The 57,671-nt window shown below is 55.4% G+C and carries 50 protein-coding genes and 1 other RNA gene (2 of these 51 cut by a window edge); 22 read left to right on the top strand and 29 right to left on the bottom strand.

Features of this window, described 5'->3' with window-relative positions:
• Both DYU11_RS23260 and DYU11_RS23255 read right to left on the bottom strand, forming a co-directional pair.
• Nucleotides 1–2,667, bottom strand: the 5' portion of a protein-coding gene (locus DYU11_RS23260; RefSeq protein ID WP_119670128.1) for a TonB-dependent receptor domain-containing protein. Its footprint begins 15 nt before the window's first position; 2,667 of the gene's 2,682 nt are visible here — the first part of the coding sequence; the start codon lies at nucleotides 2,665–2,667; its stop codon lies beyond the left edge, outside the window.
• A 133-nt stretch (nucleotides 2,668–2,800) separates the two neighbouring features.
• A complete protein-coding gene (locus DYU11_RS23255) occupies nucleotides 2,801–3,301 on the bottom strand; it encodes a PPC domain-containing DNA-binding protein (RefSeq protein WP_119670127.1) in 501 nt (166 codons plus the stop codon).
• Nucleotides 3,302–3,334: 33 nt separating this feature from the next.
• On the opposite strand from DYU11_RS23255, the gene DYU11_RS23250 reads away from it, so the two are divergent.
• Nucleotides 3,335–4,378 carry a transglutaminase domain-containing protein gene (locus tag DYU11_RS23250; RefSeq protein ID WP_119670126.1) on the top strand — a complete coding sequence of 348 codons (1,044 nt, stop codon included), beginning with the start codon at nucleotides 3,335–3,337 and terminating at the stop codon, nucleotides 4,376–4,378.
• 50 nt (nucleotides 4,379–4,428) lie between these two features.
• Here the strand turns inward: DYU11_RS23250 and cobT are convergent, their stop codons facing one another.
• Entirely contained in the window at nucleotides 4,429–5,442 is a 1,014-nt protein-coding gene (cobT, locus tag DYU11_RS23245) for a nicotinate-nucleotide--dimethylbenzimidazole phosphoribosyltransferase (protein ID WP_119670344.1), read from the bottom strand.
• Nucleotides 5,443–5,515: 73 nt separating this feature from the next.
• Here cobT and DYU11_RS23240 point away from each other — a divergent pair, with 73 nt between their 5' ends.
• Entirely contained in the window at nucleotides 5,516–6,019 is a 504-nt protein-coding gene (locus DYU11_RS23240) for a DUF421 domain-containing protein (protein ID WP_119670125.1), read from the top strand.
• Between the two features lie 43 nt (nucleotides 6,020–6,062).
• Here DYU11_RS23240 and DYU11_RS23235 read toward each other — a convergent pair whose 3' ends face one another.
• Entirely contained in the window at nucleotides 6,063–6,782 is a 720-nt protein-coding gene (locus tag DYU11_RS23235; RefSeq protein WP_310589497.1) for a hypothetical protein, read from the bottom strand.
• A 163-nt stretch (nucleotides 6,783–6,945) separates the two neighbouring features.
• On the opposite strand from DYU11_RS23235, the gene ssrA reads away from it, so the two are divergent.
• The 4 genes from ssrA to DYU11_RS23210 all read left to right on the top strand — a co-directional run bounded on the left by ssrA (nucleotide 6,946) and on the right by DYU11_RS23210 (nucleotide 9,228).
• Nucleotides 6,946–7,319, top strand: a transfer-messenger RNA (tmRNA) gene (gene ssrA / locus DYU11_RS23230).
• A gap of 92 nt (nucleotides 7,320–7,411) precedes the next feature.
• Nucleotides 7,412–7,744 (top strand): hypothetical protein, encoded by a 333-nt coding sequence (locus tag DYU11_RS23225; protein WP_158600348.1) that lies wholly within the window; start codon nucleotides 7,412–7,414, stop codon nucleotides 7,742–7,744.
• Nucleotides 7,745–8,344: 600 nt separating this feature from the next.
• The gene (locus DYU11_RS23215; RefSeq protein ID WP_119670122.1) at nucleotides 8,345–8,656 is read left to right on the top strand and encodes a DUF6804 family protein; all 312 of its coding nucleotides are present in this window, start codon (nucleotides 8,345–8,347) and stop codon (nucleotides 8,654–8,656) included.
• 116 nt (nucleotides 8,657–8,772) lie between these two features.
• Nucleotides 8,773–9,228, top strand: coding sequence for an energy transducer TonB (locus tag DYU11_RS23210; RefSeq protein ID WP_119670121.1), 456 nt, complete (start codon nucleotides 8,773–8,775; stop codon nucleotides 9,226–9,228).
• Between the two features lie 548 nt (nucleotides 9,229–9,776).
• Here DYU11_RS23210 and adhP read toward each other — a convergent pair.
• The 4 genes from adhP to DYU11_RS33850 form a co-directional block, all read right to left on the bottom strand.
• Nucleotides 9,777–10,805, bottom strand: a complete 1,029-nt coding sequence (gene adhP / locus DYU11_RS23205; RefSeq protein WP_119670120.1) for an alcohol dehydrogenase AdhP — start codon at nucleotides 10,803–10,805, stop codon at nucleotides 9,777–9,779.
• Between the two features lie 222 nt (nucleotides 10,806–11,027).
• Nucleotides 11,028–11,603 (bottom strand): DUF6992 family protein, encoded by a 576-nt coding sequence (locus tag DYU11_RS23200; protein WP_147368020.1) that lies wholly within the window; start codon nucleotides 11,601–11,603, stop codon nucleotides 11,028–11,030.
• A gap of 34 nt (nucleotides 11,604–11,637) precedes the next feature.
• Nucleotides 11,638–12,327 carry a hypothetical protein gene (locus tag DYU11_RS23195; protein WP_119670118.1) on the bottom strand — a complete coding sequence of 230 codons (690 nt, stop codon included), beginning with the start codon at nucleotides 12,325–12,327 and terminating at the stop codon, nucleotides 11,638–11,640.
• Entirely contained in the window at nucleotides 12,324–12,446 is a 123-nt protein-coding gene (locus DYU11_RS33850; protein ID WP_262697151.1) for a hypothetical protein, read from the bottom strand. The genes DYU11_RS23195 and DYU11_RS33850 overlap by 4 nt, the downstream gene beginning before the upstream one ends.
• 648 nt (nucleotides 12,447–13,094) lie before the next feature.
• On the opposite strand from DYU11_RS33850, the gene DYU11_RS23190 reads away from it, so the two are divergent.
• Both DYU11_RS23190 and hemF read left to right on the top strand, forming a co-directional pair.
• Nucleotides 13,095–13,718 (top strand): RNA-binding domain-containing protein, encoded by a 624-nt coding sequence (locus DYU11_RS23190; RefSeq protein WP_119670117.1) that lies wholly within the window; start codon nucleotides 13,095–13,097, stop codon nucleotides 13,716–13,718.
• 58 nt (nucleotides 13,719–13,776) lie between these two features.
• On the top strand, nucleotides 13,777–14,688 hold the full coding sequence (gene hemF / locus DYU11_RS23185; RefSeq protein WP_119670116.1) for an oxygen-dependent coproporphyrinogen oxidase: 912 nt from the start codon (nucleotides 13,777–13,779) through the stop codon (nucleotides 14,686–14,688).
• Between the two features lie 13 nt (nucleotides 14,689–14,701).
• Here hemF and DYU11_RS23180 read toward each other — a convergent pair whose 3' ends face one another.
• On the bottom strand, nucleotides 14,702–15,808 hold the full coding sequence (locus tag DYU11_RS23180) for an o-succinylbenzoate synthase (RefSeq protein WP_119670115.1): 1,107 nt from the start codon (nucleotides 15,806–15,808) through the stop codon (nucleotides 14,702–14,704).
• Between the two features lie 95 nt (nucleotides 15,809–15,903).
• Between DYU11_RS23180 and lpxK the strand changes: the two genes are divergently transcribed.
• The 4 genes from lpxK (at nucleotide 15,904) to DYU11_RS23160 (ending at nucleotide 19,684) form a co-directional block, all read left to right on the top strand.
• Nucleotides 15,904–16,959: a tetraacyldisaccharide 4'-kinase gene (lpxK, locus tag DYU11_RS23175; protein WP_119670114.1), complete on the top strand. Its 1,056-nt coding sequence runs from the start codon at nucleotides 15,904–15,906 to the stop codon at nucleotides 16,957–16,959.
• Nucleotides 16,960–17,036: 77 nt separating this feature from the next.
• A complete protein-coding gene (locus DYU11_RS23170) occupies nucleotides 17,037–19,034 on the top strand; it encodes a putative porin (protein ID WP_119670113.1) in 1,998 nt (665 codons plus the stop codon).
• A 40-nt stretch (nucleotides 19,035–19,074) separates the two neighbouring features.
• On the top strand, nucleotides 19,075–19,341 hold the full coding sequence (locus tag DYU11_RS23165) for a DUF433 domain-containing protein (RefSeq protein WP_119670112.1): 267 nt from the start codon (nucleotides 19,075–19,077) through the stop codon (nucleotides 19,339–19,341).
• Nucleotides 19,307–19,684 (top strand): DUF5615 family PIN-like protein, encoded by a 378-nt coding sequence (locus tag DYU11_RS23160; protein WP_158600347.1) that lies wholly within the window; start codon nucleotides 19,307–19,309, stop codon nucleotides 19,682–19,684. Before DYU11_RS23165 ends, DYU11_RS23160 begins: the two co-directional genes overlap by 35 nt.
• A 3-nt stretch (nucleotides 19,685–19,687) precedes the next feature.
• On the opposite strand, the gene DYU11_RS23155 is transcribed toward DYU11_RS23160, so the two are convergent.
• Nucleotides 19,688–20,926, bottom strand: coding sequence for an ABC transporter permease (locus DYU11_RS23155; protein ID WP_119670111.1), 1,239 nt, complete (start codon nucleotides 20,924–20,926; stop codon nucleotides 19,688–19,690).
• A 51-nt stretch (nucleotides 20,927–20,977) separates the two neighbouring features.
• Nucleotides 20,978–21,856 carry a hypothetical protein gene (locus DYU11_RS23150; RefSeq protein ID WP_119670110.1) on the bottom strand — a complete coding sequence of 293 codons (879 nt, stop codon included), beginning with the start codon at nucleotides 21,854–21,856 and terminating at the stop codon, nucleotides 20,978–20,980.
• Nucleotides 21,857–22,086: 230 nt separating this feature from the next.
• Between DYU11_RS23150 and DYU11_RS23145 the strand changes: the two genes are divergently transcribed.
• Nucleotides 22,087–23,832: a GMC family oxidoreductase gene (locus DYU11_RS23145; protein WP_119670109.1), complete on the top strand. Its 1,746-nt coding sequence runs from the start codon at nucleotides 22,087–22,089 to the stop codon at nucleotides 23,830–23,832.
• Between the two features lie 101 nt (nucleotides 23,833–23,933).
• Nucleotides 23,934–24,572: a gluconate 2-dehydrogenase subunit 3 family protein gene (locus DYU11_RS23140; RefSeq protein ID WP_119670108.1), complete on the top strand. Its 639-nt coding sequence runs from the start codon at nucleotides 23,934–23,936 to the stop codon at nucleotides 24,570–24,572.
• Nucleotides 24,573–24,658: 86 nt separating this feature from the next.
• Here the strand turns inward: DYU11_RS23140 and yiaA are convergent, their stop codons facing one another.
• Both yiaA and DYU11_RS23130 read right to left on the bottom strand, forming a co-directional pair.
• Entirely contained in the window at nucleotides 24,659–25,081 is a 423-nt protein-coding gene (gene yiaA / locus DYU11_RS23135) for an inner membrane protein YiaA (protein ID WP_119670107.1), read from the bottom strand.
• A gap of 196 nt (nucleotides 25,082–25,277) precedes the next feature.
• Nucleotides 25,278–25,907 (bottom strand): DUF5025 domain-containing protein, encoded by a 630-nt coding sequence (locus DYU11_RS23130; RefSeq protein ID WP_147368019.1) that lies wholly within the window; start codon nucleotides 25,905–25,907, stop codon nucleotides 25,278–25,280.
• A 392-nt stretch (nucleotides 25,908–26,299) separates the two neighbouring features.
• Between DYU11_RS23130 and pyrG the strand changes: the two genes are divergently transcribed.
• The 6 genes from pyrG to DYU11_RS23100 all read left to right on the top strand — a co-directional run bounded on the left by pyrG (nucleotide 26,300) and on the right by DYU11_RS23100 (nucleotide 34,919).
• Entirely contained in the window at nucleotides 26,300–27,994 is a 1,695-nt protein-coding gene (gene pyrG, locus DYU11_RS23125; RefSeq protein WP_119670105.1) for a CTP synthase, read from the top strand.
• A 142-nt stretch (nucleotides 27,995–28,136) separates the two neighbouring features.
• Nucleotides 28,137–30,047 carry a membrane protein insertase YidC gene (gene yidC / locus DYU11_RS23120; protein ID WP_119670104.1) on the top strand — a complete coding sequence of 637 codons (1,911 nt, stop codon included), beginning with the start codon at nucleotides 28,137–28,139 and terminating at the stop codon, nucleotides 30,045–30,047.
• Between the two features lie 236 nt (nucleotides 30,048–30,283).
• Nucleotides 30,284–32,062: a tetratricopeptide repeat protein gene (locus tag DYU11_RS23115; RefSeq protein ID WP_119670103.1), complete on the top strand. Its 1,779-nt coding sequence runs from the start codon at nucleotides 30,284–30,286 to the stop codon at nucleotides 32,060–32,062.
• 100 nt (nucleotides 32,063–32,162) lie between these two features.
• Nucleotides 32,163–33,449: a glutamate-1-semialdehyde 2,1-aminomutase gene (gene hemL / locus DYU11_RS23110; protein WP_119670102.1), complete on the top strand. Its 1,287-nt coding sequence runs from the start codon at nucleotides 32,163–32,165 to the stop codon at nucleotides 33,447–33,449.
• 22 nt (nucleotides 33,450–33,471) lie between these two features.
• Entirely contained in the window at nucleotides 33,472–34,485 is a 1,014-nt protein-coding gene (locus DYU11_RS23105) for a glycosyltransferase family 2 protein (RefSeq protein ID WP_119670101.1), read from the top strand.
• Nucleotides 34,486–34,538: 53 nt separating this feature from the next.
• Entirely contained in the window at nucleotides 34,539–34,919 is a 381-nt protein-coding gene (locus DYU11_RS23100) for a hypothetical protein (RefSeq protein WP_229365987.1), read from the top strand.
• Nucleotides 34,920–34,986: 67 nt separating this feature from the next.
• Here DYU11_RS23100 and DYU11_RS33510 read toward each other — a convergent pair whose 3' ends face one another.
• Together DYU11_RS33510 and DYU11_RS23095 are read right to left on the bottom strand one after the other, a co-directional pair.
• On the bottom strand, nucleotides 34,987–35,139 hold the full coding sequence (locus tag DYU11_RS33510) for a hypothetical protein (RefSeq protein WP_199736770.1): 153 nt from the start codon (nucleotides 35,137–35,139) through the stop codon (nucleotides 34,987–34,989).
• A gap of 91 nt (nucleotides 35,140–35,230) precedes the next feature.
• A complete protein-coding gene (locus tag DYU11_RS23095; RefSeq protein WP_119670099.1) occupies nucleotides 35,231–35,551 on the bottom strand; it encodes a heavy metal-binding domain-containing protein in 321 nt (106 codons plus the stop codon).
• Nucleotides 35,552–35,913: 362 nt separating this feature from the next.
• Here DYU11_RS23095 and DYU11_RS23090 point away from each other — a divergent pair, with 362 nt between their 5' ends.
• Entirely contained in the window at nucleotides 35,914–36,426 is a 513-nt protein-coding gene (locus DYU11_RS23090; RefSeq protein ID WP_119670098.1) for a lipocalin-like domain-containing protein, read from the top strand.
• An 83-nt stretch (nucleotides 36,427–36,509) separates the two neighbouring features.
• Here the strand turns inward: DYU11_RS23090 and DYU11_RS23085 are convergent, their stop codons facing one another.
• The 14 genes from DYU11_RS23085 to DYU11_RS23020 form a co-directional block, all read right to left on the bottom strand.
• Entirely contained in the window at nucleotides 36,510–37,202 is a 693-nt protein-coding gene (locus tag DYU11_RS23085; RefSeq protein WP_119670097.1) for a uracil-DNA glycosylase family protein, read from the bottom strand.
• A gap of 230 nt (nucleotides 37,203–37,432) precedes the next feature.
• Complete coding sequence (locus DYU11_RS23080) at nucleotides 37,433–38,119, bottom strand: toxin-antitoxin system YwqK family antitoxin (RefSeq protein WP_147368018.1); 687 nt, start codon at nucleotides 38,117–38,119, stop codon at nucleotides 37,433–37,435.
• Nucleotides 38,120–38,199: 80 nt separating this feature from the next.
• Nucleotides 38,200–39,150: a serine hydrolase gene (locus tag DYU11_RS23075; protein ID WP_229365986.1), complete on the bottom strand. Its 951-nt coding sequence runs from the start codon at nucleotides 39,148–39,150 to the stop codon at nucleotides 38,200–38,202.
• 62 nt (nucleotides 39,151–39,212) lie between these two features.
• Nucleotides 39,213–40,316: a vWA domain-containing protein gene (locus DYU11_RS23070; protein ID WP_119670095.1), complete on the bottom strand. Its 1,104-nt coding sequence runs from the start codon at nucleotides 40,314–40,316 to the stop codon at nucleotides 39,213–39,215.
• Between the two features lie 69 nt (nucleotides 40,317–40,385).
• Nucleotides 40,386–40,964: a Uma2 family endonuclease gene (locus DYU11_RS23065; protein WP_119670094.1), complete on the bottom strand. Its 579-nt coding sequence runs from the start codon at nucleotides 40,962–40,964 to the stop codon at nucleotides 40,386–40,388.
• A gap of 78 nt (nucleotides 40,965–41,042) precedes the next feature.
• Complete coding sequence (locus DYU11_RS23060) at nucleotides 41,043–41,981, bottom strand: aspartate carbamoyltransferase catalytic subunit (RefSeq protein ID WP_119670093.1); 939 nt, start codon at nucleotides 41,979–41,981, stop codon at nucleotides 41,043–41,045.
• Between the two features lie 79 nt (nucleotides 41,982–42,060).
• Nucleotides 42,061–43,599, bottom strand: coding sequence for an alpha-amylase family glycosyl hydrolase (locus tag DYU11_RS23055; protein WP_119670092.1), 1,539 nt, complete (start codon nucleotides 43,597–43,599; stop codon nucleotides 42,061–42,063).
• 245 nt (nucleotides 43,600–43,844) lie between these two features.
• Nucleotides 43,845–45,410 carry an alpha-amylase family glycosyl hydrolase gene (locus DYU11_RS23050; protein WP_119670091.1) on the bottom strand — a complete coding sequence of 522 codons (1,566 nt, stop codon included), beginning with the start codon at nucleotides 45,408–45,410 and terminating at the stop codon, nucleotides 43,845–43,847.
• Nucleotides 45,411–45,483: 73 nt separating this feature from the next.
• Nucleotides 45,484–46,539: a SusE domain-containing protein gene (locus tag DYU11_RS23045; protein ID WP_119670090.1), complete on the bottom strand. Its 1,056-nt coding sequence runs from the start codon at nucleotides 46,537–46,539 to the stop codon at nucleotides 45,484–45,486.
• Nucleotides 46,540–46,627: 88 nt separating this feature from the next.
• The gene (locus DYU11_RS23040) at nucleotides 46,628–48,205 is read right to left on the bottom strand and encodes a RagB/SusD family nutrient uptake outer membrane protein (RefSeq protein ID WP_119670089.1); all 1,578 of its coding nucleotides are present in this window, start codon (nucleotides 48,203–48,205) and stop codon (nucleotides 46,628–46,630) included.
• 78 nt (nucleotides 48,206–48,283) lie between these two features.
• A complete protein-coding gene (locus DYU11_RS23035; protein WP_119670088.1) occupies nucleotides 48,284–51,319 on the bottom strand; it encodes a SusC/RagA family TonB-linked outer membrane protein in 3,036 nt (1,011 codons plus the stop codon).
• 422 nt (nucleotides 51,320–51,741) lie between these two features.
• A complete protein-coding gene (locus tag DYU11_RS23030; RefSeq protein WP_119670087.1) occupies nucleotides 51,742–53,676 on the bottom strand; it encodes a helix-turn-helix domain-containing protein in 1,935 nt (644 codons plus the stop codon).
• A 59-nt stretch (nucleotides 53,677–53,735) separates the two neighbouring features.
• A complete protein-coding gene (locus tag DYU11_RS23025) occupies nucleotides 53,736–56,561 on the bottom strand; it encodes an alpha-amylase family glycosyl hydrolase (protein ID WP_119670086.1) in 2,826 nt (941 codons plus the stop codon).
• A 94-nt stretch (nucleotides 56,562–56,655) separates the two neighbouring features.
• Nucleotides 56,656–57,231 (bottom strand): Maf family protein, encoded by a 576-nt coding sequence (locus DYU11_RS23020; protein ID WP_119670085.1) that lies wholly within the window; start codon nucleotides 57,229–57,231, stop codon nucleotides 56,656–56,658.
• A 77-nt stretch (nucleotides 57,232–57,308) separates the two neighbouring features.
• Between DYU11_RS23020 and DYU11_RS23015 the strand changes: the two genes are divergently transcribed.
• Nucleotides 57,309–57,671, top strand: partial view of a GNAT family N-acetyltransferase gene (locus tag DYU11_RS23015; protein WP_119670084.1) — the 5' portion only. 162 nt of this gene lie beyond the right edge of the window; 363 of the gene's 525 nt are visible here — the first part of the coding sequence; the start codon lies at nucleotides 57,309–57,311; its stop codon lies off the right edge, out of view.

Here is a 57,671-nt window from a genome sequence, read left to right as displayed (position 1 = left end):
GCCGTTGTCCTGATCGTCCCGGCGTTCATCGCGGTCACGCTCCCGGTCGCGGGAAACCTGCCGGCTGAGTCGGTAGCTAAAGCCGATGAAGGCAATGCGGCTCTCGCGTTTGGACACCGAGCTGGCAATGAAGTTGGACCCGAACGTATCGCTGCTGAACTGGAGCGTGTTGAAGATGTCGCTGACCCGGAAATTAATTGACCCCCGGCCTTTCAGTACGTTCTGCTTCAGGCCGAAGTCTACGTTGAAAAAGCCGTTGATGGTGCCCTGCGCCACGATGAACGGCGAGCGGTAGTTGACCGTCACCTGCATATCGGTGCCTTTCCAGGGGCTGAGCGTGGAGTTAAGCCGGGCGGTCCAGCTCTGGTTGCTGCGGTTCAGCCCTTCCGGTACGCCCGGCCCCGGCTGGATGTTGGCCCGGAAAAACGAGAACGTACCATTGGCTTTCCACCACTTCAGAATGTCCTGACTCACGACCACCTCAAGGCCATAATTCTGCGAACGGTTCAGGTTCAGAAAGGTCTGCTCCGTAACGCCGTCGGGCCGCAGGGTCTGGAAGCGCGTAACGTCGTTGGTCGATCGCCGGAAGAACAGCGACGAGGTCAGCGAGGTTGATTTGCCGTACCAGAGGTGGCTGACTTCAAACGAGTTGATCAGTTCCGGATTCAGGAAGGGATTTCCGAACCGGATGTTCAGCGGGTCGCTCAGGTCGATAAACGGGTTCAGCGCCCGCTGCGACGGCCGGTTGATGCGCCGGCTGTAGTTAACCTGCATCTTCTGTTCCTTGCTGATGTTATAGTTGAAGAAGGCGCTCGGAAACAGGTAGATGTAGTCGCGGGTATTGCGCTGGGCCGTTGTCCGCTGGTCGGTGATGATGTTGGTATACTCCGTGCGTACCCCAAGCTGATAGCTGAACGTTTTGAACTCGTCGCCGAAGTTGACGTACGCGGCACTCGTGCGTTCGTCGTACACGAAGTTGTTGCTGATGTTGGTATTCAACACCGGGAAGCCGTAGAGGTAATCGAGGAATACGTAGTCGGCGTTCTGGTAGCGATTGGTTTGTTTCAGACCGGCTTCAAACCGTTTTTTGCCGCCAAACGGCTCCACAAAATCCAGTTGCAGCACGGACACCCGGTTGTTTTCATCATTCGTACTCTCCTGTCGACCGGCCCGCAGGTTGGGCGTAATCAGATAAGCCGGGAGGTCCGTTGAGAGCTGGTAGTCGGTGTATTCGATGCTGTTGTTGGTCGACAGCGTCGCGTCGAAGTTCAGCTTCCGGCCGGGTTTCTCGAACGTGCGAGCGTAGCCGAACACGTAGTCGAAGCCGCGCTCCGGCTCCCGCTCTTCGGTCAGCCGGAGGATCTGCCCCAGCAGCGCCCGGTCGCTGTTCAACGTATTGATCGTTTCCGAACTGACGTCCCGGTCGTACTGAGGACGGTACAGGACCGAGGCCGTTATGTTATCGCGTTTGGTCAGGTTGTAGTCAAGCCCAAACCGCATGTTATTGTTGACCCCCGACCGGAAGCCATCGTTACGCTGAAGCAGGAAACTGGTCGAATCATTTTCGAACAGGTTCTGCCGGTCGGAGTTGCGGTAGCTGAACCGGCGCTCATCGCGGAAATTATAACTGCCGAACAGGTTAAGGTTTTTGATCCGGTAGTTCAGGTTGATGGACGCGTTGTACTTATCGCGGGTACCGACGTTGAGCTGGACATTGCCGTTGAAGCCCTGCGCCTGCTGTTTTTTCAGGATGATGTTGATAATACCCGCGGCCCCGTCGGCATCGTACCGCGACGAGGGGTTGGTGATGATTTCAACGCGTTCGATGTTGCTGGCCGGAATCTGCTCCAGTACGGCCTCCCGATCGAGACCCGTCAGGCCGGACGGTTTGCCGTCGACGAACACCAGTACGTTGCTGCTTCCGCGCAGGCTCAGCACACCATCGGCGTCGATCGTGACGGAGGGTACGTTCTGCAGAATGTCTGTTGCGGTGCCGCCCAGTGCCGTCGGCAACTGATCGACGTTGACAATCTTGCGGTCGAGTGCGTAGTCGATCAGCTGGCGCTGGCCCTGCACGACCACTTCTTCCAGTTGGCGGGCCGTTTCGTTCAGCGAAACGCTGCCCAGGCTGACCGTTGGCTGCTGGGCCGTAATGGTTACGTTCGGTATGGTCCTGGCCGCGAAACCGAGCGACTGCACCAGAATGTAGTAGTTGCCCGGGGGCAGGTTGTCAATAACGAACAGGCCTTTTTCATTACTCAGTCCACCGCCAACCGAACTGGAATCCGTCGCGCTGAACAGGCCAATGCTGGCAAATTCGACGGGACGGTTCTGACCATTCTGCGCCACAACCAGCTGCCCCTGAACAGTACCGTTGCGGGTTGCGGCTGCGGGCAGTTCCGGGTCACTAGGTTGGGGTTGACCTTGCGGAACGGTCGGCGTGGCGGCCGGCTGCGGGGTACGCATAGGGTCCATCGGGTCGGCCGAGTTGAACTGGGTGGTGTCGGGTCGGGTGGGCGGGGGCGTCGTGTTTCGAAGCGTGTCTGCCTTACCCGGCGCGTTTTGACGCGACGTATCGGAAGGCATTTGTCCGGGTTGCTGCGCGCAAACCTGGCCGCCAAGAAGTAAAAGTAGTCCGAGAGCCGCTGCCTGATGTAAACCGTTCATTCGTCATGCTGTTTAATATAACCCCTATCTAAATAGGACAATTTTTAGGGGGAAATGTTTACAAAGCGTTATGATTAGCCGTTTCTACACGGCCGAAGGTCGTCCTGACGGTGGGAAAATCCAGCCATGCCGATCACGGCTTTTTTCGCTTCCGGACCACCAGTTCCTTGTAGCCGAACGTAGGGTCCGGTTCGCGGACGTATACGAGATCCGGCATAACCCCAATCACGATCTCGGCCGTAGTGTAAATCCGGCAGCCGTCGAGCAGATGGCCGCCCAGCGTTCGGCCGGTTGAGTCGGATACGGAGAGGTGCAGGTGACTGCCGTTGACCGACAGCGTACCGACGAGCGAAACGATCTCGAAGTGCCCCTGCCAGACGCTCGGCCCTTCCTGATTGGCCAGCCGCAGAGTTACGTCGGTCAGGCTGCCGACGCAGGTCACAACAGCGCCGGCCTCGATGCGCTGCTGTTGAACGAGCGCATCCAGCTGCTGCTTCAGGTCCTGCCCGGGCCGCAATCGGAACGAGTACGTTTGCATGGGCGACCGGGCGCTGGCAGACGAGGAAAACTGGGCGAAACTATCGGACATAAACAGGACAGAACTTGTCAGAATCAGCAATAAAATACGGTACATTTTTGTTATCTGGTTGTGAGACCGAATCGAGGTATGCGTAACCATATAACCCGGCCGTTAACGGCCCTGTTTCTATTCTTTTTTAGTACGGCCATTACGTTCCCGATCCCGGCCGGCCAGCTTGGCTATGGCATGCTGGTTGGTGGTGCCCACGATTGGGAGATTCCGCGTCCGTCGAAGTTCGTTGAGATCGACTACACGACCATCGACAGCTATGCCAAAAGCGCACCCGAGTCGGCGGCCCGGAACCTGAACACCCTGAGCGATTACCTGACGGCCCCCGCCCGCAGCGAACTGGCCAAGGCCCGCTCGGTCTACGCCTGGATTTCGTCGCACGTGAAGTATGACATGAGCACCTACAGCGGCCGGACGTATTCCTCGGAGGTAGACTACGCCACCAAAGTGCTGCGTTCGCGCCGGACCGTCTGCACGGGCTTTGCGTTGCTGTATAAGCACCTGCTGAAGCGGGCCGGTATCGAGGTCGTGAACATCAAAGGCTACGCCCGCACGAACGATAACGAAGCGGGGCAGCCCATTCAGCGGGTCGATCACGAGTGGAATGCCGTAAAACTCGACGGCGACTGGTACCTGCTCGATCTGGCCTGGGCGCAGACAACCGCCCGCAACGGCGAACCCAACGATTTTTACTTCCTGACGGAGCCATCGGCGTTCATCGCCAACCATTTCCCGACCGATCCGCGCTGGCAGTTGCTCAGCCCGGCGCTCAGCAAGGCGCAGTTCGACCAGTTTCCCAAACTGTACGACGCGTACTTCCGGCTGGGTTTCGACCGGAATTTCCCGAAAACGGGGCTGATTCGCACCGGCGACGCCCTGACGCTGACGCTACGTAGTGAGTCGGACGTCGAGTTTATGTGTTCCGTCGGCCGCCCCGGCAACAGCCAGTTGACGAATATTCCCGTCACCGTCCGGCAGTCGGACGATACCTACCAGCTGACGACCAGCGTACCGAAGTCCGGCAACTGGACGCTCTATCTGTTTGCGAAGCCGAAAAGCACCAAACGCGAACGGCTGAAATCGTACGAAGGCATTGCGTCGTTCACGGTCGTAAAAGGTTGACCAGCGATCCCTGAAAACGTAGCCCCGCCCTGACCGGCGGGGCTTTTTCGTTAAAGCACATCCATCGACGCCATGTCGTTGAGCATCCCGACGGCAGCCTGCACGATCGGGTAGGCCAGCGCACAGCCCGTTCCTTCGCCCAGGCGCATGCCCAGGTTCAGCAGCGGCTCCACACCCAGATGATCCAGCATCAGCCGGTGGCCGGCTTCGTTGGAGAGGTGGCAGAAAACGCAGCTGGCCAGAATGGAGGGGTTGAGCGCCCGCGCCACCAGCAGGGCCGACGTGGCCACGAAGCCATCGACCAGAATCACCATGCCGTTTTCGGCGGCTTGCAGCATACCCCCCGCCATGGCCGCCAGTTCCAGCCCGCCCATGGCGCTGAGTACGTCGATCGGGTCGTTCAAATGCGCATAGGTGTCGGCAACGGCCTGCAACACGCTTCGTTTGTGCACCAGCCCGGCGTCGTCGAGACCCGTACCGCGACCGACGCACTGATCGAGGGGGAGGCCCGTCAGCCGGTGCATGAGCAGGCTGGCGGGGGAGGTGTTGCCAATGCCCATCTCGCCGAAGCCGACAACGTTGCAGCCCCGGTACTGTACCCCGTTCACCAGCGTTCGGCCCGCATCCATGGCCGCTTCGCACTCGTCGCGGGTCATGGCCGGTTCATACCGCATGTTCCGCGTACCGGGCCGAATCTTGAACTTCACAAAGCTGGGTGTGTTTTCGGCAAACGTACCGGCAACCCCCACGTCGCAGACCAGCAGGGTCAGGTTGTTCTGGCGACAGAATACGTTGATAGCCGCCCCACCCGCGATGAAATTCTGCACCATACCGTAGGTGATGTCGGCGGGGTAGGCGCTGACACCCTCAGCTGCCAGACCGTGGTCGCCGGCGAAGACGAGAATGTGCGGATTTTGCAGCGTTGGCGTGTCGGTTTGCTGAATCAGGGCCAGTTGCAGGGCCAGGTTTTCCAGTCGGCCCAGCGCCCCGAGGGGCTTCGTTTTCTGATCGATGCGCTGACGAACAACGGCATCGAGGGAGGAGCCAGCAGGGGAGTTAGTCATTGTACAGTAAGAAAAAAGAACCGCAAAAGTCGGAATTGGTTGTGAATCCATCACCATCACCCCACAATACGTTATGAAAACCCTGCTGCTGGCCGACATCGATTGGGAAAAGATGTTTGTGCCGTCGAATTCCATTCTTGAAATCATTATTCGCGGTACCATTACGTACTGGGCCATATTTCTGGCCATCCGGTTTTTTCGGCGCGGAACCGGGCAGCTCAGCATCAGTGACCTGCTGCTGGTGATCCTCATTGCCGATGCTGCCCAGAATTCGATGGCGGGCGAGTACCACTCCATAACCGAAGGCATCGCGCTGGTCGGGACACTGCTGTTCTGGGATTTCGCCATCGACTGGCTGGGCTACCGGTCGGTTTTCTTTGCCAAACTGGCGCAGCCCGATACGGTGGTGCTGGTGAAAGACGGCATCATGCAGCGAAAGAACATGGCAACGCAACTTATTTCGGAAGATGAGCTCATGCAGATTCTGCGGCTGAACGGCGTCGATTCGCTGAAAGACGTAAAGCAGTGCAATCTGGAAGGGGGTGGCAATATCAGCGTGATCAAACGAAAAGAGTAGACAGTCCGCGCAACGGTTGACGGCGCCGGGTCGGCAGCGGGTATCAGTTGGCGGAATAGTGCTGAAGGTACGCGATCAGCCGCTCAAAATGCAGTTGCTCGTAGGGGTTCTGCGTCTGGCGGATCAGGAGGTGCCGGTAACTGTCGATCAGGCCGTCGAAGTGCGGGTTGTGGTTGAGTCTGGCCACAATCAGCCCCTTATAGCAGCGGTGCGCCTGATTGTAGACGTAAGGGCTTGGCTGATTCGGCTGGTCGTTCAGCAGCTGATCGAGGGTAGCCAGGGAACTGGCTTCATTAAGGAACGCAAAGCCCTGGGTCAGGAAAAACTGCCGGATCTGTTCGCAGGTGTCGGCGAGTTCGTCGGGCGTATGAATCTTGTACCGGAAATAGCGCAGCCCGCCAAACTTACCGATGGAGATAATGATTGTGTTGGCATCGGGCCGGTAGTCGAATACGTTGTTCAGAAACTGCTGGGCAATCTGTTCCACCTGCTCATTGCGGCAGCCGAAGTTAACCTCCAGCATGGTTTCGTCGCCGTAGAACGACGGCGAAAGAATCACGTTCTGAAACCCCGTCGGGAGTGTACGGCGATATTGCTTTCGGCTCACCAGCAGATCGAACTGATGGTCGGCGAAAAACGGGGTCAGGTGCCGGTAGAGGTCTGTTTCAAATGGCGTAATGAGCATGGGATATTCCAGGCCGACAGAGACCTGGAATATCCGCTTAACAAACAGAAATCGAATAAGTTTAATTTCGTTAGGCATAGGTCACGTAGCGGGCCGGGGCACGTATGGGGGCGTTACTGGTTGAGGGTGAGGGAGAAACGGCCCGGCCGTTTCGGCGTGTAGGGGTCAGCGTCGGAAATCGAACCAAACCGTGTATATTTGCGTTCTACTTTAACACGCAGCCCATTGTGGATGCCAATTTGGGGACGACCGGAATTGACAGCTTGCAGAGGTCGCGTGTAAGCATGCCGGGAGTTGACGGAATTTCCCGACCCGAACAAATCGTCAAAACAATAACTGGCGAGTATAACTACGCCATGGCTGCCTAATCCGGAGGATTAAGCAATAGCCATTGTCTCCCCGGCCTACGTGCTGCTGGCCGGATCAGGAGGCATCGACTCGCAGCGCTGGCCCGGATAATGGTGTTAACAACGGGCGAGACAACAGCACCTACGGATGAGGCTCGGTCTGATGCGCACCTGGCCGATTCCCGACAATCTCAAGCGCATCTAAGCATGTAGAAAGCACGACGGGTTCCTTGACTGGACGAGAGTTCGAATCTCTCCGTCTCCACAAAATAAAAGCCTGTAGGTCAATGACTTACGGGCTTTTTTGTGTCAATTTCTAAAGCAATGGTAAAAAAGTGGCAGAAGAAGTTGTACAATTCTATGAATACCGATGGGCCATACCCATTTGAGTCTCCTTACTTAACCAGACCTAAGAGTGATGATCTTAGTAAACAATGGTGTGTTACGTACTGGATTTGGTCTTTTACCAAGAATGCACTCACCCGTAAACGAGTCATTGTAACGGGCGATACAGCACAGGCTCGTTTGGCCGATGCTGATCAGGTCATCAAAGAACTGAACGAGTATCTGAAAGACGGCATGGTGTATGAGGGCGAGAAACTGGCTTCACATCAGGAGCCAGCGCCTATGAAGGCAGCTAAGATTACAGCTGACCTTTTGCCGATGGATGTATTATACCTTCTTACGCCCTAGTGAGGAGTTGCGCCGGCTACGTGTGCGCGATGTTCATACGCACTCTATATGCGTTACCGGCGATACGGCTAAAACGAATGAAGGTGAATTTATAGACATTTCGTTGCCTCTGGAGCAGTTAATCCAGCAACAAGGCGTACGGAATTATCCCGGCCACTACTATGTCTTCTCGGCTGGTGGCACACCAGGCCCGACTATGGTAGGGAATAAGTACTTTTATCGTCGCCACGTGAAGGTGATGGAAAAATTAAACTTAGTCGGCCCGGGCCATGATATATACAGTTGGAAACACACTGGCGCTGTTGCGCTTTGGAATGCTACCAAGGACATTGAACTGATCAGAGCCCAAGCCCGCCACTCCGAATATTAAGCAGACGATAGAATATCTACGTGACTTAGATGTTCGGCTTAGCGATGACGACAAGATTCATAAGTTTCCCAAGTTTTGTTTTTTTAGAATTATATTAACTAGTATTAAGTTCGTTTTTCTGAACATACAAGGCTTGTATGATAGTGTCGGGTATGGTACTTTAGTAATTGGTTAACATGTAAGAGATTATACAACAGTTGATGCAGATGACGTAATTGCTTTTTCAACTTATGAACATTTATAAAACTACTCTGCTGGTCACCGCTGCTTTTATCCTTTTGGCCACTCTGGCCCGAGTATCATTGCCTCACGGTCTGATTTTAATGCTACGGATTGCCAGTTGCGGTTTGGCCATTTATAGCGCTATCTTAGTCAAGGACTCTATCATTGCCGTTGTAGGGCTACTAGTGATCGCTGTCTTGTGGAATCCTTTTGTGAGTATTGGTTTTACTCAACCCACACGGAGTATTGTTGATTCGGTAGTGGCTTTTACTTTCGTTCTGTTAGCCTTGCGCCCCTTAAAAACACAGAATGAAGAGTAGCTTCACATAATTGCACTTATACAATAGTACAAAGTTTGTTCATTCATCTTTATAAAGAACATTTCAAAGTACTGTTAGTTAGCTCTTTATATCACAATTTCTAAACTCGAATTCTTATGAAAATCTTAATTTCCAGCTTGTTTTTTGCTTTAATGGCTTCTTCTTTGGCATGGTCACAAGTAGGAGGATCTTCGTTGAATAATGATTCTGACTTTCGCCAAGTGCTAAAGTCGGTTCAGTATCCATTATTGGCCGAAAAGCCAACCAAGGAAGCTAAGGTGTATGTAGACTTTACCATCGATAAGGAGGGAAAAATTAGCAATGTTAAGCTGTTAAAAATGGGGGTTTTTAGTCAGGCATTTGTGGGTGAAGTAACCCGACTATTTGCTAATCTACCAACTCAAAAACCCGCTTATGCTGGTGATTATGTTCTACCTGTAGTATTCGAAGCCAAACCTAAAGCAGGCGATTATCAACCCACCGCTTCGGATCGGGCTGCCTACGATAGAACTTTCGTTCAGTTATCTCATTCTAAAGCATTACTCACAGAGTTATATGTGACATCAAAGTAGAGGGTATTAAATAATAAGGATAATTGAAAGGACATGGTAACACCCGTGTCCTTTCAATTTGCAGGCTTAATCGAGTAACATAAATTTAGTGATGCAACGTCCCTCGGAATTGTCCTACGTTCCGAGGGATGTTGGCTTGTTAACCGGGGTTGTATTTATCCACGATTACACGCGCCAAAGTACACATTCAGCGGGAACCATGTTCTGGCTTGCACTCAGTACCGCTTTCATTGAGCCAACAAGATAGTTGACACCTTTGATGTGTACTTTTCTCCGGAAGGATAACAGAGCCAGATCAGCGGCCCTTAGCTCCGTTGGGCGTCTGTCTCAATACATAGCTTTTAGAACTCTAAGCGAGATTGGAATCGGTTCAAAGCGTTCTAAGCGTTGCAGCGTTCGGATTGCTAAAGCCTATTTACCGGTCGGTATAGCGCCTTGCTCACTACTGAGCAGTGCCACCAGAAGTTTTATAAGCTCCCCATTTCCACAGAAAAGCCCGACAACAGCTTGTTGCCGGGGCTTTTGTTTAGATGATAGTGTACAGTACGCTAATCAATATGCAGCACAACGCGGCCGTCAATCCGGCCCGCTGCCATGTCGGCCAGCACCTGATTGATGTTGTCCAGCCGGTCGGAATGGGCATGGACCTTTACCTTCCCCTCGGCAGCAAACAGTAAACTCTCCGCCAGATCCTGCCGGGTGCCGACAATGGATCCACGTACCGTCTTGCGGGTGAGCACCATATCAAAAATGTCTAGACCGAAATCGCCGGGGGGCAGCCCCACCAGCGAGAGCGTTCCGCGCCGACGCAGCATCCCGACCCCCTGGGCAAAGGCGGAACGGGAAACCGCCGTTACCAACGCCCCGTGGGCACCCCGGATCGTTTGCTGAATCACGGCGACGGGATCAGTTTCGGCCGCGTTGATGACAAGATCCGCGCCTACCTCCCGGGCAAGCCTGAGTTTATCAGCCTGAATATCCACGGCCGCTACGTGCATACCCATCGCTTTGGCGTATTGCACAGCGAGGTGGCCTAATCCACCGATGCCGGAAATCACAACCCACTGGCCGGGTTTCACTTCTGTTTCTTTCAGACCTTTGTACACCGTTACGCCCGCACACAGAATAGGCGCAGCTTCTTCAAACGACAGGTTGTCGGGAATGTGGCCCACAAAATTGGGGTCGGCCAGTACGTACTCGGCGTAGCTTCCCTGCACCGAATACCCTGTATTCTGTTGCTGCTCACACAAGGTTTCCCAGCCCGAAAAACACTGCTCGCAATGCCCACAGGCCGTATACAGCCAGGGAACGCCCACCCGGTCGCCTTCCTTAACCTGCGTAACTCCCGCACCAATGGCTACGACCGTACCGACGCCTTCGTGACCCGGAATCAGGGGGAGGGTCGCCTTAACGGGCCAGTCACCGTTGATGGCGTGGAGGTCCGTGTGGCAAACCCCGCAGGCGGCCACCTTAACCAGGATTTTGCCGGGGGTAACAATCGGTACGGGTACCTGTTCGATCTGAAGAGGCTGGCCATAGGCATGGGCTACGGCGGCTTTCATGGTAGTTGGTAGCATAACGGGTTGGGGTGAAGTCAAGCGTAAAAAGGACAGTGATGAAACGCAGCAACGGTTCAGTGGTACAAAAGTAGCCGGGACCGACCCCGTGGGTGAATGACGAAAATCAGCAGCGGACAGAATCTTCATCAGACGCATGGCCGGATGGCTGTCTCAGCCACAGCGGTACCTAATCGCTTGCGCAGGGCCAGTACCGGTATGATGCATACGTCTGTCCGGACGTCAGGTTCGTTGCAGCCTGGCCCGTCGCTTTAGCCAGATAGTAAGTGAGAGCAGGTCCACGCTCAGCAACGTAACGCCCTGCAGCATGATCGCCTGACCAAACCCCTGCAGCATCGCCTGATGGGTAAGCGACCCGGCGCCCTGCTGGTTCAGCCAGTAGCCCACGGCTATGTAGAGCAGATCAAGACCAAGGTTGATACGTAGGAACCGTCGGAATTGCCGCTCGGTTTGCGTCAGTACCGGTCGGCTTGCCGTAGCACGGAGCTGCCTTACCTGGTACAGGAAGGCCCCGGCTACGATCAGGTTGATGCTTCCCCATGCGGCATTCATGTGGTGGAAATGGTGCCAATACCCGTCGGTAAAAAACATACCCGTTCCCCCGACGACTACGTTCGCGATGGCCCAGCCGCCAAACACCCAAGCATGAATCAGCTGGTGACGACGTAGCTGTGCTAAGCCGGTGGAACGTAAGCCGGGAGCATGAGAACGGGTCGGAGGCAACGGATCGGGTGTCGCCCGGCCGACGGCAGGCGTAGCCAGTAGCCAACAGATAAGTTGATCGTGATGAGTCTGCATGGTTGGAGTGGAGGTGTGAGTCGGCGCCTGCTCATCAGCGACGAACAAACCCGCCGGCCCCAACCGTCAGGGTCACGAAATATCCATTGGTAGCGTATCGGGGCTCCGGCTCGACCAGCCCCAGGTCGTCATCCTGCCGGTACGATACGAGCGGACTCAGTTGATACCCGACACGAAGCCCGATCAAGACCCCGCCGTATCGTTCGCGGTCGTCGCTGTCGATTCGGACAGCCAGCCAGTCGATGCCGAGGCCCAGATGAACGTTGACATTGGTTAGCAGGACGGTTCGCTCGTTGAGGTGTTCGCCGGTGGGGGTTTGTTCATACTGCGTCAGACCAATGGCCGAAAAGCCGGCACCCAGGGTGGGATACAACCAGAAGCGTGGCTGATCGAGAAGAATGCGCCCGGCCTGCAGAAAGCCGCCCCCGCTGAACGGTTCGGCGTGGATCGTGTTCCGGGTAAGCGGCCGGCGGGCCATACCGTAGCCACCGCCCCCGACGATGTATTTGTTCAGACGGGCGTAACCTTCACCGCCCATGCACACAAAAGCAGTACCCAGCGGAGCAAGCGTCGCCGGTGCGGTTTGGGCAAACACCCGGCTTACCTGATGCAGACTCGCGTACCCGATCCGGAACGAACCCGCTCCGCCGTAGGTAGCGGGCTGGCCGTAACTCCGGGAAAGGCAACACAGGAAAAATAGACAGCAGGCAACGGTCGGTTTCATCTGGTGAACGGTGTTGGTTTCGGAGGGTAAAGGTCGGCCCAATCGACCGCAACCACCGTGAAGTTGGTCAGGTGTCCTGCTGATTTCTGGAAGCCGACCGGCTGATGAATGTCAGCCATAGCTCGGTTAACCCCCGATTTTGTCAAAGATGCCGGTAGCCAGGCATACAGAAAGCCCCGAAATCATTGACTTCGGGGCTATTCAACCGGCTAGCTGTTCATCAGTGACGGCCGCGGCAAACTTGCCGGGCATCAGCCAATCTTAACGAATCCTTTGTTGCACGCGTAACAATGATAGCCACGGGTAGGTACGAAGAACAGCAGGCTCTTTACCCAGACCGGCCGACGCGAACGCTCGACGGTATGGGTCTGCTTACAGGACGGACAACGCCGAGCTAATGAAAACTGGCGAACAGACATACCAATCATAAGGAAGCTGCTCACCAACAGGCTGCTTACAAGATAGGGAGTCATGATACTTGGTAGATTTTGGCAAGAGACAGTGGTAAATACGTCGTAAAATTAAGTAATTCCTGTAATTATGTTTGTTAAATATTTTAATCGGTATATTAAAAATAACATATAATTGAAAATAGTAACTTATGTAATTAGCCATCCGGATCCGCTGGTTATCAGAAAGCTGTCGGTGGGTGAAGGGGGGCCGGCTGGCACCTGAACCCTCGCTGCAACGAGTAAGTAGTTCGTGCACCCCGCGGCTAAATCCGCCGTTTGGTATAACTTTCCGGAAATACGTTGCGTTATCATCACATGCCCTATAACCTTACTGAACTGATTGAGCAGGGTGAAGGTACCCGGCTGGAGTTTAAAAGCTCAATTTCGGCGTCGCACCGGATTGCCCGTACCCTGACGGCCTTTGCCAACACCGTTGGGGGTGTCCTGATCGTTGGTGTAACCGACGACGGCAAAATTGCCGGTGTGGACTCTGAACTGCACGAGATGCGAAAAATTGAGCAGGCTACCGACTTTTTTGTCGAACCGGCCATCACAATCAGCTACGAAACCAGGCGCGTTGATGGGCGGCTGGTCCTGCTCATCGACGTACCCGAAAGCACCGACAAGCCGCATTACGCCGTGGATGAACAGGGCACCCGAACCATTTACGTACGCAGCAAAGACAAATCGGTGCCGACCAACAAACTGATTATTTCGCAGGAATCAGCTGATAACCAGTTACTCCAGTCGCCGGCGGTACGTACGCTGATCCAGTTTCTGCGCAAGAACGACAGCATCACGGCCGCGCGTATGGCCCAACTGGTGAACATCTCCGACCAGCGGGCTACCAAACTCCTGCGTCAGCTTACCGAACAGGGGTTGCTGCTGATGATCGATCAGCCAAGGCCGGTCCGGTACTCACTGAAGTTGTCGGAATAGTCGCAGATTGCGCGGTTCTTGCGACCTTTGTGGCATCGTTGCGACTTTTGCGTAAACCATGACTTCGACAACAACTGCCAGTAAAGAAACCATCACCTCATTTTTTACGGACCTTCAGGATCGCATCTGCGTAGCCCTCGAAGCGGCCGACGGCACCGGTACGTTCCGCGAAGACCACTGGGAACGACCGGGTGGGGGCGGGGGCCGCTCCCGGACTATGGCCGACGGGGCCGTAATTGAAAAAGGGGGCGTTGGCTTTTCGGCCGTATACGGCGAAGCGACTGAGGCCACACTACGTACCCTGAACCTGACCGAGCCCGCCAGTTTCTACGCAACCGGTGTATCAATCGTGCTGCATCCACGGAATCCGATGGTGCCTATCATCCACATGAACGTGCGGTACTTTGAGATGAGCACGGGCCACAACTGGTTCGGTGGCGGTATTGACCTGACGCCCCACTACGTCGTGGCCGACGACGCCCGGTGGTTTCACCAGCAGCTCAAAGCCGTCTGCGACCGCCACGATCCGGCCTACTACGGTCGATTTAAACCCTGGGCCGACGACTATTTCTTTATCCCGCACCGCAGCGAGACCCGGGGAATCGGCGGTATCTTTTTCGACTACCTCAAACCCACCGACGCACCGCACAAAGACGCTCTGTTTGCCTTTGTGCAGGACGTAGGCAACGCCTTTGCACCGATCTACACGCATTTCATGCGGCAGAATCGGGACCTTCCTTTTGATGAACGCGGGAAGCAATGGCAGCTGCTGCGCCGGGGCCGCTACGTCGAGTTTAACCTCGTCTGGGATCGGGGAACAAAATTTGGGCTGGAAACCAACGGCCGTACCGAATCAATTCTGATGAGTATGCCCCCGCAGGCCAACTGGGTGTATGACTTCCGGCCCGAACCGGGCAGCCGCGAGGAGCAGACGCTCCACTGGCTCCGGAAGGGGGTAGACTGGACGTAGTTCGTTCCGTAGTTTACCGTGATTGCACACTACGCAGGTCCAATGGAGCAACGTCCCATGGCTGGGCGGGATTGTAGTGCAGTTGGCCGTTTTCGACCGTGAGCGGGCTGTCGAAGTTGTTGTAGTACAGCTGACCAGTGCCGAGCCCATGGGGCAGCAGGTTTTTGAACTGAGCTGTGTACTGGGCAATGGCGTTCAGGCCGATGTTCGATTCGAGTGCCGACGTAATCCACCAGCCCATGCCCAGGCGCCCAGCGAGTTCAATCCACTCGTCGCAGTGGCGAAGGCCCCCCAGCAGCGTTGGTTTCAGGATGATGAACTGCGGCTGGATTTTTTTCAGCAGCCGGAATTTATCGACGTATTCCGAGTGGCCGATCAGTTCTTCGTCGAGGGCAATCGGCAGGGGTGTGTGCTGGCACAGATCGGCCATCAGCTCGTGCTGCCCGGCCCGGATCGGCTGCTCGATGGAATGCAGCCCGTAGGTAGCCAGCCGCTCCAGTTTTGCCATGGCTTCGTCGGGCCGGAAAGCTCCGTTGGCATCGACCCGCAGGGTGATCTGTTCCGGCGTAAACCGGTCGCGGATCATGGCCAGCAGCTCACATTCCTGTTCGAAGTCAAGCGCCCCGATCTTCAGTTTGAGCGTTGTGTAACCAGCCTGAATTTTCTCCTCGATCTGCTGGCGCATGAAGGCCGGACTGCCCATCCAGATCAGCCCATTGATGGGAATCGACCGGTTGCCCTGCACAAAATCGCCGTCGCGGATGACGCGCTGCCCCCCGGCCAGGTAATCCAGCATGGCCGTTTCAAAACCGAACAGAATACTCGGAAATTGCTGACTGATTAACTGATTGAGAATGATTGGCAGGTTCCAGCTGAAAAGCTGAAGATCAAGCTGGTTGAAGTACTGGCAATACTGATGCAGTTGCTTTTCAAAATCCGGCCGGTCGTCGTAGCTCAGCCCTTTCAGAGGTCCGCACTCACCATAGCCGACTATAGATGGGTCCGCATCATCGCAGAGCCGGATAATATACGAATCCTTCTGCGTGAGGGTGCCGCGTGACGTACCCGCTTCAAAGCGAAAATGCAGCGTGTATTTTACATAGTCGGCTTTTAGGCTCATTGTGGCGGGCAGTGTCAGACGGTGTTCGCAACCCTAAAAGTACTACTTTTGGTTGCTCAAAAAAGTCAATGTTACGAAATTATTAGCGAAAGCACTTGGCCCTCATTCAATTACTACTACCACTCAGTAGAGTATATAGTTTTATTACGGATATCCGTAATAAATTGTATGACAAAGGATTAAAAAAAAAATACCAGCCTGAGGTGCTGGTTGTGAGCGTTGGAAACCTTACCGTTGGCGGAACCGGCAAAACGCCCATGGTCGAGTATTTGATTAAACGGTTAGTTTCCGGTCCTGATTCTACTGCCGTGCTGGCTACGCTGAGCCGGGGCTATGGCCGCCGGACAAAAGGCTTTCGGATGGCAACCGATGCCGATACGGCCGATACCATCGGCGACGAAACGCTGCAAATTTATCGTAAATTTGGCCGTCCGATGCCGCAGCGCGTCCGCGTGTGCGTTGGCGAACGCCGGGCCGACGCCATCCGCCAACTGCTCGGGCTTCACCCCGATACGTCGGCTATCCTGCTCGACGATGCGTTTCAGCACCGGGCCGTCCGGCCGCACATAAACCTGCTGCTGACCGACTACAACCGGCCGTTCTACCTCGATTATCCGTTTCCGGCGGGACGCCTGCGCGAAGGGCGTCAGGGCGCCAGTCGGGCCGACGCGGTCATTGTTACCAAATGCCCGGACGAGCTGTCGGCCGATGAGCAGCAGCAAATTCGTGCGCAGATCCGGCGGTACGCTCCCACGGCACCCGTTTATTTTGCCGGGTTGTCGTATAGCCGTCCGGTGTCGTTTGCTGCGCACCAGCCGACCGATTCGCTGCGCCGGGTGATACTGGTGTCGGGTCTGGCCAGTGCCGGTCCGCTGGAGCAGTACGTCCGCCGAACGTTCGATCTGGTCAGACACCACCGGTTTGCCGATCACTACGTCTATACGCGGGCGGAACTGGAACGAATCATGAGCGATCGCCCGCCCGGGGCCGCCCTGCTGACGACCGAGAAAGACTGGGTGAAGCTGGATGCGCTGCTGACCCCGGACGAGCGCAGCCAATGGCCGTTGTTTTACCTGCCCGTTGCCGTCAGGTTTCTGGGCGACGAACTGCCGGATCGGTTTCTGCAGGTACCGCCAAAGGCGTCACCATAAGGGCATCTACCTGAACCGAACTCTTAAAAATCCTTAAGCCAACCCGCATCCGGCGTTTTTGCGCTAATTTTGTCGGAATGACTAGATATGTTCTGATTGTTGTTTGTTGTCTGATGATGGTCGGTTCGGCCGTGGGGCAGCAGCTTCCCGGCGGCATCCGGGTGCCGGGCGGGTTTCCGGGATCGTTCGGCGGGCAGCCGTCCGGCCCGAACAGCAGTACGTATTCCAGCCCCAGCGGCATCGACGACTCAACGAAAGTAATTTACGGACCGCGCACCACCCGGTACGTACTCGAAACCGACATTCTGAATAATCGCCGACGACTGTATACGACCGATACGCTGCTCGATGGTGTTGATCGCTTTACCTACGTGCAGCGAAGCCGCTACCTCTTTCAGGACCTGGGAAATCTGGGCACGCCCATCCGGCCAATCTTCCCGTCGGAGCCCCCGCAGATCGGTGCGCAGACGGGCTACTACGTCTTCGAGCCGTTTCAGTACCAGACCATGCAGGTGAAGTACTACGACACCAAGTCGCCGTTCACGGATATGTACCTGGTGCTGGGCGGACGCAATCAGAATATCCTGCGCTTTGATTTCGCCCAGAACATCACCCCCCGCTGGAACGCCGGGTTTGCCGTTCAGCGGTTTACCTCGCAGAAGCAGTTCGGCACCCGCGGCTCCAACGACCCCAACAAACTGCTGGCCCAGAACTGGGGCTTTCTGGCGCACACGAACTACCGCTCCAAGAACGAAAAATACACGCTGCTCCTGCATTTCATCAATATGAACCACAGCCTTGATGAACAGGGCGGGGTTTTGCCCGGGCTCCGGATTGAACCCGGCGCAGAGCGCGACACAGTGGAGGTACCGTACGATTATGCCGGCAACTCGCGGCTGATTTTTGCCAACGGCCGCGAACTGCGCAACGACTGGCACCTGTACCAGCAGTTTGTGCTCGATCAGGGCTTTCAGGTCTACCACCGGCTGGACTACAAACGCCAGAAGAACTACTATCAGGACGATACGCTCCGCGTCAATCAGGAACCGCGGCAGGGCTTCCCGGGCTTTTACCCCGACATCCTCACCGATTCGTCGCGTATTGAGCAGGATAACCGGTTCCGGGCGGTCGATAACCAGGTTGGCATAAAAGGCGTTTTTCAGAATTTCAACTATCGGGCCTACACCCGGTTGCGGGTCTATGGGCAGTATAGCCGGTATAACATCAACGCGGCCCGCAACAACTATGGGGAATACGCCCCCCGCCCCGTAATTGAAAACTACGTGGGGGGGTGGCTGGGCTATTATTTTCCGGATAGTTTGTCGCGGATTACGGCCGAGGCCGAGTATCTGATCGGGGGTGGTTTCCGGTTGCAGGGGCAGTTTGAAAGCAAATGGCTGACGGGCGGCTACACAGCCATGCTCGCGGACCCGACACTGCTCCAGCAGCGGTTTCAGAGCAACATCTTTTTCTGGAACAACCGGTTCCGGCTGAGGGGTGTCAACCATGCCTACGGTACGCTGAACGTGCCGCTCGGCAAATTACGGCTCCAGCCGGGGCTGGACTACCAGCTGCTGAGCAATTACATTTATTTCAACGAACAGGCCGTACCGCAGCAGGCATCCGGCGCGTTCAGCGTACTGCGGGTAGGGCTGGGGTACCAGTACACGGCCAAGAAGTTTCAGGCGCTGGGGCAGGCGTACTACTCGCTGGTGTCGCGGTCGGATATTCTTCGGCTGCCTCCGTTGTTCGTGACGGCGCGGTTCCAGTACGAGTTTCTGTATGCCAAAGTGCTCTACGTCCAGACGGGTGTAGAACTGCACTATAAGTCGAGTTACTTCGCCGATGCCTACATGCCCGTTACGCAGCAGTTCTACCTGCAGAACCGCCAGCCCGTCGAAGGGTATGTGGTGGCCGATGTGTTTGCCAACCTGCGGGTGAACCGCACGCGCCTGTTTGTGAAACTATCGCACGCCAACCAGGGGTTTCCGCGGGCCGGTTACTTCGTTGCCCCCGACTTTCTGGGGATGCGCCGGGCATTCGCGTTTGGCGTAGACTGGTACCTGTTCGATTAGCTTGCTCTTTTGTAGTAACTTAGCCGTAAAAAGTAGTGGTATGAATTGGCGAGATTACATTCACACTGATCCGGACATTCTGACTGGTAAGCCAGTCATCATAGGCACTCGTCTGTCGGTTGAACTATTGTTAGGGCGTTTAGCGAATGGCTGGACCGAACAGATGATCTTCGAAAGTTATCCCCATTTGCCCAAAGAAGCGTTGCAGGCAGTATATGCGTTTATGCTCGATACGCTTAAAGACGACGTCGTCCTGACTGGCGTCAAGCATCATGAGCCAGGGAGCTTACCGTTGGCTGGCTCATGAAAATTTCCCTTTTCCAGCCTTTAAATTGCTCCGAGAGGCAGGCTGGGATATAAAACACGTTGGTGTTGACCATTGGGGGTTGCCCGACACGGCCGTCATGGATATGGCCATTATTGACCAGCGCATATTACTTACTTTCGACGGTGATCATGGAACGCTTGTCTTCAAGGATGGGTACCGTCCAATTGGAGTAGTTTATTTTCGCCTTGACGATTATTTACCCGAAGCACCTGGCCGGCTATTACTTGAATTGTCAGCCGTTGACTGGCAGTTTGTAGGGTATATCACTGTCGTCGAGGAGGAATTGATGCGTCAACGGCCTATTCCCAACCATATCAGTTAAAACTCACTCCCTCCGCATGGCTTCGACCGGATCTAAGCGGGCGGCTCTTAGGGCCGGGTAGGTGCCGAATACAATACCCACCACAATGGCAACAACCGAGATAATCAGGAACGTATTAAGGGTATACGCAGCCTGAAACGGTACGTTCGTAACTGCTTTGATGATGGGAATAAAAACGAGCGTAGCCAGCATACCCAGTACCAAACCCAGAAAGCTGCCAAACAGCGAAACGGTGATCGATTCGGCCAGAAACTGATACAGAATGTCCCGTTTCTTGGCCCCCATCGCTTTCCGGACGCCAATTTCGACGGTACGTTCGGTCACCGAAATAAGCAGGACATTCATAACCCCAATGCCGCCGACCAAGACGGAAATACCAACGATCAGCCCCATCACTACCCGAAAGACCAGGAAGCCCTGGGCGGCCTGCTGCACGCGCAATTCGTTGGTGTCTACCTTAAAGTCACTTGATTGGTTCCTGAATTGCTGTTTCAGCCATTTCTCAATATGGGTTTTGAGCGCTGGTACGGCCGTAACCTCATCGGCTTCGGCAACAAAAACGGGAGGAGATTCCCTGATTTCGGCGGGCGAAAACAACGTGATCGGCATGAAGATTTCTGCAACCTTCGGATCTGGTTGCTGGGGTTCCAGAACGCCCACGATCGTCAGCGTTTTATCGGCAACCGTCAGGGTTTTTCCCAGTAAAGCTTTTGGTGACTGACCTCCCAGCATCTGTCTGGCGAAATTCTGATTAACAAACGCAACCTGACTGGCAGCTGCTACATCGGCTTCGGTGACGTAGCGACCGTAGGCAATGTTGGTGCGGGTCGGATAGGGCGATGCTATGCCGTTGATGCGGGCACCGACCGGTTTAGTGCGGCCCGTTAACCGAACCAGATGCGACTGGCTTACCCGCAGCGAACTTTGGGCCGGTAGGGGCAACGATGCCCTGAGCTGTTTGAAGCGATTGTAGTCCAGATAGGCGTAGCTGTCTTTTTTGACCCATATATTATCGGTTTGCTGATACGCTTCCGTCCGGGCAAAGATGGATTTCAGGTCGGTCGTGTTGGTAATCTGCTCCTGCGCGTACTTTTCCATGCCGTCGATAAGCGACAGAATCGCCACCAGGGCCGCCACGCCGATCACAATTCCGAGAACCGACAGCAGGGTATGGAACAGCCGGGCACGTATGTTTTGCTGAGCCAGCGAAAACGAGATAAAGACATTCTTTCGGGACACCATACTGGTTAAGGAGGGAAAGGAACGCTACCACCGCCGGCAATTTACGGACAGTTATCGGATGTACACCTGTCGCCAGTTACTGACCTGGTACGTCAGCATTACTTTTTTGGTACCAATGCGTTTGATCACCTGCCGTATGGCTGATACGTTAAGATATACCTTCTGTTTGGTAACATCTTTTCTGGTGAATTCGATTAGCTGCCTGAGCGGAGCAACGGGCAGGGTGAACGCATTGTTGACGGCCTTCACGCGCAACTGCGTTTTTGTGTTGTTTATAAACGGAATCACGCGCTGACGGGCTGGTTCGTCGGGCTCCAGAATCATAACCTCAACAACCAGGCTATCCTGCGGAACGGTCTCGGCGATGCGGAAGGTGTTGTCGCCGGTCAGACGGATGGTATCCGGTGCCGAAACGACATTGACGAACCTGGGCAAGGCGCTCATCTCGAACTGATAGCCCTGCTTTTTCTGCTGATCGGCAAAGGTCCACACCAGACGACGCGATGAGGGGTTAACCTGACCAATCCGGTCCCAGAGCGAAGACGGTTTCGACTTGGTGCTGTCGCAGTCGTTATGGCTGAAGGTACACATATACCGGCCATTTACACGGCTGTCGTATATACCTTCGCGGCCCTGGATGCGGGCCATGTAGAACCCCTTATTCAGGGTAAACGCAAAACTGTTATCCGTAAGCGGATAGTTTTCCTCCATGTGCAGGTAGGATATAATCCGCCAGTCAATGGAGGTGAGCTGGAGATTGCCCGGCTCATCCGTCGAATCGGCTTTAACGACGGTCGTCGGAATGGTTTGCGGTGTCGTAGGCGCTGAATTGACAGGAAAGGGCCGGAAACCAAAATCAGCCGCAGGTTGGCAGCCAGTCAGTAACGCCACACCAATCAGTACGGCGGCAGGAGACAATAATGTTTTCATAACGGGGAAAAGGAGTAGAGCACAAGAATAGGCTGTGTGACCTTTTTTTGCAATGGGTCACGATAACTTGTTTATGAACAATCAATCCTATTCATAAAAGTAAATCTGCCCAATGCCGCCCTTTACAGAATAAGTGGCCGGCAGAAGATAGCTATTCCCCTGATAGTTGTATTTTTACGTTATTTTCTTGCGTGCCAAGTCACTGATTTACTCAAAACCTCACTCGTTGCATGAATCCATTTCAGATCAAAAAGGCCCCCGTTCAGTACGACGTAGCCATCGTCGGATCAGGAGCCGGGGGCGGTATGGCAGCCTATACCCTGGCCAAAGCCGGGGCTAAAGTGGTGCTGCTCGAAGCCGGTGGCTATTTCGATCCTGCTGATCCCAAGTATATTACTCAGCTCAAGTGGCCGTGGGAATCACCGCGTCGGGGGGCGGGCACAACCCGTCCGTTCGGCGATTTCGACGCAGCCTGGGGTGGCTGGGAGATTGAAGGCGAACCGTATACGACGGCCCGGGGTACCGAATTCCACTGGTTCCGGTCGCGGATGCTGGGGGGACGTACCAACCACTGGGGACGGATTTCGCTGCGGTTCGGTCCCGACGATTTCCGGCGGAAAAGCATGACGGGAGTGGGTGAAGACTGGCCTATCGGGTACGACGACTTCAAGCCATTCTACGACCGGGTCGATAAACTGATCGGTGTTTTTGGCTCGATTGAAAACATTCCGAACGAACCCGACGGCATTTTTCTGCCGCCCCCCAAGCCGCGTTTGCATGAACTGATGATTCGGAAAGCGGCCACGGGCATTGGCGTTCCGGTGATTCCGTCGCGATTGTCAATCCTGACCAAGCCCATCAACAACGAGCGGGGCGCTTGTTTCTACTGCAACCAGTGCGGCCGGGCCTGCCAGGCGTATGCCGACTTCTCGTCGTCGTCGGTGCTGGTGAAGCCCGCCCTGAAAACCGGCAACGTAACGCTGATCAACGGCGCAATGGTCCGTGAAGTGCTGACCGACCCACAAACGGGATTGGCTACGGGCGTGAGCTACGTCGATACGCTGAGCCTGCAGGAAAAATCGGTGATGGCGAAACGGGTTGTGCTGGCCGCCAGTGCGGGCGAAACCGCCCGCTTGCTGCTCAATTCGAAATCGTCCCGCTTCCCGACGGGGCTGGCAAACTCCAGCGGGGTCGTGGGTAAATACATCAATGACTCAACCGGCGCGTCGCGGTCGGCGTTCGTACCGGCCCTGATGGACCGCAAACGCTACAACGAAGACGGTGTCGGTGGGATGCACGTATTTACGCCCTGGTGGCTCGACAACAAGAAACTGGACTTTCCGCGTGGTTACCACATCGAATACTGGGGTGGTATGGGGATGCCGGCCTATGGTTTTGGCTGGGGTATCGAAGGCCTGAACGGTAAGATTCCGGCCCGCGACGGCAAGATGAAACCCGCCGGTGGCTACGGTGCCGGCCTGAAAGACGACTTCCGCCGGTTCTACGGAGCCTACGTCGGTATGGCCGGTCGGGGCGAACCCGTGCCGATGGAAAGCAACTACTGCGAGATCGACCCGAACGTAGTAGACAAGTACGGTATTCCGGTACTTCGGTTCAACTACAAATGGTCGGACTACGAGGTCAAGCAGGCCAAACACATGCAGGATACCTTCGAGGAGATTATCCACGCCATGGGTGGGATGCCGCTCGGTCCGAAGCCCGGTCCTGAGTCCAGCTACGGCCTGGAAGCGCCCGGTAAGATTATCCACGAAGTCGGAACGGCCCGGATGGGCAACGACCCGAAATCATCGGCTCTGAACAAGTTTCAGCAGGCTCACGACGTCAAGAATCTGTTTGTGGTGGATGCGGCTGCGTTCCCCTCGCAGGGCGACAAGAACGTAACGTGGACGATCCTGGCCGCTTCCATGCGCACGTCGGAGTACCTCATCGATCAGGTTAAACAGAATAACATCTAACTCTGCGAACTTTGCGGGCTCCTCTGCGCCCTTTGCGTTAATGAAAATGAAACGCAGAGCGCGCAGAGAGTTTCGCAGAGGACGCTAAGCAAACTACGTTTATGAAACGCAGAGACATACTCAAGAGCATTCCGGCGACCGTGTTTGGCGCGTCGGTGCTGCCAGCCGAAGCGGCTGTTCCGGCTCCTCCCGATGTCAAACCCATTAAAGTGCCGGGCGGGCGGCAGAAGTTTGAAGCTGAACGCGATGCCAAGCTGAACGCCGAGAAGTTTTTTACGCCCCACGAACTCCAGACCGTCACGGTGCTGTCGGATATCATCATCCCGGCCGACGAGCGGTCAGGCAGTGCGTCGCAGGCGGGTGTGCCGGCCTTCATCGAATTTATGATGAAAGACCAGCCGCGTAACCAGACGCCCATGCGCGGGGGGATCCGGTGGCTCGACAACGTCTGCACAAAACGCTACGGCAAGTCGTTTGTGCAGTGCACCAAAGCCCAGCAGACCGAGATCGTTGATCAGATTGCCTATCCGGAACAGGTGAAACCCGACATGGCGCAGGGAGCTGCGTTCTTCAGCCTGATGCGGAACATGACGGCCACCGGTTTCTTTACCAGTCAGATCGGTATCAAAGACCTCGGCTACGTCGGCAACGTGCCGAACCAGTGGGATGGCGTACCGGCCGATGTATTGAAACAATACAACCTGGCTTACGAAGAGCGCGAATTGACGCAGGGTAAATAATGAATAGCCCAAAAACGAAGGGGGCCTTGAGCAAGGTCCCCTTTTGTATACGCTAGTGTACTGACTTGCTTTCGGGGGGCGCTGGATCAGACGTTTCGGTCGGCGAACTGGTTGTCCCGTTTCTCAGCCACCTGGCTGTCGCGCGTGTTTTTCTGAACGGCGATAGCCGCAAACAGGCTCAGCGTAAACGACATGGCGTAAAAACCTTTTTCGCTCAGGGTCAACGTAGCGTTCCATAAGCCGACCGTCAGCAGCAGAATGGCGAGAAGAACGGAAATCCAGCTGATCCCGTAGTACACGTTCGTTACGGGAATGCCTTCCAGCCGGTCGCGGACACTTTTCTGTACCGATACGGCGGAAAACAGACCATACATGAGGATGGTGAAATAATACCCTTTTTCGTTTAACGCCATCTGAGCATTCCACAGGCCAATGTTGTAGGCCAGCATACCCGCCAGCAGCGCTACCCAGGAAGCAGCAATAAACGCACTTGATGGTTGTTGATTCATTGAATTTGTTGTTTTTGGTTAGAAAATAAATGGAAGAGGTTCTAAGGCAACCAATTGACAGACAATTATTTGCCGGTGCAATTCTTTCATCTATTTTACCAAAAAACAACTTTTCGCCCGACCGATTTATCCATCGGTAAACCGAAACACTAAGGCACCGGGATCGTCCTGGTAACGACTTGAGTTCAGGGATTAGCTACTGAGCGCACTGATTGAAATTATACCAGTTTATTTTCTGCAGAGTAAAGTTTCCCCGCTGAAAAACCAGCGAATCGGTAGGATCGGTTTCATTGTAAAGAGTGCCGTAAAATGACCCTTTGATGCCCTTGATTTCTGAGCCGGGTTTAGGTAAAAATTCGCTGAGTTCTACTGTAAATGTGCCCTTGTTTCGGGTATTGACGTACCTGGTGTATGATCCGTCAGGTTTATTTACAGTAAACAGGGCATAGGAATCATGAACGTTCTTGTAAGAACCTGTTATGCCGTACTGGCCCGTTTTCAGTACGTTGGTAAACTGGAATCTGAAGGCGTTTTCACTTTGGTAGTTCGTGATTTTCCGTGAATCTCTATACGCCCAGACGGTATAATAAGGCTTTTGCTCACCATTTACCGTTATTGCCGACCAGGCTCCCTGAAAGGCTTGCATACAGTTTTCTTCATCTAATTTCGAAGGTTGCCAAATCTGGCCATTTACGTTTGCTTCAAAGAAATTAAGCGGCTGGGGCCCTGGTTCTTCACTCATACTTTCTTCCCGGCAGCTTAACAAAATAAGCAAGAGACCTGATGACAGAAACTGCTTACCCAGAGATATAAATCTGTTTCTCATAACTATATGATGTAACGTTGGCGAAGGTTAGAGTAATGTATTGCTAAGGTAATCCATACTCTTTGTTATGAAATAGGTTACTAATTAAATTATTGTTAGTGTTAGTCAATGCCATGGCAAGTACAGGGAAGGCTAACTTCCTTCCTTCGCAGGCAACCGTAAAGGGTATACAGCGCTTGATACGTTGCTGACTGCGGCAAGGGCATGCTATGCAGGCTTAAATGCTCAAGTGGTTTCGTGGGGAAACTGGTCATAAAAAATCCCGTCAAAATGGACCGGCTGACCATCAATCTCTTACGTTAAACTTGCCAACATTTATTAGCTTCCAGCTTCTTTTCCTCCCGAATCCTCCGTACCTTTATATCCCGTAACGACCAAAGCAGGTATCAGTCATGGCGGCTACGGGCACCAAATCAGCAAAATACATTTTCGTTACCGGCGGGGTAACTTCATCACTTGGCAAGGGCATTATTGCTTCGTCCCTGGCTAAATTGCTTCAATCACGGGGTTTAACGGTAACGATTCAGAAGTTCGATCCGTACATCAACATTGATCCGGGTACGCTGAATCCATACGAACACGGCGAATGCTACGTAACCGACGACGGGGCCGAAACGGACCTGGATCTCGGGCATTATGAGCGCTTCCTGAACCGGCCGACATCGCAGGCCAACAACATCACCACGGGCCGCATCTACAACAACGTAATCACCCGCGAACGCCGGGGGGATTTTCTGGGCAAGACCGTTCAGGTAGTGCCGCACATCACCGACGAAATCAAGCGAAACATCCGGTTGCTGGGCGACACCGGCGAGTATGATGTCGTCATCACCGAAATCGGGGGGTGCGTGGGCGATATCGAATCGCTGCCGTTCATCGAAGCCGTCCGACAGCTGAAGTTTGAACTGGGCGAAAACGATACCCTTGTCATCCACCTGACGCTGGTACCGTATCTGCAATCGGCCGGGGAGCTGAAAACAAAGCCAACCCAGCACTCCGTGCGGATGCTGCTCGAAACGGGGGTTCAGCCGGATATTATCGTGTGCCGGACCGAACACCCGCTGCCGATGGACATTCGCCGGAAAATCGCGCTGTTCTGCAACGTTCAGGTCAACTCGGTTATCGAGGCCATCGACGCCGAAACGATCTACGACGTACCGCTCCTGATGCGCAAGGAAAAACTGGATCAGCGGGCGCTGTACATGCTCGATCTGTACAACGACCAGGACGCCGATCTGGATGCCTGGAAGGACTTTTTGGGGCGGCTCAAGAACCCGACGGATACGATCAGGATTGGTCTGGTCGGTAAGTACGTCGAGCTGAAAGACGCCTACAAATCCATCGCCGAATCGTTTATTCACGCGGGTGCTCAGAACGAGTGCAAGGTGCAGCTGGAGTGGATTCAGTCGGAAACGCTGGTGGATGAACACCACTGCGCTGATGTGCTGCGTCATCTGGACGGGGTGCTGGTGGCCCCGGGCTTTGGCGAACGGGGCATCGAAGGAAAAATCAACGCCGTTCGCTACGTACGTGAGCACAACATTCCGTTCCTGGGTATCTGCCTGGGTATGCAGATGGCCGTGATCGAGTACGCCCGGAACGTTATGGGACTGGAAGGGGCTCATTCGACCGAAATGGAACCGCATACGAGCCACCCGGTCATCAACATGATGGAAGAGCAGAAGAAGGTGACCGATAAAGGCGGTACCATGCGGCTGGGGGCCTATCCCTGCAAGATCAAGCGGGATACGCTGGCACACCGGATTTATGGCAAAACCCAGATCAGCGAACGCCACCGCCACCGCTACGAATTCAACAGCGACTACATCGATCAGTTTGAGCGGGCTGGTTTGCGCCCGACGGGGATCAACCCCGAAACCGGACTGGTTGAGATCGTTGAAATGAACAACCACCCCTGGTTTGTGGGCGTACAGTTCCATCCGGAATTGAAGAGTACGGTCATGAATCCGCACCCGTTGTTCGTTGGTTTTGTACGGGCCTCCCTGACCTACGCCCAGCAAAAACGGTCGTCCGAAACAGCCTCGTCCGTCGATGCCGAAGTCTCCGTTCCAGCAGCGGTTGATTAAGCCGGTCGAATGGCGTAATTTTGCGGACTAATTTTATGGGTTTTCGGTTTATAGGTTACGGTTCTTTGTCTCTGGCGACGTCTGGTTATCCAGCTTGCCGCAGAAAACCGTAAACTGAAACCGGATACCGAAAACCAAACAAATGGATCGTAATCAATTAATTGGCATTGTCCTGATTCTGGCGATGCTCGTCGGGTATCAACTTCTGGTGCCGAAACCGGAGCCGGAAAAGGCCCCGACGCAACAAACGCAGCCGGCAAAACCAACGGCAACGACGGGCAATGCGGCCGCGACGGCCAAGGCAGGGACAACACAATCGACACCCGATTCGTCGGCCCTGCGCGCCCGCTTCGGCGATTTTGCCCAGGCCGCCGTTGGGCAGGAGCGTGACTTTGTTGTCGAGAATAAGGACATGCGCGTTACCTTCAGTACGAAAGGTGGCCGGGTGAAACAGGTAGTACTAAAGAATTATAAAACCTACGACCAGAAACCACTGGTGCTGATTGACCCTCAGAGCAGCCAGACGGTCCTCGAACTTCCCACCAATCGGGGCCTGGTCGATTTGCATAGCCTTTATTACCAGACTACGGCGCAGGGGGGCACTGTAAATGGCCAGGGGCAGCCGATCAGTTTCCGGGTTGAGGTGGCACCGGGTCAGGCCGTGGAGCAGGTCTATACCGTACCGGCCGAAGGCTACGTAATTAACTATAGTCTGCGGATGAACGGTCTGGACAATTCCGTTGGTCGGGGCGACATCCGGTTCCTCTGGCAGGATAAGATGCGGCAGTATGAAAACGACCTGTCGAACAACCGCCGGGCGGCCACCATCGATTATTTTACGCAGGACGAAACCTTTGACAAGCTTCGCGAGAGCGAGAGCAGCGAGGAAACTACGCTTGAAGAGCCCGTTAAGTGGTTTGCCATCAAGCACAAATATTTCCTGTCGGCGTTCGTAGCCGAAAACAGCCCGTTGCAGAAGCCTACGTTCAAAGCGCTGGTCGATCCCGCCGATTCGAACACGGTGAAGACGGCCATTGCCGACGTACAGATTCCGCTGGCTGATGTCCGGAGCGGCAAAGGGCAGTACAAATTCTTTTTTGGCCCGAACGATTTTCAGCTGCTGGGCGACGTAGCGCCGGAATTTGACCAGAACGTGTACCTGGGCTATTCCATTCTGAAGCCGATCAACAAGTATTTCTTCGTGCCGGTGTTCAACCTGCTCGAAAAGGTTGTGTCGAACTACGGTCTGCTGATCATCCTGCTCGTGGTGTTCGTGAAGACGGTGCTGACTCCGCTGACGTACCGCTCGTACGTGAGTATGGCCAAGATGCGGGTACTGCAACCCGAACTGAACGAAATCCGGGAGAAGGTCGGCGACGATATGACCAAAATGCAGTCGGAGCAGATGAAACTCTACCAGCAGGTAGGTGTGAGTCCGCTGAGCGGTTGTATTCCGGTACTGGCTACCATGCCGATCCTGTTCGCGCTGTTCATGCTGTTTCCGAACCTGATCGAACTGCGGCAGAAGCCTTTCCTCTGGGCCGATGACCTCTCGACCTATGATGCGTTCATTCAATTCCCGTTTACGATTCCGTTCGTAGGTAGCCACCTGAGCTTGTTTACGGTGCTGATGACGGCTTCGTCCATTGCTTATGCCTGGTATAACAACCAGACAACACCCACGCAGCCGGGCCCGGTGAACATGAAGGCGCTGAGCTACATCTTCCCGCTGATGTTCATGTTCGTGTTGAATTCATACCCGGCCGGTCTGACGTTCTACTACTTCGTGTCGAACATTGTGACGATCACGCAGCAGCAACTGATTCGGCGGTTTGTGGATGAGGACAAGATCAAAGCGGTGCTGGACGAAAATCGCCGGAAGAACGCAACCGGCGAAGGCAAAAAGCCCGGCGGTTTCCAGGCAATGCTGCAACGGCAGCTCCAGGCCGCCGAAGAAGCCCGCAAACAGGCCGAAGAGGCAAAGCGTGGACGGAACAACGGTAGTGGTAACGGTACGTCCGGAACCGGTCAACGGCCAAAGCAAAAAAAATAAACCGAAGCCACTACAAGGTCTGACGGTCCGTCAGACCGATAATGCTTGTGACCGCTACGCCGTATAACGGACCGCCTGACCGGCGTACGCACAGTTGTCAGACGAGCCCACCGGTGGTGTTTGTAGCTGCGGTCAGACCTTCCGGCGGCAGTCTTAACGAGCCGTAGGTCTGATGCTCGCTTAACAAAAGCAACGCTACAGCGTTGCTTTTGTGCATTAAACCCGAGATTTGGAAAATGAACGATAGACTTTATTGGCTCAGCTTATTAGTCGTTGGCTTGCTGGGCCTGTCGGTAGCGAATGCGCAGGTACCGGCCGATCTGGAACGCCGGTACAAAGCCGCCGTTAAACTAGTGCAGACGGCAAACTATGAGCGGGCGAAAATGGAATTCAACGCCATCATTCAGCGGGGAGGGAGCCTGTCGCCGTATGCGCATTATTACTACGCCCTGGCGGCCTTCAAGCAGAAGAATTTTTCGCAGGCCCGGGTCATGCTCCGGCAGCTGATGGACCGTTTTCCCGACTGGCGGAAAATGGATGATGCCCGGTATCTGTTCGCGGCTGTCGGCATGGAAATGGGACAGTATGAAGATGCGCTGACGGCCATTGAACAGATCGGTGATCCTGCGCTGCGCCCCGAAATCGACCGGCTGGAACGTTTCTTTCTGTACCGGATCCAGGATTTGAGTCGGCTGAAACTCATGCAGAAGGAGTTTCCGGATAACCGCAACCTCGGGCTGGCGTTGATCGATCTGATTCAACGGTCGTCGAGCGACAAAGATGATCTGGAGTTATCGGACCGGCTGACGAACCGCTTTGGTTTGCCGACGAATCTACCCGACCGGCCAGGCACTACGACAGCGTCAACGCAAACAGCACCTGCTCCAGGAACTACCACTTCAGGAGCTAACACCGGTCGGCCTGCCTCCGCCACCAGCGTAACGGCGCGGCCCGACCGCAGCCGTCCCAAAGGATATTACAACGTAGCGGTTCTGTTTCCGTTTCGACTGGATGAATTCGAGGCTCAGAAACGAATCCGCTCCAATCAGTACGTGTACGATCTGTACAACGGCATCAAGATGGCGAAGGAGAAGCTCAAGGAAGAGGGCATTATCGTCAACTTGTTTGCCTATGACGTTGAGAATGATCCCGAACGTACCCAAACGCTCATCAACAGCCCGGCTTTTGCGCAGACGGACCTGATCATCGGACCGCTCTACGCCGAGCCGAACCGAATTGCGTTGTCGTTTGCGGGGCAGAATAACGTATTGCTGGTCAACCCAATTGCTACCAGCTCGGATTTGGTGACGGGTCAGCCGATGGCGTATCTGGCGCAGCCGTCGGTGAATCGGCAGGCCGAAAAAGCCGTTGAATTTGTGCGGGGCCTCTCGATCATTCGGCGGCCGGCAATCTACTATGGAACCTCCCGGAAAGATTCGCTGCTGGCCGCGGCTTACGTAGCTGAGCTACGGAAACAGGGCGTTCAGCCGCTGGAGTTGAAAAAACTAACCGGAACAGCCCAGGCCATGGCCGATGCCATGCAAATCTCGGAAATCAATAAACCGGGGCATATTTTTCTGGCAAGCAGCAACGATGATGACGGGACCCGGTTGCTGGACGCACTGGGGCGACGGCGGGTGAGTGTGCCGGTTATGGCCACATCCAGCGCCTTTGATTTCTATAAAAATTCGATCTCTACGTTCACCCGTCGGGAACTGTACCTGCTGTTTCCCGACTACGTGGATCAGACCCGGCCGGTGGTTACCGATTTTCAGGAGCAATACCTGGCCCAGCGAAAGATTATTCCCTCGATTTTCGCCAGTCAGGGCTACGACCTGATGCTGTTCTTCGGACGGCAGATGGCCCGAAATGGCACGATCTTCCGCAACCGGTCAGCGTTGCGCTCCGACACCGACGATTACATCCTGTCGGGCTTCGATTATACCAGAAGTAATGAAAACCAGGTCGTTCCCATCGTAAAGTGGGACGGAGGACGGTTTGTAAAAGTTAATTGAGTGATTGAAGTATTGACGGACAGAACGAGTAAGCGCCGTACAGGTCAGTCCGTCAACAACTCAATCATTGCACCGGTAAGCCGGTCAATCATTCAGGGCTATGACAACAAGCGAACAGTTATTTGAACAGGCTAAACAGGTAATTCCGGGTGGGGTCAACTCGCCGGTACGGGCATTTCGGGCGGTGGGGGGCACTCCGCTGTTTATCAAATCAGCCAAAGGACCGTATATCTACGACGAAGATGGCAAACAGTACATCGAACTCATCAACTCGTGGGGGCCGATGATTCTGGGCCATGCCTTTGAACCAGTCGAGGAAGCGGTTCGGGAGGCTATTCAACATTCTTTTTCGTTCGGAGCCCCGACCCGCAAGGAGGTTGAGATGGCCGAACTGATTATTGACATGGTGCCCTCGGTGGAGAAAGTCCGGATGGTGAATTCGGGTACTGAAGCGACCATGGCCGCTATTCGGGTGGCGCGGGGCTTCACCGGGCGCGATAAAATCATCAAGTTTGAAGGGTGTTACCACGGCCACGGCGACTCGTTTCTGATCGCGGCCGGTAGTGGAGCTGTTACGATGGGTACCCCCGACAGCCCGGGGGTGACAAAGGCGACGGCGCTCGATACGCTGACCGCTCCCTACAATAACCTGCAGGCTGTCGAGATGCTCATCGACAACAACGCCAATCAGATTGCCGCCATCATTCTGGAGCCGGTGGTGGGCAACATGGGCTGCGTATTGCCGGAGCCCGGTTTCCTCGAAGGCATCCGGACCCTCTGCGACCAGCACGGTATCATCCTGATCTTCGACGAAGTAATGACCGGGTTCCGACTGGCTAAAGGCGGAGCCCAGGAGCGTTATGGGGTTACCCCCGATCTGACCACAATGGGAAAGATTATCGGCGGGGGTATGCCGGTGGGCGCCTATGGCGGCCGCGCTGATATTATGAACATCGTATCGCCGGCCGGACCGGTTTATCAGGCCGGTACGTTGTCGGGAAACCCGATTGCCATGTCGGCGGGCCTGGCCATGCTGCGTCATCTCAACGAGCACCCGGAGGTTTATACCCGCCTGGATGGCATTGGCGGCAGACTGGCCGACGGGTTCAGGGCGGGCCTGGTGAAGGCAGGGCTGAACTACACCATCAACCAGATTGGGTCGATGTTCACCTTGTTCATGACCGATCGCTCCGTGTCGAACTTTGTGGATGCCAAGTCGTGCGATCTGCCGTTGTTCGGGCGGTATTTTCACGCTATGCTGAAGCGGGGCGTGTACCTGGCACCGTCGCAGTTTGAGAGCCTGTTTGTGTCGGTAGCGCTGACTGACGATCTGATTGAGCAGGTGATCCAGGCGAATGAGGAGAGTTTAATGGAAGCCTGTCAATAGAACCGCATCTGCAGCGTTACCCGTGTCCTATCAATTCTCGATCATCATCCCTGTCTACAATCGTCCCGACGAACTGGCCGAACTCCTCGAAAGCCTCACGGCGCAGACGTACACCCGGTTCGAGGTGCTGGTGATTGAAGACGGCTCTACGGTAAAAGCCGATGCGGTTGCGGCTGCCTACCAGGATCGGTTGACCATCCGGTATTTTTTCAAACCAAATTCCGGGCAGGGGTTCGCCCGGAATTATGGCTTTGAACGGGCGCAGGGAGACTATTTCGTTATTTTCGACTCCGACGCGCTCGTGCCACCGCAGTATTTCGAGGCCGTTAATAACCGGCTGGCAACCGACTGGCTCGATGCCTATGGCGGACCGGATGCCGCTCACCCGAACTTTTCGCCCATTCAGAAGGCAATCAGCTATTCCATGACGTCGCCGTTTACGACCGGTGGCATCCGGGGCAGTAAAAAAAACCTGGGGGGGACGTACCACCCCCGCAGTTTCAACATGGGTCTGTCGCGGAAGGTGTGGGAAACGATTGGCGGGTATCGCATCAGCCGGATGGGAGAGGATATTGAGTTTGCTATCCGCATCATCGAAAACGGCTTCAAAACGGGCCTGATTCCCGACGCGTTCATCTATCACAAGCGCCGGACATCGTTCAGACAGTTCTTTCGGCAACTCCGCTTTTTTGGCCGGGCACGCATCAATATCTCCCGGTTCTACCCGGGGGAGCTGAAACTGGTGCACACGTTTCCGGCGCTGTTCACGCTGTTTGTCGCTGCTGTTCCTGTCTGGGCGCTGATCAGTCTCCCGGTATTCTGGTTGTCAACGGGTCTGCTGGCGTTATTTTCAGTCCTGATCCTGATCGATGCCACCCGCAAAGAAGGCAGTATAAACGTAGGGTTGCTGAGCGTACAGGCCGCTTTTGTGCAGTTGATCGGCTACGGCGTGGGGTTCATCAGCGAAGGCTGGAAACGACTGCGTGAGCCGAAGGATTTTCGCGAGACGGGTTCGACCCTTGAGTATCCATCGTAGCAATGTTAAGAAATTGTTAAGCGAATGTTAACAAATCAAATTACGTTAACGTTATGGATTTAATTCCTCGAAGCAACAGCGATAGTATGGCTAATTACGCTAAACCACCGGGCCGTAAATTAATAAAACGGATGAGCACCCGCACCAAATGGCTTTTGCTGGCGCCATTTAGTTTGATCCTGATTGGCGCCGGGCTTTGCGTATTTAGTGAAGCGGGGTACGCCAAACAAACAGGGCAACCGTTTCGGCATTGGTTTTTGTGGGGTACCTACAGCCTGATTCTGATTAACGGCGGGCTGTCGCTGTTTGGTCAGGCGGTGCGGTACCGGGTGCAGCTCGATTACCGCCGGTTCGTGCGTCGGCAACTCAAAAAGCAGGAGCGCCAGCTGCTGCCCAGAAAACGAAAAACCCCACCGGGTAAGGGTGGGGTATAACGATCAGTGGCCCGTTTGCGGTGGCTTCAGTACGCAGCCGTTCTGCAAACCAGCCGACGTCTATTCCTTACGCTTTTTTCTCAGCGAATGAGGCTTTGATGGCTTCTACGTCGACGTTTTTGACGACGGGCTTGCTCAGCAACTGCTTAATACGCTGCGTTGCGTTATTCGCACGGGCGCGGTTTTTGCGACCCTTCCGTTTTAGTTCCGATACTCCCATATCCGTTTGATGCTAACAATTTTCTGATTGAAGGCGCAAAATTACGATTATTTACGACAGGATTATAGCGCTGACCTGTTTTTTTATAGCCTTATTCCATCACCACCGCCGTGCCGTTGCAACTGACCATAAGCATGGTTCCGTTGCCCCCAATGGTTTCATAGTCGAGGTCAACGCCAATCACGGCGTTGGCGCCAAGGCGTTGCGCCTGATCGATCATTTCTTTGATGGCGATACTCTTGGCTTCGCGCAGTCCCTGTTCGTAAGCGCCGGACCGCCCGCCGACTACATCCCGAATGCCGGCGAAAAAATCTTTAACCAGATTGGCCCCGATAATGGCTTCGCCGTTGACCAGGCCAATGTACTTGGCAATACGTTTTCCTTCAACGTTTTGAGTCGTAGTTACGAGCATAGTTTCTAGTTCTTCGCAAACCTGTCGTGTTCAATGGTGTCAGAGTAACACAATGGCTTCGCAAAGAACGGAGAGTTTTTCTTATTCCCAAAGGCGTAGTTGTCCAGCAAGGCTGCGTTTGAGCCACCGGAACACGTAAAATACCCCGGTTGCGACGCTTTCAGACCCCATCCAATCAACCTGCAGGAAACAGGTAGCCGGAATGGGCTGGGTTTATGTATGATCGTTTATCAATTCAAAACACATATCCAACAGTTCAGCAAGCGGTTCTTACTGTTCGTACAGCGGAGGCCGGGCCATTCCTGACCCGGCCTCTACTTTTGTGCTGTATCTCATCATTCACAATTTCTTCAGTACGAACAATGAAACTAATGAACCCTGCCCGTCTGCTGACCTGGGCTCTTGTGATGGCAATGCCACTTTGGTTTGCAAGCTGTAAAAATGACAATGGCGGCCCTGATCCGGTGAAGCCGAACTCGGTGGAAGGGAGCTGGAAAATCTCCGGCATGAAGCTTTCCGATGGAAGAAACACCGAAGATTACCTGGAACTGATCAAGGATTTTCCGGGTGGTGCCGAACTCGTTGCCTGCCTGACCGACATCAAGATTACGTTTAACGGCAACGGCAAGATTTCGGGTACTACGTCGCCCAAGTGCCAGTCGGAGGATGCCGACGATTTTAACCCGGCCGCTAACAACGCCAGATGGTCGGTAAATGGCAGCAAGATCACCGTTACGGACGACGACGGCCCCGAAACCTACGATCTGAGCGTAGACGGTAACACGATGAAGTGGAGTTCACCGATTGAAGAAGACCTCGACGGCGATGGCACAATCGAGAAACTGACGATGACAATCGAGTTCAGAAAAGCCTGATACTGCTTCCGAACAGGATCACCCCAACCCCTGACGGATCAGGGAAACGCAGGAACAGCCTCATCGTGAGGCTGTTTTTGTTTTCAGGCCAGGCAGTCGGCCAGCGTAGTAATGTAGCGGTCAATGTAGGCCGGTGTTTCCTTACTGCGGTACTGTAAAATGTACCGCGGATGATCGAGCGTTACGATCCGGCTAAAAAAGCCCTGCTGGTCATTAAGCCGACGCAGGTACGTTTCGTTTTTGCGACCCAGACAAACAGCCACGTGCCGGGCTGCCCCAAACGTTAGCTGCGTGCGTACGGTTTCGGTAATGGCGGGCCACAGGGTTTCGGTCGTCTGGCGGTCGTCGTAGAAGTTGTAGTTAGTTGGCCCGCCGTTGCGGCCGTTCCTGACCAGAGCCAGCGGAAACAGCGACGTCAGAAAAAACTGCCGGTAAAAGGCATCGGCTCCCCCAAACGCGTCGATGATCTGGTAAATAAACCGGCTCGACAGCTCGGGTGTGGGTGGCAGGCTGTTCGGTATGCCACAGTATCGGTCGAGGTTCTGGGGCGTGGTGAAGGAAATACCCGTAACGCCGGCGCCAAACCGGCCGGGATTTATTCCCAGTACGTAGACTCGCGGGGTGGTGTCGCTGTAGAACCTGGTGAAGAACTCTCGTACAATACGTTGCACTTCCGGTTCCCGGTACGGATTCAGGACGCCAACGCCCGGAGACAGGCTGGCTGGAGCTTCCAGCGACGAGTAATACGGAATGGCCCGGTCGGCAAAGGTTGTCATCGGCTTTATTAGTAATCACGCACGCTGTAGACCGGTGCAGCGCTCTGGATGGTAAATGGTCCGATTGGATACTGAACTGCCACAGGCTGTCCCTGGTAGTATGCTGAACCGTTCGAGCAGATACCGACTCCTATGTGTGCTTTTTCGGGTAGCCTGACCAAGGCCCGGCAACGCCAGAAGCAGGCCAAGGAATAGGAGCGAATAGTTTATCAGCTTAGCCATTTTAATCGTTATCGCACGATCATTTGACGTACAGCGACGCCATGCAAAGTTATTGGCTCCAGGGTATAGATACACGTAACGGACTGTCCCTGATAAACGGCGGGTACCCACTCAACCTCGTTTAAGGCAAGCTGGACCGCCCCCCGCGATAACGTAGTGAATTCTTTATCCTGAACCGAAGGTATAATGCGGTAGTGGGCACCGCTGGGCGAAACGGTGGCTGCAATCCGAAAAGAGACTTCCATCGTGCCCGCTTTCATCAGATTGAAGGGGAGTCTGGATTCGCGCACCAGAATGCCTTCCACTTGCTGGCTGCTGGCCAGATAAAGGGGCGGTTGCTCAAGCTCAACCGCTGTCAGAGAATCTGCTTGTTGGATCAGCCCGGCGGAACTCAGATTTTTGCGGGCGTTGACCATAACTTTTTGGGTGGTGTAATCATACACGAGTTCTTCCTTACCGTTTGCGAAGAACTTCCATTGGCCAACCCGCTGGTTGTTCTCGTACTGGCCTTCTTCGAGCAGTACGTTGCCTTCCCGAAAGTATTTCTTGTAAGGCCCCGACCGAACAGCTTTGTTATCGGCCAGTACGCTGTATTCTTCTGTCAGATAGCGACTTTTCTCTTTAACTGTTTTCAGTGACTGAGCAAACCCCGGCGCAGCCAGAAGAAGAATGGTAAGTAGCAAGACGTGTTTCACAACGAAGAAGTTGGAGGGTTGAGATTACTACAATGCTACAAATTTTTGGGTGTAGTAAGAAACAATAAGCGCTAAAAAAGTTACCCTTTATATTGATTGTAACACATCAGCGCAATCTCACTGATAATCCGCTCTGCCTCAGCCGTTGGTACGCCCTGCACCAGTACCGAGAGCACAAAGGGCTGCGACGCGTAGATAATACCCACATCGCCCCGGACGTAACTGAGGATGCCGGTTTTGTGTGCTACGGCCACGGTTTTCGGTAACAGCCGGGGAATGGTCTGCCGATCTTCGTTCTGTCGGAGAATATCGAGCATCTGGTCGCAGAGGGCGGGTGTCGCCAGCTGATGGTGGTACATTCGTTTCAGCAGGTGGTTCATCTCCCGGGCTGTCACGTAGTTCTCGCGGCCCTGCCGAGCCGCCACCGTATCCATCATCACCCGGTTGAGTTGGGTTGCCGACAGGCCCAGCGACCGAATCCGCTGATTGATGGCGTTCTGGCTCAGTTCGTTGATCAGGATGTTCGTCGCCGTATTATCGCTGTGAATCATCATGAGCCGGATGAGGTCGCGGTAGGCAATGCGGCTGCGGTGTGAATACGTTTTCAGAACGCCGTCACCACCTGTTTTTTCGGAGTCGGTCAGGATGTGAATTTCGTCGGGGTCGAGTTGCCCGGCCTTGATCCGCTCCATGGCTTCGATGAGTATGGGCAGCTTGATGAGACTAGCCGATGGAACGCGTTCGTCGGCGTGGTGATAAAAAGAGGGTGTACTGTCGGCCAGCGATTCGACGGCCAGGCTGACGCGGGCCTTGGTTGACAGTCGGTTCAGGTATGCGGTCAGCGAATCGGAGAGGGGTTGGCCGGTTGTTTGGGTTACCATGACAACGAGTAAAAACAACGTAGCAAACAGTGCCTTGATCCTGAGAACGTTGGTACGTTGGAGCGGAGTAGGCCGATGGGTCGGGTGCTTGAACCCGCACGCATCAGTTTCTCGAAACTGACGCCAGATCGGCCGGCGGTTGGGATTCAAAAACAAAGTCGGAACTACCGCCCCGACTCTGTCTTGTATCGATACGTGTCTGTTCCTCACGCTTATTTAATATTTTTCCGGCGGTTGCGCTGGAAATCCTCGAACATCATGTTGCCTAAACCCTGCAGGCCGCTGTAGTACGCCCGGCCGTTGTTCACCTTTGTGAACTCCTGCACAAACTGCTTCAGGTACGGATCGCTGGCAATCATGAACGTCGTAATCGGAATCTCCAGCCGGCGGCATTGCGCGGCCAGCGTCAGCGTTTTGCTAACCACCTTACGGTCGAGCCCGAAGCTGTTCTTATAGTACTTGATCCCTTCTTTCAGGCAGGTCGGCTTGCCGTCGGTGATCATGAAAATCTGCTTGTTCTTGTTCTTCCGCCGACGCAGCAAGTCCATCGCCAGTTCCAGACCTGCCACCGTGTTGGTGTGGTACGGCCCAACTTCCAGATACGGCAGGTCTTTGGCCTGAATCTGCCAGGCATCGTTGCCGAACACGACAATGTCCAGGGTATCTTTCGGGTACTTAAGCTTGACGAGTTCCACCAGCGCCAGGGCCACCTTCTTGGCGGGCGTAATGCGGTCTTCGCCGTACAGGATCATCGAGTGGCTGATGTCGATCATCAACACCGTCGAGGTCTGGGTTTTCTGCTCTTTTTCGGTTACTTCCAGATCGCGTTCCATGAGCGTGAATTCCTCGACGCCACTGTTGATCTGGGCGTTCCGGATGGATTCGGTCATGGAAATCTGTTCGAGCGTATCGCCAAACTGGTACGTCCGCAGGTCGCTGCTCAGTTCGTCGCCGGTGCCGGTATAGGGCGTATTGTGGTTACCGCCCGACTTCGACCGTTTGAGTTTGCCAAAGATCTCTTCCAGCGCCGACCGCCGGATCGTCTGCTCGCTTTTGGGCGTCATCACGATGCGGCCTTCCTCGTTATCCTCGGTCAGGTAGCCTTTCTCCTTGAGTTCGTCGAAGAAATTGCCCATGCCGTACTTGTCGTCGGTGAGGCCGTATTGCCGGTCGAGCTGGTTCATCCATGCCATCGCCTGCTCCACGTCGCCGGACGTCAGCAGGAGCAATTGCTGGAAGATGTTGAGCAGTTGGTCGAACTTGCTGCCTTCCTTCTGCTCGGGGGGTATGAATTCGGAAAATTGAAAGCCTTTCATGGAGTATGTCGTAAACGGGTCGATACGTAGCTAACAGTACGGTTTGCGGATTTGTTCGCCTTGACAGCTCTACAGATTTACCTGCATGGTTAAGTCCGGCAGCACATCTTCGCCGGAGAGCGTAACAATGGCTCCTTCTTTGATTTCGATAGAGCCGTTCTGTCGATAGATGAACACCTGTTTGCCGATGCGGTCGATCAGCCAGCCTAACCGGCAGCCGTTATCCCGGTATTCTTCCATCTTATCTTTCAGGGCTTTCAGCTCGTCGCTGCTTGAACGGATTTCAACCACGAAGTCGGGGCAAAGCGGAGCAAATTTCTGACGGTCCTGTTCAGACAAGGCATCCCACCGATCTTTGGTGACCCACGCTACGTCAGGCGAGCGAACCGCCGAATTGGGTAGTTTAAAGCCAGTGGATGAATCAAAGGCATACCCAAGATTAGTACGGCGATTCCAAAAGCCAATCTCAACCGATAATTCGAAACTATAACGTCCTGTTTCCGTTCCGGTGGGGGGCACAAGAATGATGTTTCCGTTGGCATCCCGCTCCAGTTTCGTCGTTTCGTTTGCCTGACACAACTCGAAGAAGAAATCGTCGTCAAATTCCCGGTACCGGGGCGGGTGCAACGTGCGAAGTTCCAGATCCATAGCCAATCCTGCGTTTTACCAAATATAACGAAAATCCGGGTGTATTTGAAGAGAGCTTGTCTGGATGTGGGGTATTACCTACAACTGCGCCAGCAGGTACAGCACCGCCATCCGTACCGCTACGCCGTTCTCGACCTGATCCAGAATGATGGAATGGGTTGAATCGGCCGCGTCGGACGTTAGCTCGACCCCGCGGTTGATCGGGCCGGGGTGCATCAGGACGATGGGGCGGTCGAGGTCGTCGAGCATCTGCTTGGAGATACCGTAGTACAGCGAGTACTCGCGCAGGGAGGGGAAGTATTTAATCTGCTGCCGTTCGAGCTGGATGCGCAGCACGTTCGCTACGTCGCACCAGGCCAGGGCTTCGCGGACGTTGTGACCAACCTTGACGCCCAGGGAGTTGATGTACTTGGGAATGAGCGTCGTTGGACCGCAGACCATCACTTCAGCGCCCTGTTTCTGCAGGCAGAAGATGTTCGACAGAGCCACCCGTGAGTGGGTAATATCGCCGATGATCGCTACCCGCTTGCCCGCTACGTCGCCGAGTTTTTCCCGGATCGAAAACGAGTCCAGCAGCGCCTGGGTGGGGTGCTCGTGGGTACCGTCGCCGGCATTCACGACGTTCGCTTTGATCCGGCTCGACAGGTAGTGCGGGGCCCCGGGACTGCTGTGCCGCATCACCACCATGTCGACTTTCATGGCCAGGATGTTGTTGACCGTATCGAGCAGGGTTTCGCCTTTTTTTACCGAACTACCCGACGCCGAAAAGTTAACTACGTCGGCGGAAAGACGCTTTTCGGCCAGTTCGAACGACAGGCGGGTGCGGGTCGAGTTTTCGAAAAAAACGTTGGCGATGGTGATGTCGCGGAGTGACGGCACCTTCTTGATCGGTCGGTTAATGACGTCTTTGAACTCTTTCGCTGTATCCAGAATGAGCTGAATATCAGCTTCGGTCAGGTCTTTTATACCCAGCAAATGGCGGACACTGAGGGCGGTTTGACGGGTCGATTGGGCCATAGAAGCGAGTCGGACAAAATTGGGCAAAGATAATGCGACGACTCGCTGTTTCCACCAGCGGACAAATTAATTGAAGCAATTAGTCCAGCACAACGCAGCCGTAGGCCGGCACGGTTACGCGATCATCGGCGAGTTCTGCCCCCTGAACGGTCTCAAAAACAAGCTGTTGCACCCACCGTTCGCCGGGTGAAAAAACAGCCTCAACCGGGTGTCCCGTCAGGTTGTGGATGATCAGGACCCGGCGACTGCCCGACGACCGGCTAAACGCGACCACCTGCGGCTGACGAATGCCGGTCAGCGTCAGGCGACTCAGGTTATCGTTCAACACCGGATGACTGTTCCGGAACTGAATCAGGCGCCTGTAGCGGTTGTACAGCGAACTTGGGTCGGCCTGCTGCAGGGCCAGCGGCCGGACCGTCCGGCTGCTGGTGTATTTGCCCCGGCGCCAGCGGGTACGTTGCCGGTCTTTGTCGCGGGTGTTCCACAGGAACGGTTCGCGGATGTATTCGTCGGGCTTCAGGCCGAGCATGCCAATTTCTTCGCCGTAGTACAGGTAGGGCAGGCCGGGCAGGGTCAGCAGGAGCGAAGCCGCCACCTTCAGGTGGTTCAGGTTGCCTTTCAGCAAACTGCCAATACGGTCCTGGTCATGATTGGAGAGAATCAGGGCGTCGATGAACGCAGGGTTGACCTTTTCGTAGGCACTGTGGGACGCATGAAGCAGCGTCAGAATAGCTTCTGTGTCGGATTCCTCGCGAACAATTTCCTCGATAGCCAGCCGCAGGTCAAAATTGAAGTTGGCTTTCAGGCCCCGGAAATAGGGCGCAATCCTGTCCGGCCGGGTCCAGACTTCCCCGACTGTATAAGCCCCGGGCTTTGCGCTCTCTACCACCTGGCCAAACTCTTCCCAGAACGCGTGGTTTTTGGGTTCTTCGGCTTCCCGGTACAGGTGTCGGGCGGCATCGAGCCGGAAGCCGTCGATGCCTACGTCGTTGAGCCAGAACCGGACAATATCAAACACGGCCTCACGAACGGGCCGGTGGTCGAAATTCAGGTCGGGCATGCCGCTCCAGAACATACCGTAGTATTTCTCGGGCGAGGGGTCGCCGGGGGCTTTGTGCCAGGGGTTGCGCTCGGCCGAGTCGGCGGTGATGTCGCGGGTAGCCAGTCGACGGGCTTTAATTTCGGCGGGTGTGAGCCACTTGTAATAATGGCGGTACGGGTTGTCGGGACCTTTGGCCGCTTCCTGAAACCACCGGTGCCGGATGCTGGTATGGTGAATCACCAGATCCAGCACTACGGCTATGCCTCGCTTATGCGCTTCGGCCAGCAGCCGCTTGAAGTCGGCCATCGTGCCGTACTCCGGGTCAATGTCGTAGTAATCGGTAACGTCGTACTTGTGGTACGTCGGTGAGGGGTTGATGGGCATCAGCCAGATGGCTGACACCCCCAGGTCTTTGAGGTAGTCGAGGTTGTTCGTAACACCGTTGAGGTCACCGATGCCGTCGCCGTTGGAATCGGCGAACGAGCGCACAAAAATTTCATAGTGAACCCCCGACTTCCCGGTTTGAAACGGTCCAGCCGGGGCCTTGTCGGTAAATTTTGCTGATTCAGGCTGCATGGATGCGTTGTATTGTTGCGTCAACTCGGCAGGGGCCATTTGAGTTCACCAACTGGCTCAAGAGACCTGATTGGTGTGGCTCGGTAGCGCCGTAGGTGCGGCCTGTCAATAGAAGCAAGTGCATAAAACAAGTACCCCCGGGACGGCCTCATCGATGAGGCCGTCCCGAGGGGACCAGGGTATAGTCGTTGGCTTGTGCTGGTGCCAGACCATCAGGATTTGTACCTGAGCACAAACCGGCGTTGCTATTCGAGCACGGCGCAGCCGTAGGCCGGTACGCTCAGCGTTGACTTTCTGAGCGATGCCCCCGTCATGGTTTGGAAAACGACCCGACGGAAGGCCTGTTCGCCGGCTGTCAGGGCTACGTCCAGTGGTTTTCCGGTCAGGTTCTGCACCACCAGAACGGACTTGCCACCGGACTGGCGAACAAAAGCCACCACGCCCGGCTGCTGAATGCCGGTCTGCACCAGTTGGCTGAGGTTATCGTTCAGCACCGGATGACTGTTCCGGAACTTGATCAGGCGCTTGTAGTGATTGTAGAGCGACTGCGGATCGGCCTGCTGCCGGGCCAGTGGGGCTACAGTCGAGTCCGTCGAAAACCGCGGCTTCATCCAGCGTGTCCGCGCTTTGTCCTGGCTTTGCTCGGCCCACAGGAACGGCTCCCGAATGGTTTCGTCGGGTTTCCGGCCCTGCATACCCAGTTCTTCGCCGTAGTAAATGTACGGGTTGCCGGGCAGCGTCAGCAGGAGGGAGGCCGCTACCTTTTCATGATTCAGATTGCCCTTGAGCACGCTGCCGATGCGGTTCTGATCGTGGTTGGTCAGCATCGTGGCGTCGATGAACTGCGGATTGGTTTTGGCAAAAATAGCCCGGTTGCGCGCCAGCATAGCCACGACACCGATCGTGTCGGCTTCCTGAGCGGCAATCTTCTGTAAGGCAAAGCTGAGATCGAAGTTGAAAGTAGCGGTCAGCCCTTTGAAGTACGGAGCGATTTTTTCGGCCGTGGTCCAGACTTCGCCCACGGTGTAGACATCCGGTTTTACGGACGCCATCTCGCGGCCAAATTCCTGCCAGAACGCGTGGTTTTTTGGTTCCTCCTGATCAGGGTAGATGTGCCGGGCGGCATCGAGCCGGAAGCCGTCAACCCCTACTTCCGACAACCAGAATTTGCCGGCTTTGTAAATCTCCCGACGAAGGGCCGGCTCGTCGTAGTTGAGGTCGGGCATCCCGCGCCAGAACATACCGTAATACCTGGCCGGGTCGCTGGGGTTGGCTACGTGCCACGGACTGCGCTCACCGGAGTCGGCGGTGGCTTCGCGGGTGGCCAGGTTCAGGGAATCAATCTGGCGCTGGGTCATCCAGACGTACCAGTTGCGGTGAGCTGCCGTTGGGCTGGAGGCTGCCTCCGTGAACCACGGGTGCTGGTTGCTGCTGTGGTTAATGACAAAATCGATGATGACCTTGATGTTCCGCTTGTGGGCTTCGGCCAGCAGCCGCTTAAAGTCGGCCATCGTACCGTATTCCTTGTCGATGCCGTAGTAGTCGGTAACGTCGTACTTGTGGTACGTCGGCGAGGGGTTGATGGGCATCAGCCAGATGGCCGATACGCCCAGATCGTTCAGGTAATCGAGTCTGGACGTAACGCCGTTGAGATCACCGATGCCGTCGCCGTTGGAGTCGGCGAATGAACGCACAAAGATTTCGTAGTGAACGCCCGTACGCCCGGTACCGGCCGCCGACTGTTTGTTCACCTGGGCTGAAGCCCCTGCCGCCAGCAGGCACCACAACAGCAAAATTCGGGTACAAATCATAGGAGAAAAACATAAAACATCGGCATAGCGAAAGCCGGATGCCTTTTGCTATGCCGATGTCTGGTAAAGATAATTACTGCTTTTTGAGAGTATAGGTATAGGTGCCGGCCTGGCTCAGATCAAGCGTGATCAGGTATTTACCAGCCGCTGCAACTTTCATGTTTTGGCCGTCCAGCTCGAGCACACCATCGCCATCCGTGTCGCCGTAGTTAATGGTCCAGGCGTCGTTGGCGCGGAACTTGAACTCGTCGGCTTTCAGGTCGAGCGTAGCCTGCCACGTACCGGTGGCTGCGTCGTAGGTCAGGGGCGTACTGGCGTCCCAGCCCTTGGGCGTTGCCGCGCCGATGATGCCCCAGTTGGTTTTGGTCGCACTCCAGGTCAGTGCGTTCAGGTCCGCTTTGAGCAGGTAATAGCCCGCTTCGTTGACTTTCAGGTCAGACCCTTTGGCTTTGAGCTTACCGGCACCGGCATCGCCGTAGTCGTTATCCCAGTTGGGGGCGGGTGTGAACTTGAACGGTGATGCTTTCTGGAAATTGACGTACCCCTCGTATACGCCGTCACTTTTTACAGAAGCGATTTTAGGCGCTTTATCCGGTGCCCAGCCCTGGTAATCGCCCGGTACCCACAGCGATGGGTACTCAATTACCACCCGGTAGGGCGTACCGGTCACCGACGTAACGTTGGAAAAAACAGACGGCAGCGGACTGCCGGCCGGCCGGTCGGTGAAGGTGCCCAGATCGGATTTTACCCGGACGTCTACGGCGCTGGCCGTTCCCGGCGTCAGTCCCAGTTTGATGAGCGTTGCGTTCAGGTCGGCTACCGTCGGCGCGTATTTCAGGGCATTGCCTACCGATACGTTCACCGGCGTTTTGAAGTCATTGCCTTTCTTGTCGAACTGGAGCGTATAGCTCACAGCCGCATTCGGGAAACCGAACGAAGCCGCCGGCCAGGCGAAAGACAGGGCTTCTTTGGTGGCGTTTTCGCTGGTGAGCGTAACGGTCGTGGCGCTGGCCGTCAGGGCGATGTTACCTTCCGGCTGTAGAACCAGGCGATCCTCGTCTTTTTCGCAGGCACTCAGGGTCACCAGAGCCAGGCCTACGAGCACGGATTTCTGAAAAAATGATGTCATAAGGCGTTTATGTCGTGTGCTTTTTGAGCGGTTTGCTGCCTACCCGCTCAGGGCATGGCTGATGCCTGAGCGGGTAGGCAGAACCAGATTAATACCCTTCGTTCTGCGTAAGTGTCGGGTTCGCGATCCGGTCTGAAGCTGGAATCGGGAACAGGTTGCGGAAATTCTCAACCGCGCGGCCTTCCTTCACGCCCCCTTTCCAGGGCCACAGGTACGTAGCCGTCGTGAACCGGCCGTAGCGAATGAGGTCGGTTCGGCGGTGGCCTTCCCAATACAGTTCGCGGGCGCGTTCGGCCAGGATAAAGTCGGCGTTGATGGACGTAACGGGCGCGGCTTTGGCCCGCTGACGCAGGTCGTTGACGTATTTCAGGGCCGTCGGCAGATCACCGCCCGAACCACCGCGTACGACGGCTTCGGCGTACATCAGGTACACATCCGCCAGGCGGAAGAGCGGGAAATCCGTATCGGGGAACGTTTCGTCGACGCCAATTTTACCCGTTGACGTAATGTTCTTGTACTTGGTGATGGCGTAGCCGTCGGTGAACGTCGAGATGTCGTTGATCTCCAGGTTCTGGCCGTTGGTGAAGAACATCGCCCGGGTGTCGGACTTGCCCGTTGGGTCGGCAAACTGGTTCACCAGCCCTTTGGTAGCCCGCAGGCCGGCCCAGCCGCTGTTGATGCCGAAATCTCCCGGCTGCATCTTGTCGCCCCCCACGGCTGCGTGGATCAGGAACGTCATACCGCCGTAGGTTTTGGTGCGGGCTCCGTCGAACGTAACCGGCATGATGATCTCTTTCGAGTTCTGGTTATCGGCCAGAAACAGCTTGCTGTACTCCGAGTCCAGCGTGTAGGCGTTCGATTGAATCACCTTGTTGGTGTACGTAACGACGTCGTTCCAGCGGGCGGTACCGGTGTAGACCTGCGCGTTCAGGTACAACCGGGCCAGCAGCGTCCAGGCGGCTGCCTTATCGGCCCGGCCATATTCGGCCGCGCGGGGATTGGCCAGTTCCGTTTCAATGGCTTTCAGTTCACTCTCAATGTAGCTGAACAGCTCCGGACGGGTGGTCTGCTTCGGCAGGAACGAACCGACGGCATCGGCTTCGGTCACGAACGGTACGTTGCCGAACATGTCCAGGGCGTGGTAATAAGCCAGCGCTCGCAGGAAACGGGCTTCGGCACGGAACGTTTTCGCATCGGTAGCGGCCTGACCCGTGATACCCCGCTCAGCCAGTTTCGCATCCGTCGTTTCCCGGATGAACTCGTTGCTCAGGGAAATGAGGTAAAAAATCCGGTTGTACATGGCCGTCACGAATTCGTTGCCGGAGGTCCAGGTCATGTTGTGGTAGTCCTTCACCGACCCGTCGTTCCAGCCGATCACGGCTTCGTCGGTGGTCAGCTCCTGAGCCATCCAGTACTGGCGGAGGTAGTTGGAGAACCCTTCGTCGATGCCGCCGATGTCGGGCTTACCGGCCGGACCAGCCTGTCCGCTCACGGCCAGCACGGCGTAGAGTTTGGCCAGTACCTGTTTGTAATTAGCCGGGTCCTGGTAAACCGAGGCCGACGTTACGTCGAATTCCGGCTGACGATCCAAGTCATTGACGCAGGCCGTTACGGTAAGGGCCAGCGCCAGCGATCCGATTTTAGCGATTTGTTTTATGGCGTTCATTCGTTTACAATTCGTTTGAGGGTCGATCCGCGTCTCCGGAACCTCCGGCAACGCAAATCCGACGCTATGTGGCTGAGCTTAGAAACCTACGTTTACACCGAGTGAAAAAATGCGGGGCCGCGGATAGAAGTTGTTATCAACGCCACCGGCAATCTCCGGGTCCAGACCCGTGTACTTCGTGATCGTGAATACGTTCTGGGCCGTGGCCGACACCCGCAGGTTGGTCTTGTTACCCGCTACGCTGAACAGATTCCCGAAGTTGTAGCCCAAGTTAAAGTTGTCCATGCGCAGAAACGAGCCGTTTTCCAGGTAATAGTCCGAGAAGTACTGCGGACGGGTGAAGCCGGTTTCCAGCAGGTTCGGCGACCCGTTGGCCAGGAAGTTCAGCGAGTTCGTCAGGCTCTGGTACGTACCCAGCGACGACTTGACGTTGTTGTACACGTAGTTGCCCAGGTTGCTGCGCAGCACGAAGCCGGCCGTCAGGTTGCGGTAGGTCAGCTGCGTTGTGAAGCCCAGGAACACCTTCGGGTTGGCCGACTGGTACCGGTAGCGATCGTCGAGGGTAACCTTACCGTCGCCGTTGATGTCCTGATAGAGGCCCTCAACCGGTTTGCCGGTCTGGTCATACACCTGCTTCAGCACGTAGTACGAGTTGGTGGGGAAACCGACCGTCTGAATCTGGATGGTGTTACCCACCGCCCCGCCAATGCCACCCACCGGAATGCCCGGATCGTTCGGCGTCGGTACTTTCGTCAGGTTCGTGATCTTGTTCTCGTTGTAAGTTACGTTGAAGCCCAGGTCCAGGTTCAGGCCTTCGCGCTGAATCGGCGTACCGTTGATCGCAAACTCGATACCCTTGTTTTCCAGGTTACCGACGTTCGTCAGGATCTGGTTGGTCAGGTTTGAGCCGGCCGGCACCGGAATCACGCTCAACAGGTCTTTGGTCTTTTTCTGGTACACGTCGATGCTACCCGACAGGCGGCCGTTCAGGAAGGCGTAGTCGATACCGGCGTTGATGGCCGATGTTTCTTCCCATTTGATGTTGGCATCGTAGCCCTCAGCCCGCAGCGTGCGGTAAAAGGCATCGCCAAACTGGTACTGCGCCGTCGGGTCGCTGATGGTGTAGCGGGCCAGATACGGGTAGTCGCTCAGGGTAGACGGCAGATCCTGCTGACCCGTTACGCCGTATCCCGCCCGGAATTTCAGGGCCGACAGCGCCTTTACGTCTTTCAGGAACGACTCTTCCTTCACGTTCCAGGCAAACGCCAGCGACGGGAACGTACCCCAGCGGTTATCGGGGCTAAAGCGCGACGTCGCATCGCGACGGATGGTGGCCGTCAGCACGTAGCGGTCTTTGAACGTATAGTTGGCCCGGCCGAAGAACGCCAGCAGGGTGTACTGCGTCTTGAACGGAATGCCCGCCGGGGCGTATTCGTTGCCGTTGGCGAAGCGATCCGGATAGCTGGGCTGCTCACGAATGAAATCCTGGTACGAATACCCGGCCGTCAGGTCAACGCGGCTGGCGATGCTCTTCAGCTCTTTCGCGTAGTTCAGGTAGAACTCCAGGGTTTTGTTGTTCCGCTTCTGCGAGTAGATGTTATTGACTCCGCTGGCTTCAATCGACCCGCCCCGGTAGTACTGCGATGCCGCCGTAGCCGGAACGAAGATGGTCCCGTCGCTCGATGATACGTCGTAGCCGAGGTTCAGGTTAGCCCGCAACTCGGGCAGGAAGTGGAATTTGTAATCGAATACGGCGTTACCAAAGCTCCGCTTTACGGTGCTTTCGTCGAAGCGCTGCTCCAGCAGACCCAGCGGGTTGCGGGTAGCCTGGGTGTTCGGTCGCCCCGTTGCGGCATCCAGCCATTCGAAATAGCCACCGTACGCTTCGCGGTTGCTGTAGACCGGCTGGGTCGGGTCGAAGGCAATGGCGGCTCCGATAGCGCCCTGATCGGCAAAGCGGTTGTCGATGATTGATCCTTTCAGGTTGATATCAACCTTCAGGTGATTTTTGAAGAACGTAGGCGTCAGGCCAATGGCACCGGAATACCGCTTGAAGTTCGACGTTTTCAGCACCCCGTTCTGATCCAGAAAACCGGCCGATACGCGAAACGGTACGTTCTTGGTCGAACCTGTAACGCTCAGGTTGATATCCGGGCTGGTGGCGGTGCGGTAAATCTGCTCCTGCCAGTTGGTATTGGCCGTACCGAGCAGCGCTTTCTGCTCCGGCGTAGCCCCAATCTGGTTGGTAACAACGTCGCGGTACTGGTCGCCCGTCAGTACCGGCACCAGCTTCGAGTTGGTCGAAACCGAACCCAGGGCGCTCAGGTTTACGTGCAGCTGGTCGCCCTGCCGGCCTTTCTTGGTCGTGATCAGGATAACGCCGTTGGCGGCCCGGGCACCGTAGATAGCGGCTGCGGATGCATCTTTCAGCACCGTAAAGGTTTCAATATCCTGCGGGTTGATGAAGCTGAGCGGGTTCGACGCCCCGGAAATGCCGTTATTGTCAACCGGTACGCCGTCGATCACGTAGAGCGGATCGTTGCTGGCGTTCAGCGACGAGCCACCACGGATTCGGATCTGGCTGCCGCCACCCGGCTGACCGTTGGGGGGCGTAATCTGAACACCGGCGAGTTTACCCTGGATCAGCTGCTCAGGGTTGACGATGTTTCCCTTCTGAAAATCTTCGGTCGAGATCGACGCAATCGATCCGGTTACGTCCTGCCGGCGCTGCGACCCATACCCAACGATCACTACTTCCTGCAGCGACTTTGAATCGTCGAGCAGCGTAACGTCGAGGGTGGTGCGGTTACCCACCGCTATCTCCTGCGGGGTTTTACCGATAAAGCTGAACACCAGGGTAGCGGTAGGGGGTACGTTGGTGATGCGATACGTACCATCTACGTTTGACTGAGTCCCCCGAGTGGTGCCCTTCACCTGAACCGTTACACCGGGAAGGGGCGTACCGTCGGTTTCCTTCACGACGCCCGAAATGGTAACGTCCTGCGCCCAGGCTGTCAGGCTCAGGAACAGCGCGAACACAAAAGCAACGGCCTGCCGGGTGAACTGAAGATTCACTTTACCCGGTTGGGCTGCTTCTTGGGATAGTTTCTCCATGAGTTGGTTAGAAAATTGATTTTATCAGTAAGTTCAGTTGAATCCGACCGGTGTGTCAGTCAACTATTTCTGACAAAAGTACCAGGTTGCATAGTGCTGGTCGTCCCACTTTGCCTCCGGAGCCAATGAGGTCTTCAATTGTTAAGATTTGTTAAAATAGTCGCTGATTATCAGGAGGATAAAGCGATGAGTTGTAGTGCCATTTTGTGAAAATGGTACTACAACTCGTCGAAAAAGCTAAAAAAATAATGATTTTGTACGCGTCTGGTAGGGCTGGCTTAGGGTATTCGATGTCCCGGTTATTATACTACCTCAAGTGGCGTTTTGTATTTTATACCCCAAACCCCTTCAGAGGTTGTTTGGGGTATAATCACAGGAATGACCCTACAAGAATTACCCCATTGCCTGACTAACCGGAAGTTCTACTCGCGTACGTAGTTGAAGTAGTCGCTGGGGGTTTGCTGCGTAATCTTTTTGAACGCCCGGTTGAAGGCCGTTTTGGAGTTGAACCCAACCTCGAAGGCCAGACTCAGCAGCGTATAGTTGCGGAAGCGCGGGTCGTCCATCCGCTTCTTCAGTTCCTCCACCCGGTAGTAGTTGATGAAGTCGAAGAAGTTTTTTTCGAAGCCGTCGTTGATCACCCGCGACAGAACGTGTGGCTGTAGCTTCAGCTTCGTTGCCAGTTCATGAATCGTCAGGTTCGGGTTCGTGTAGGGTTTGTGGCGCTTCATATACGCTTCGACCTGTTCCTTCAGCGGCTGAATGTCCTCGTCGGGAACGGGCTCGGGGGGAGCCAGTGGGGCGGGACCCGGCTTGTCGATACGTTCCGCCACCGGTTGAACCGGCGCCGGAACGACCGGTAACGGCTCTGGCTGCTCAAACAGTCCGACCGGCAGCGGTTCCGGCAGCTTGAAGACTTCCGGCTGGTGGATGGCGTAGTAGCCCAGGAAATACGTAATCGTCGAAAACACCAGCCAGATCGCATCCACGTTCCGTTCAGCAATGGACAGTACGTCGAAGTCAACGATCCGGCTGAAGCCCACGATGACGTACATAAACGCCCACAGGGTCAGACAAATGGCCTGGATCGTCAGGACGCTGCTGAGGTATTGCAGGTTCTGCTCATAGGAATAGCTGGTCTGGTACTGGTCTTTATACGCCCGGATCAGCTTCCGGCACATAATCCAGTAGCGAATGTTGAACAGCAGCGCCAGGAACCCGAAACCTATAAACAGTGCCTGGAGGTCCCACGCCCGGTTTACCACTTTGAGTTGAAACACTTTGCTCTCCATCAGGAAATACGGCAGATACGCCAGCAGTTGGATCGCGGCCGGTAGGTAATGGTATTGCCAGCCCCGCGCCATACGATCCTGATTGAACAGCAGTTTACGAATGTAGAAGTAAAACAGGGGGGCGTAGATAAACCAGATGAAGTCGGGTACCAGCAGCAGCTTGGTATAAGCCTGGGCTACGTCGCGGAAACCGCTGATAACCCGGATGCCCATCAGTACCGACGTGATGCCCAGCAGCAGCACCAGCCGGCGATTGGCCTGCCAGTTGTAGTTATGAATGGTCGGGATGGCGATCAGCAGCAGCAGCCCCTGGAAGCAGGAGAACAGCATCAGCAGGTCGTAGATCGAGTAGAAATTGAACGTACCCGTCAGGTCCTCCCAGCTGATGATGTGCACGTCAACCGGCTGGTCGTTGAGGATGTCCCTGCGGTACACGATCCGGTTTGGACGGGCCTTGCCCACTTCGCGCCCTTCGACCGACTCCCAGTTGCCCCGCGTAAATTTATACTCCAGCCGGTCGGCGTCGGAATAGACCGTAACGGTATAGGTGCCGTCGGGCTGCTTCTGCAATCGATAGGCGGGATTGCCGGGGTTCCAGTTGGTAAAATCGCCGGTGATGAATAACTGCGCATCGTGGGGCGTATTGGCCGGTAGTTCGGTCACCACAAACCGATAATACGGTCGCTGTTCCCAGCCGGCAATAGTGGTTCGGATCAACTTTGGATTCGTACCCGGCGTTTTGCTGAGCCTGGCCCGGTCGTACACCCGGTTCGGTGTTTTGCCCCCATCGCTGTCGCCTTCGGCCAGCGCCCAGCTTCCCTGCGTGAACTTGTATTCGAAGTGAGTGAGCGAATCGGGCAGGCTGATGGCGTACAGCCCATTGGCCTGTTTCTGAAGCTTAAAATCCGGGTCGCCAGGGTCCCAGTTATTGAATTCACCGGCAATGTAGAGCCCCTTGCCGGCCGACGACAGATTCGGGTAGTTCGTAACCTCCACCCGAATCTGCGCCTGGCACGTCAGGACCAGAAAACTCCATAAAAAAACTATAGTCCAAAAAATCTTCATTCCGCAATAACGTTGGTGCGCTTCAGGTAAATCCGGCGGACCTCACACCAGAAGCGGCACTATAATTTTAGTAATTTCCTGACAATCGGCCGGTCGCCCTGCTGGATGCGCAGCAGATACAGACCCGTCGGCAACGTAGCGACGTTGATTGTTTGCTGCCACTGCTGCCCCGCCTTGTTCGTCTGCCACGAACGGAGCAAACGGCCGCCGGCATCGGTCAGCGTCAGGTCAACAGCCCCGCGATACCCGTTGGTCAGACTAACCACCACCTCGGCCTGAACCGGATTAGGACCAACCGTCAGGGCATCGGCCGGTTCTGCTTCAACGCCGGTAATGGTCAGAAAATTGAGTGTATACGGAACCAGGTTCGGTTTGGCGGCTGCGGTTCTGGTCGTGTTGAACACGTGAAACTCGCCCGGCTGCAGAATCAGTTGAGCGTTCTGCCCCGTACTTCTTACCTCCTGTCCCGAAAAATGATCGTACCACGTTCCTGACCCCAGCAGCCCCGCTTCCACCGTTTGTGGCACAACGTCAAAATTACCAATGATGTACGCCGTTCCGCCCGAACTCCGCAGGGTCAGGCGCTTCACCGCCCCGTCGAATGAAACCGAAAAGTCGTCGGTTGAAAACACCGGCTGGGTCAGTTTAAGTTTGATCAGTTCGCTATAAACGTCGAATAATTTTAGCCGGTCCGGCTCGCGCAGGTACTCCCAGCGCACGGGTTTCGCCCCGGTCCGACCGTTCTCGTCGATGGATACGTCGTAGCCCAGTTCGCCAAACTGCCATATGAGTTTCGGCCCCGGTACCGGCAGGAAAAAGGCCGCGGCCAGCTTGGCCCGGTCGAGGGCGGTCGGCAGATTTTTTGTGTTGTACGATCCCTGCGTACGGCCGTTCTGCCGCACATCGAACAGGAGCCGTTCTTCGTCGTGGCTTTCCATGTAGCCGATCAGGTTCGGTTGCTGCCAGTTCCGGGCTTTGTACGAAATGCCCGAAAAGTCGCTGCCGGCCGTAACGCCCCGGGCGGCCGTGCGGTACTGCCCGTTGTGATTGCCCCAGAAGAGCATCCCGTAGTCGGCCAGTTCTTTTTCTTCCTGGTTGTCGGCAAAGTGTTCGAGAATGATATAGGCCGTGGGGTCGTAGGAGCGGATCTGGTCGTAAATCCGTTTCCAGATGGCAACCCGGCTCGCATCGTAGGCGCTCCAGGCTCCTACGTCGCCCCCGGTATTCTTCTGCGTGAAGCCTTTGGAGAGGTCGAAGCGAAACCCGTCGAATCTGTATTCCTGCAGCCAGTAGCGGCACACCCGGTCGACCAGCGCTCTGGTGTCGGCACTTTCGTGGTTGAAGTCGAAAAACACGCTGAATGGGTGCGTCGCTTGCTGGTTGAAATACGGATTGTCGGCCGAGGGCTGGGTGCCGTCCCAGTACATCTTTACGTACGGAAATTCGTAGTCGGCCTGGTTCAGTACCATGTCGAGCACAACGGCGATGCCCTGTTTATGAGCCGCATCGATGAAACGCTTCAGGTCATTCTTCGTGCCGTAGGCCTTGTCGGGAGCGAAATAGAAAATAGGGTTATACCCCCAGGAGTCGTTGCCCGAAAACTCCATAATCGGCATCAGTTCGATGGTATTAATGCCCAGACGTTTCAGGTACGGCAGGCTGTCGGTGAGCGTCTGGTAGTTCCGGTTCTGCACAAAATCACGCACCAGTAGTTCATACACCACCAGATTTTTCGGGTCGGGCCGCTGAAAGGTTGTGGTCTGGAAGGCGAAGGGCGTTTGGGCGGGTTGCAGCACTGACACGGTGTTGCCCACGGCCCGCTCGGGGAAGGGTTTCAGGCTGGGGTACGTAGTGGCCGGAATGAACCTGTCGTTGTTACGATCCAGAATCTTGTCGGCATACGGGTCTGCGATGCCGATGGTGCCGTCGACCAGGTATTGATACGCCACCTCCTGGCCGGGCGTCAGGTTCGTCAGTTCCAGCCAGTAGCGGTTGCCGTCGGGGGTTCGGTTCATCAGGTACTGGCGTGAAGTCGTCCAGTTGTTGAACTCACCGAGGAGATAAACAAAATTCTTTCTAGGTGCGTACAGGACCAGCGTAGCGCGGTTGTCGGCGCTGTAGTTGATGCCATCCCGCAGGCCATTCGGGAGTGCGACGACGGGCGGCTCCGGACGGACCGTGAAGTAGAACGTATCGGCGGCCGTCTGGCCGGTAGGGGCGGTCAGGGTTTGAGCGCGGCTGATGACAGTACGTTTTACGCCCGTCTGTGTACCGGTGTTGATGGTGGTGCGGAGGGTATCCCGGTCCTCGGCCGAAGCAATAGGCTGTCCATCCAGCAAAACAGACAGGGACGCCCGCTGGGAGGCCGTAAACCGAACGGGCAGCGCCGTGTTGGCGGCAACGAAAAAGTCTTTGCCGGTAGGTTCAAGCCGCGAGATGCTGAGCCGACCATCGTAAATCCTGACGAACAGATCCTCCGTCTGCGCCTGGCCGTCGCCACTTTTTAACAGTACGCCCAGCTGGCGGATGGGTGTCCCGGACGGCACCCCGAAATACGTTCGGGGGACGAGCTTGATCTGCCATTTGTTGTTGCCGAGCGATGTCATTTTGCCGGGCGCAAACGGCTTGGCGAAGTCCGTCTGCCCGGCCGGCTGGAACTCAAACGCGTTGCCGGTTTCGGTCCGTCCGGCCCCCGACCAGAGATATACATCGTCGGTTTTCCCCAGGAGTCCCCTGGCGCGGCCGTCTTTGGCCTGGGAGACATCAAAAATCAAGGTTACTTCCGCGTCGGCGGTCGGGAACGCGGGCTGAGTTGTAACAGCCTGACCAACAACCGGCAGGGTCGAGATCAGGCAAAAGAAGGTGAGAAGGTATAAAAAGCGCATAGCTTGTTGTGAAAATAGTGCTAAATGTACGCTTTTTTGTAATATACTTTCCCCGATTTCGACCGTTGGCGAGGAAGACTATCGAAGCCTTCGGCTAGACGGCGTACGGTTTCAGCGCCTGATACACCCGGTGCGTAGGCAGACCCATAACGGTATAAAATGACCCGTCGAGCCGCGAAATACCGACCAGCCCCACAAAGTCCTGCGCCCCGTATGAACCGGCTTTATCGAACGGATGGCACTCGCGGATGTAGTAGTCAATTTCGGCGTCGGTCAGGTCAGCAAACCAGACGGTCGTTTCGTCCGTAAAGGATATAGCTGTGTCCGGCGCCAGCAGACAAACACCCGTCCGGACGCGGTGCGACCGCCCCGACAGGCTCCGCAGCATGCGGTGCGCGTCGGTTGCGTCGGTGGGTTTGTTCAGAATCTCGTTATCCAGAATCACCACCGTATCGGCGCAAAGAACCAGTCGGTCACCCAGGTCCGCCCGAAACTGGTCGGCTTTCTGGCGGGCCAGGTACTCAGCTACATCGCCTACAGGCATGTCGGCGGGAAAGAACTCGTCGGTAGGTCTGGTTTCGACGGTAAACGAAAAGCCGGCGTCCGTGAGCAGTTGTTTGCGCCGGGGCGACCCCGACGCCAGTACCAGCGGGTAACGTAATGAAAACATAGTGTATGAAAGCGAAACGCAAAAATAGCGTTCACGCCGGTTTTTAAGTTATATTAGTGAGTTACTGACTACTACCCATGAACATACGACTGGCTGAACCGACCGATGCGTCCCGACTTACCGATCTGGCGGTTCAAACCATGCGCGAAGCTTTCGGACCTCCGTACAATCCGGCTGAGCTGGTGGAGGAATACATTGCCCAGGCCATTACGTTACCCATCATCGAACAGGAACTGCGGGACCCGAAGGCCACCTTTTTGCTGGCCGAATCGGGCAGCGAACTGATTGGTTACGCCAAGCTGCGTCGCCACACGCCCCCGCGGCAGATGCCGCGGCCGCACCGGCAGGGCAGCCCGCTCGAAATCCAGCGCATTTATCTGCTCCGGGCGCATGTCGGGCAGGGACGGGGGCAGGCGCTTATGCAGCACTGTCTGAATCTA

The organism is Fibrisoma montanum (assembly GCF_003583365.1).
Taxonomy (GTDB): Bacteria; Bacteroidota; Bacteroidia; order Cytophagales; family Spirosomataceae; genus Fibrisoma; species Fibrisoma montanum.
The sequence above is the reverse complement of the archived record's forward strand: the minus strand, read 5'-3'. Positions and strand labels throughout refer to the sequence as shown.

Bases quoted from the DNA above. Each gene is read 5' to 3' on its own strand.
- DYU11_RS23050 (WP_119670091.1), bottom strand. From the start codon at position 45,410: ATGATTTGTACCCGAATTTTGCTGTTGTGGTGCCTGCTGGCGGCAGGG.
- yidC (WP_119670104.1), top strand. From the start codon at position 28,137: ATGGATCGTAATCAATTAATTGGCATTGTCCTGATTCTGGCGATGCTC.
- DYU11_RS23240 (WP_119670125.1), top strand. From the start codon at position 5,516: ATGAAAACCCTGCTGCTGGCCGACATCGATTGGGAAAAGATGTTTGTG.
- DYU11_RS23255 (WP_119670127.1), bottom strand. From the start codon at position 3,301: ATGTACCGTATTTTATTGCTGATTCTGACAAGTTCTGTCCTGTTTATG.
- DYU11_RS23130 (WP_147368019.1), bottom strand. From the start codon at position 25,907: ATGAGAAACAGATTTATATCTCTGGGTAAGCAGTTTCTGTCATCAGGT.
- DYU11_RS23045 (WP_119670090.1), bottom strand. From the start codon at position 46,539: ATGACATCATTTTTTCAGAAATCCGTGCTCGTAGGCCTGGCTCTGGTG.
- DYU11_RS23225 (WP_158600348.1), top strand. From the start codon at position 7,412: ATGAATACCGATGGGCCATACCCATTTGAGTCTCCTTACTTAACCAGA.
- DYU11_RS23235 (WP_310589497.1), bottom strand. From the start codon at position 6,782: ATGCCTAACGAAATTAAACTTATTCGATTTCTGTTTGTTAAGCGGATA.
- hemF (WP_119670116.1), top strand. From the start codon at position 13,777: ATGACTTCGACAACAACTGCCAGTAAAGAAACCATCACCTCATTTTTT.
- DYU11_RS23210 (WP_119670121.1), top strand. From the start codon at position 8,773: ATGAAAATCTTAATTTCCAGCTTGTTTTTTGCTTTAATGGCTTCTTCT.
- DYU11_RS23085 (WP_119670097.1), bottom strand. From the start codon at position 37,202: ATGACAACCTTTGCCGACCGGGCCATTCCGTATTACTCGTCGCTGGAA.
- DYU11_RS23070 (WP_119670095.1), bottom strand. From the start codon at position 40,316: ATGAAAGGCTTTCAATTTTCCGAATTCATACCCCCCGAGCAGAAGGAA.
- DYU11_RS23160 (WP_158600347.1), top strand. From the start codon at position 19,307: ATGAGCCAGGGAGCTTACCGTTGGCTGGCTCATGAAAATTTCCCTTTT.
- DYU11_RS23195 (WP_119670118.1), bottom strand. From the start codon at position 12,327: ATGAAACCGACCGTTGCCTGCTGTCTATTTTTCCTGTGTTGCCTTTCC.
- adhP (WP_119670120.1), bottom strand. From the start codon at position 10,805: ATGCTACCAACTACCATGAAAGCCGCCGTAGCCCATGCCTATGGCCAG.
- DYU11_RS23145 (WP_119670109.1), top strand. From the start codon at position 22,087: ATGAATCCATTTCAGATCAAAAAGGCCCCCGTTCAGTACGACGTAGCC.
- DYU11_RS23090 (WP_119670098.1), top strand. From the start codon at position 35,914: ATGAAACTAATGAACCCTGCCCGTCTGCTGACCTGGGCTCTTGTGATG.
- DYU11_RS23165 (WP_119670112.1), top strand. From the start codon at position 19,075: ATGAATTGGCGAGATTACATTCACACTGATCCGGACATTCTGACTGGT.
- DYU11_RS23035 (WP_119670088.1), bottom strand. From the start codon at position 51,319: ATGGAGAAACTATCCCAAGAAGCAGCCCAACCGGGTAAAGTGAATCTT.
- DYU11_RS23030 (WP_119670087.1), bottom strand. From the start codon at position 53,676: ATGAAGATTTTTTGGACTATAGTTTTTTTATGGAGTTTTCTGGTCCTG.
- DYU11_RS23060 (WP_119670093.1), bottom strand. From the start codon at position 41,981: ATGGCCCAATCGACCCGTCAAACCGCCCTCAGTGTCCGCCATTTGCTG.
- pyrG (WP_119670105.1), top strand. From the start codon at position 26,300: ATGGCGGCTACGGGCACCAAATCAGCAAAATACATTTTCGTTACCGGC.
- DYU11_RS23190 (WP_119670117.1), top strand. From the start codon at position 13,095: ATGCCCTATAACCTTACTGAACTGATTGAGCAGGGTGAAGGTACCCGG.
- DYU11_RS23250 (WP_119670126.1), top strand. From the start codon at position 3,335: ATGCGTAACCATATAACCCGGCCGTTAACGGCCCTGTTTCTATTCTTT.
- DYU11_RS23140 (WP_119670108.1), top strand. From the start codon at position 23,934: ATGAAACGCAGAGACATACTCAAGAGCATTCCGGCGACCGTGTTTGGC.
- yiaA (WP_119670107.1), bottom strand. From the start codon at position 25,081: ATGAATCAACAACCATCAAGTGCGTTTATTGCTGCTTCCTGGGTAGCG.
- DYU11_RS23025 (WP_119670086.1), bottom strand. From the start codon at position 56,561: ATGCGCTTTTTATACCTTCTCACCTTCTTTTGCCTGATCTCGACCCTG.
- DYU11_RS33850 (WP_262697151.1), bottom strand. From the start codon at position 12,446: ATGGCTGACATTCATCAGCCGGTCGGCTTCCAGAAATCAGCAGGACAC.
- DYU11_RS23055 (WP_119670092.1), bottom strand. From the start codon at position 43,599: ATGCAGCCTGAATCAGCAAAATTTACCGACAAGGCCCCGGCTGGACCG.
- DYU11_RS23180 (WP_119670115.1), bottom strand. From the start codon at position 15,808: ATGAGCCTAAAAGCCGACTATGTAAAATACACGCTGCATTTTCGCTTT.
- DYU11_RS23150 (WP_119670110.1), bottom strand. From the start codon at position 21,856: ATGAAAACATTATTGTCTCCTGCCGCCGTACTGATTGGTGTGGCGTTA.
- DYU11_RS23155 (WP_119670111.1), bottom strand. From the start codon at position 20,926: ATGGTGTCCCGAAAGAATGTCTTTATCTCGTTTTCGCTGGCTCAGCAA.
- DYU11_RS23065 (WP_119670094.1), bottom strand. From the start codon at position 40,964: ATGGATCTGGAACTTCGCACGTTGCACCCGCCCCGGTACCGGGAATTT.
- DYU11_RS23215 (WP_119670122.1), top strand. From the start codon at position 8,345: ATGAACATTTATAAAACTACTCTGCTGGTCACCGCTGCTTTTATCCTT.
- hemL (WP_119670102.1), top strand. From the start codon at position 32,163: ATGACAACAAGCGAACAGTTATTTGAACAGGCTAAACAGGTAATTCCG.
- DYU11_RS23020 (WP_119670085.1), bottom strand. From the start codon at position 57,231: ATGTTTTCATTACGTTACCCGCTGGTACTGGCGTCGGGGTCGCCCCGG.
- DYU11_RS23100 (WP_229365987.1), top strand. From the start codon at position 34,539: ATGGATTTAATTCCTCGAAGCAACAGCGATAGTATGGCTAATTACGCT.
- DYU11_RS23115 (WP_119670103.1), top strand. From the start codon at position 30,284: ATGAACGATAGACTTTATTGGCTCAGCTTATTAGTCGTTGGCTTGCTG.
- DYU11_RS23200 (WP_147368020.1), bottom strand. From the start codon at position 11,603: ATGCAGACTCATCACGATCAACTTATCTGTTGGCTACTGGCTACGCCT.
- cobT (WP_119670344.1), bottom strand. From the start codon at position 5,442: ATGACTAACTCCCCTGCTGGCTCCTCCCTCGATGCCGTTGTTCGTCAG.
- DYU11_RS23170 (WP_119670113.1), top strand. From the start codon at position 17,037: ATGACTAGATATGTTCTGATTGTTGTTTGTTGTCTGATGATGGTCGGT.
- DYU11_RS23040 (WP_119670089.1), bottom strand. From the start codon at position 48,205: ATGAACGCCATAAAACAAATCGCTAAAATCGGATCGCTGGCGCTGGCC.
- DYU11_RS23095 (WP_119670099.1), bottom strand. From the start codon at position 35,551: ATGCTCGTAACTACGACTCAAAACGTTGAAGGAAAACGTATTGCCAAG.
- DYU11_RS33510 (WP_199736770.1), bottom strand. From the start codon at position 35,139: ATGGGAGTATCGGAACTAAAACGGAAGGGTCGCAAAAACCGCGCCCGT.